Origin of the sequence: Streptomyces sp. A0592 (assembly GCF_004795115.1) — a bacterium.
GTDB classification, from domain to species: Bacteria; Actinomycetota; Actinomycetes; order Streptomycetales; family Streptomycetaceae; genus Streptomyces; species Streptomyces erythrochromogenes.
This window is the reverse complement of record NZ_SSBM01000045.1, coordinates 1-46,636: the sequence shown is the minus strand read 5'-3', so window position 1 is coordinate 46,636 and position 46,636 is coordinate 1. Positions and strand designations below refer to the sequence as shown.

Annotated in this window: 47 protein-coding genes; 20 read left to right on the top strand and 27 right to left on the bottom strand. The window is 73.8% G+C overall.

The window, feature by feature from the left end; genetic code table 11:
• Nucleotides 1-329: 329 nt before the first annotated feature.
• The 3 genes from E6U81_RS35030 to E6U81_RS35020 all read right to left on the bottom strand — a co-directional run bounded on the left by E6U81_RS35030 (nt 330) and on the right by E6U81_RS35020 (nt 3,648).
• A complete protein-coding gene (locus tag E6U81_RS35030; RefSeq protein WP_136234035.1) occupies nt 330-1,706 on the bottom strand; it encodes a DUF1996 domain-containing protein in 1,377 nt (458 codons plus the stop codon).
• A 9-nt stretch (nt 1,707-1,715) separates the two neighbouring features.
• Entirely contained in the window at nt 1,716-2,393 is a 678-nt protein-coding gene (locus E6U81_RS35025) for a DUF4142 domain-containing protein (protein ID WP_240804195.1), read from the bottom strand.
• A gap of 223 nt (nt 2,394-2,616) precedes the next feature.
• Nucleotides 2,617-3,648 (bottom strand): WYL domain-containing protein, encoded by a 1,032-nt coding sequence (locus tag E6U81_RS35020; RefSeq protein ID WP_136234033.1) that lies wholly within the window; start codon nt 3,646-3,648, stop codon nt 2,617-2,619.
• Between the two features lie 92 nt (nt 3,649-3,740).
• Here E6U81_RS35020 and E6U81_RS35015 point away from each other — a divergent pair, with 92 nt between their 5' ends.
• On the top strand, nt 3,741-4,142 hold the full coding sequence (locus tag E6U81_RS35015) for a Rid family hydrolase (protein ID WP_136234032.1): 402 nt from the start codon (nt 3,741-3,743) through the stop codon (nt 4,140-4,142).
• 75 nt (nt 4,143-4,217) lie between these two features.
• Here the strand turns inward: E6U81_RS35015 and E6U81_RS35010 are convergent, their stop codons facing one another.
• Both E6U81_RS35010 and E6U81_RS35005 read right to left on the bottom strand, forming a co-directional pair.
• A complete protein-coding gene (locus E6U81_RS35010; RefSeq protein ID WP_136234031.1) occupies nt 4,218-4,916 on the bottom strand; it encodes a sigma-70 family RNA polymerase sigma factor in 699 nt (232 codons plus the stop codon).
• A gap of 251 nt (nt 4,917-5,167) precedes the next feature.
• On the bottom strand, nt 5,168-5,842 hold the full coding sequence (locus E6U81_RS35005) for a hypothetical protein (protein ID WP_136234030.1): 675 nt from the start codon (nt 5,840-5,842) through the stop codon (nt 5,168-5,170).
• A gap of 246 nt (nt 5,843-6,088) precedes the next feature.
• On the opposite strand from E6U81_RS35005, the gene E6U81_RS35000 reads away from it, so the two are divergent.
• Complete coding sequence (locus E6U81_RS35000; RefSeq protein ID WP_240804194.1) at nt 6,089-7,297, top strand: MFS transporter; 1,209 nt, start codon at nt 6,089-6,091, stop codon at nt 7,295-7,297.
• Nucleotides 7,294-8,382, top strand: a complete 1,089-nt coding sequence (locus E6U81_RS34995) for a sugar ABC transporter permease (RefSeq protein WP_346766195.1) — start codon at nt 7,294-7,296, stop codon at nt 8,380-8,382. The genes E6U81_RS35000 and E6U81_RS34995 overlap by 4 nt, the downstream gene beginning before the upstream one ends.
• 208 nt (nt 8,383-8,590) lie before the next feature.
• Here E6U81_RS34995 and E6U81_RS34990 read toward each other — a convergent pair whose 3' ends face one another.
• The 7 genes from E6U81_RS34990 to E6U81_RS34960 form a co-directional block, all read right to left on the bottom strand.
• Nucleotides 8,591-8,962: a peptidase inhibitor family I36 protein gene (locus E6U81_RS34990; protein ID WP_136234029.1), complete on the bottom strand. Its 372-nt coding sequence runs from the start codon at nt 8,960-8,962 to the stop codon at nt 8,591-8,593.
• Between the two features lie 88 nt (nt 8,963-9,050).
• The gene (locus tag E6U81_RS34985) at nt 9,051-10,238 is read right to left on the bottom strand and encodes a hypothetical protein (RefSeq protein ID WP_136234028.1); all 1,188 of its coding nucleotides are present in this window, start codon (nt 10,236-10,238) and stop codon (nt 9,051-9,053) included.
• Between the two features lie 99 nt (nt 10,239-10,337).
• Nucleotides 10,338-10,745 carry a hypothetical protein gene (locus tag E6U81_RS34980; protein ID WP_136234027.1) on the bottom strand — a complete coding sequence of 136 codons (408 nt, stop codon included), beginning with the start codon at nt 10,743-10,745 and terminating at the stop codon, nt 10,338-10,340.
• The gene (locus tag E6U81_RS34975) at nt 10,739-11,509 is read right to left on the bottom strand and encodes a M23 family metallopeptidase (RefSeq protein ID WP_136234026.1); all 771 of its coding nucleotides are present in this window, start codon (nt 11,507-11,509) and stop codon (nt 10,739-10,741) included. Before E6U81_RS34975 ends, E6U81_RS34980 begins: the two co-directional genes overlap by 7 nt.
• Nucleotides 11,510-11,604: 95 nt before the next feature.
• Complete coding sequence (locus tag E6U81_RS34970; protein WP_136234025.1) at nt 11,605-12,501, bottom strand: NlpC/P60 family protein; 897 nt, start codon at nt 12,499-12,501, stop codon at nt 11,605-11,607.
• Between the two features lie 65 nt (nt 12,502-12,566).
• Nucleotides 12,567-13,049 (bottom strand): sigma-70 family RNA polymerase sigma factor, encoded by a 483-nt coding sequence (locus E6U81_RS34965; RefSeq protein WP_136234041.1) that lies wholly within the window; start codon nt 13,047-13,049, stop codon nt 12,567-12,569.
• A gap of 160 nt (nt 13,050-13,209) precedes the next feature.
• The gene (locus tag E6U81_RS34960) at nt 13,210-13,875 is read right to left on the bottom strand and encodes a M15 family metallopeptidase (RefSeq protein WP_136234024.1); all 666 of its coding nucleotides are present in this window, start codon (nt 13,873-13,875) and stop codon (nt 13,210-13,212) included.
• A gap of 192 nt (nt 13,876-14,067) precedes the next feature.
• Between E6U81_RS34960 and E6U81_RS34955 the strand changes: the two genes are divergently transcribed.
• From E6U81_RS34955 to E6U81_RS34935, 5 genes are all read left to right on the top strand, one after another.
• A complete protein-coding gene (locus E6U81_RS34955) occupies nt 14,068-17,271 on the top strand; it encodes a BTAD domain-containing putative transcriptional regulator (RefSeq protein ID WP_136234023.1) in 3,204 nt (1,067 codons plus the stop codon).
• A 132-nt stretch (nt 17,272-17,403) separates the two neighbouring features.
• Complete coding sequence (locus E6U81_RS34950; RefSeq protein WP_136234022.1) at nt 17,404-17,850, top strand: hypothetical protein; 447 nt, start codon at nt 17,404-17,406, stop codon at nt 17,848-17,850.
• A gap of 103 nt (nt 17,851-17,953) precedes the next feature.
• Nucleotides 17,954-18,331 carry a hypothetical protein gene (locus tag E6U81_RS34945; RefSeq protein ID WP_136234021.1) on the top strand — a complete coding sequence of 126 codons (378 nt, stop codon included), beginning with the start codon at nt 17,954-17,956 and terminating at the stop codon, nt 18,329-18,331.
• A 26-nt stretch (nt 18,332-18,357) separates the two neighbouring features.
• Complete coding sequence (locus E6U81_RS34940) at nt 18,358-18,738, top strand: hypothetical protein (RefSeq protein WP_136234020.1); 381 nt, start codon at nt 18,358-18,360, stop codon at nt 18,736-18,738.
• Between the two features lie 31 nt (nt 18,739-18,769).
• The gene (locus E6U81_RS34935; protein ID WP_136234019.1) at nt 18,770-19,138 is read left to right on the top strand and encodes a hypothetical protein; all 369 of its coding nucleotides are present in this window, start codon (nt 18,770-18,772) and stop codon (nt 19,136-19,138) included.
• Nucleotides 19,139-19,142: 4 nt separating this feature from the next.
• Here the strand turns inward: E6U81_RS34935 and E6U81_RS34930 are convergent, their stop codons facing one another.
• Nucleotides 19,143-20,354, bottom strand: a complete 1,212-nt coding sequence (locus tag E6U81_RS34930; RefSeq protein WP_136234018.1) for an acyl-CoA dehydrogenase family protein — start codon at nt 20,352-20,354, stop codon at nt 19,143-19,145.
• Nucleotides 20,355-20,558: 204 nt separating this feature from the next.
• Here E6U81_RS34930 and E6U81_RS34925 point away from each other — a divergent pair, with 204 nt between their 5' ends.
• A complete protein-coding gene (locus E6U81_RS34925) occupies nt 20,559-22,355 on the top strand; it encodes a CoA transferase (RefSeq protein WP_136234017.1) in 1,797 nt (598 codons plus the stop codon).
• On the top strand, nt 22,352-24,010 hold the full coding sequence (locus E6U81_RS34920; protein ID WP_136234016.1) for a fatty acid--CoA ligase family protein: 1,659 nt from the start codon (nt 22,352-22,354) through the stop codon (nt 24,008-24,010). Before E6U81_RS34925 ends, E6U81_RS34920 begins: the two co-directional genes overlap by 4 nt.
• An 89-nt stretch (nt 24,011-24,099) precedes the next feature.
• Here the strand turns inward: E6U81_RS34920 and E6U81_RS34915 are convergent, their stop codons facing one another.
• From E6U81_RS34915 to E6U81_RS34900, 4 genes are all read right to left on the bottom strand, one after another.
• Nucleotides 24,100-25,797 carry a WG repeat-containing protein gene (locus tag E6U81_RS34915; protein ID WP_136234015.1) on the bottom strand — a complete coding sequence of 566 codons (1,698 nt, stop codon included), beginning with the start codon at nt 25,795-25,797 and terminating at the stop codon, nt 24,100-24,102.
• Between the two features lie 130 nt (nt 25,798-25,927).
• The gene (locus E6U81_RS34910) at nt 25,928-26,734 is read right to left on the bottom strand and encodes a zinc ABC transporter substrate-binding protein (RefSeq protein ID WP_136234014.1); all 807 of its coding nucleotides are present in this window, start codon (nt 26,732-26,734) and stop codon (nt 25,928-25,930) included.
• The gene (locus E6U81_RS34905) at nt 26,692-27,570 is read right to left on the bottom strand and encodes a metal ABC transporter permease (protein WP_240804193.1); all 879 of its coding nucleotides are present in this window, start codon (nt 27,568-27,570) and stop codon (nt 26,692-26,694) included. The genes E6U81_RS34910 and E6U81_RS34905 overlap by 43 nt, the downstream gene beginning before the upstream one ends.
• On the bottom strand, nt 27,567-28,202 hold the full coding sequence (locus tag E6U81_RS34900; RefSeq protein WP_136234013.1) for an ABC transporter ATP-binding protein: 636 nt from the start codon (nt 28,200-28,202) through the stop codon (nt 27,567-27,569). The genes E6U81_RS34905 and E6U81_RS34900 overlap by 4 nt, the downstream gene beginning before the upstream one ends.
• A gap of 248 nt (nt 28,203-28,450) precedes the next feature.
• Here E6U81_RS34900 and E6U81_RS34895 point away from each other — a divergent pair, with 248 nt between their 5' ends.
• From E6U81_RS34895 to E6U81_RS34885, 3 genes are all read left to right on the top strand, one after another.
• Nucleotides 28,451-29,893: a tyrosinase family protein gene (locus E6U81_RS34895; protein ID WP_136234012.1), complete on the top strand. Its 1,443-nt coding sequence runs from the start codon at nt 28,451-28,453 to the stop codon at nt 29,891-29,893.
• Between the two features lie 89 nt (nt 29,894-29,982).
• On the top strand, nt 29,983-30,717 hold the full coding sequence (locus E6U81_RS34890; protein WP_168714830.1) for a DUF2182 domain-containing protein: 735 nt from the start codon (nt 29,983-29,985) through the stop codon (nt 30,715-30,717).
• A gap of 67 nt (nt 30,718-30,784) precedes the next feature.
• The gene (locus tag E6U81_RS34885; protein WP_136234010.1) at nt 30,785-31,018 is read left to right on the top strand and encodes a hypothetical protein; all 234 of its coding nucleotides are present in this window, start codon (nt 30,785-30,787) and stop codon (nt 31,016-31,018) included.
• Nucleotides 31,019-31,037: 19 nt separating this feature from the next.
• Here the strand turns inward: E6U81_RS34885 and E6U81_RS34880 are convergent, their stop codons facing one another.
• On the bottom strand, nt 31,038-31,454 hold the full coding sequence (locus E6U81_RS34880) for a VOC family protein (RefSeq protein WP_136234009.1): 417 nt from the start codon (nt 31,452-31,454) through the stop codon (nt 31,038-31,040).
• 237 nt (nt 31,455-31,691) lie between these two features.
• Here E6U81_RS34880 and E6U81_RS34875 point away from each other — a divergent pair, with 237 nt between their 5' ends.
• The gene (locus tag E6U81_RS34875; protein WP_136234008.1) at nt 31,692-32,111 is read left to right on the top strand and encodes a TOBE domain-containing protein; all 420 of its coding nucleotides are present in this window, start codon (nt 31,692-31,694) and stop codon (nt 32,109-32,111) included.
• Between the two features lie 7 nt (nt 32,112-32,118).
• On the opposite strand, the gene E6U81_RS34870 is transcribed toward E6U81_RS34875, so the two are convergent.
• From E6U81_RS34870 to E6U81_RS34860, 3 genes are all read right to left on the bottom strand, one after another.
• Entirely contained in the window at nt 32,119-32,559 is a 441-nt protein-coding gene (locus tag E6U81_RS34870; RefSeq protein ID WP_136234007.1) for a molybdopterin-dependent oxidoreductase, read from the bottom strand.
• A gap of 83 nt (nt 32,560-32,642) precedes the next feature.
• Nucleotides 32,643-35,411, bottom strand: a complete 2,769-nt coding sequence (locus E6U81_RS34865) for a molybdopterin-dependent oxidoreductase (protein WP_136234006.1) — start codon at nt 35,409-35,411, stop codon at nt 32,643-32,645.
• Nucleotides 35,408-36,232 carry an FAD binding domain-containing protein gene (locus E6U81_RS34860; protein WP_136234005.1) on the bottom strand — a complete coding sequence of 275 codons (825 nt, stop codon included), beginning with the start codon at nt 36,230-36,232 and terminating at the stop codon, nt 35,408-35,410. The genes E6U81_RS34865 and E6U81_RS34860 overlap by 4 nt, the downstream gene beginning before the upstream one ends.
• A gap of 226 nt (nt 36,233-36,458) precedes the next feature.
• Here E6U81_RS34860 and E6U81_RS34855 point away from each other — a divergent pair, with 226 nt between their 5' ends.
• Both E6U81_RS34855 and E6U81_RS34850 read left to right on the top strand, forming a co-directional pair.
• Complete coding sequence (locus E6U81_RS34855) at nt 36,459-37,940, top strand: PucR family transcriptional regulator (RefSeq protein WP_136234039.1); 1,482 nt, start codon at nt 36,459-36,461, stop codon at nt 37,938-37,940.
• A gap of 105 nt (nt 37,941-38,045) precedes the next feature.
• The gene (locus tag E6U81_RS34850; protein WP_136234004.1) at nt 38,046-38,498 is read left to right on the top strand and encodes a DUF1801 domain-containing protein; all 453 of its coding nucleotides are present in this window, start codon (nt 38,046-38,048) and stop codon (nt 38,496-38,498) included.
• 47 nt (nt 38,499-38,545) lie between these two features.
• On the opposite strand, the gene E6U81_RS34845 is transcribed toward E6U81_RS34850, so the two are convergent.
• The 4 genes from E6U81_RS34845 to E6U81_RS34830 form a co-directional block, all read right to left on the bottom strand.
• Nucleotides 38,546-38,854 (bottom strand): VOC family protein, encoded by a 309-nt coding sequence (locus E6U81_RS34845; RefSeq protein WP_240804196.1) that lies wholly within the window; start codon nt 38,852-38,854, stop codon nt 38,546-38,548.
• 43 nt (nt 38,855-38,897) lie between these two features.
• Nucleotides 38,898-39,512, bottom strand: a complete 615-nt coding sequence (locus E6U81_RS34840; protein WP_136234003.1) for a hypothetical protein — start codon at nt 39,510-39,512, stop codon at nt 38,898-38,900.
• Between the two features lie 123 nt (nt 39,513-39,635).
• Nucleotides 39,636-40,094, bottom strand: a complete 459-nt coding sequence (locus tag E6U81_RS34835) for a GNAT family N-acetyltransferase (RefSeq protein ID WP_136234002.1) — start codon at nt 40,092-40,094, stop codon at nt 39,636-39,638.
• A gap of 181 nt (nt 40,095-40,275) precedes the next feature.
• Nucleotides 40,276-40,692: a VOC family protein gene (locus tag E6U81_RS34830; RefSeq protein ID WP_136234001.1), complete on the bottom strand. Its 417-nt coding sequence runs from the start codon at nt 40,690-40,692 to the stop codon at nt 40,276-40,278.
• A gap of 191 nt (nt 40,693-40,883) precedes the next feature.
• Between E6U81_RS34830 and E6U81_RS34825 the strand changes: the two genes are divergently transcribed.
• The 3 genes from E6U81_RS34825 to E6U81_RS34815 all read left to right on the top strand — a co-directional run bounded on the left by E6U81_RS34825 (nt 40,884) and on the right by E6U81_RS34815 (nt 42,756).
• The gene (locus E6U81_RS34825; RefSeq protein ID WP_136234000.1) at nt 40,884-41,546 is read left to right on the top strand and encodes a DUF4232 domain-containing protein; all 663 of its coding nucleotides are present in this window, start codon (nt 40,884-40,886) and stop codon (nt 41,544-41,546) included.
• A 112-nt stretch (nt 41,547-41,658) separates the two neighbouring features.
• Nucleotides 41,659-41,934 carry an isoamylase early set domain-containing protein gene (locus E6U81_RS34820; protein WP_031146961.1) on the top strand — a complete coding sequence of 92 codons (276 nt, stop codon included), beginning with the start codon at nt 41,659-41,661 and terminating at the stop codon, nt 41,932-41,934.
• Between the two features lie 234 nt (nt 41,935-42,168).
• Nucleotides 42,169-42,756, top strand: coding sequence for a DUF5133 domain-containing protein (locus tag E6U81_RS34815; protein WP_240804192.1), 588 nt, complete (start codon nt 42,169-42,171; stop codon nt 42,754-42,756).
• Here E6U81_RS34815 and E6U81_RS34810 read toward each other — a convergent pair.
• Nucleotides 42,723-43,712: a nucleoside hydrolase gene (locus E6U81_RS34810; protein WP_206310102.1), complete on the bottom strand. Its 990-nt coding sequence runs from the start codon at nt 43,710-43,712 to the stop codon at nt 42,723-42,725. The two genes, E6U81_RS34815 and E6U81_RS34810, sit on opposite strands and share 34 nt — an antisense overlap.
• 203 nt (nt 43,713-43,915) lie before the next feature.
• On the opposite strand from E6U81_RS34810, the gene E6U81_RS34805 reads away from it, so the two are divergent.
• Nucleotides 43,916-44,695, top strand: coding sequence for a VOC family protein (locus tag E6U81_RS34805; protein WP_136233999.1), 780 nt, complete (start codon nt 43,916-43,918; stop codon nt 44,693-44,695).
• Nucleotides 44,696-44,702: 7 nt separating this feature from the next.
• On the opposite strand, the gene E6U81_RS34800 is transcribed toward E6U81_RS34805, so the two are convergent.
• Nucleotides 44,703-46,574, bottom strand: a complete 1,872-nt coding sequence (locus E6U81_RS34800) for a siderophore-interacting protein (RefSeq protein WP_136233998.1) — start codon at nt 46,572-46,574, stop codon at nt 44,703-44,705.
• Between the last annotated feature and the right edge of the window lie 62 nt (nt 46,575-46,636).

Sequence of the window (46,636 nt, the reverse complement as noted above, 5' to 3'; positions counted from 1 at the left end):
GCCCGCGCATGCAGCCCGGGGGCGACGTCGTCGGCCCGCACCCGTACGAGCGTCCGCCGGCCGGACGTACGACCCGCCGCGGGCCGCAGGGGCCACGGCACGGGGGACAGGACGCACGACAGCGTCCGGAGCAGGTGGGGCCACAGCACCCGGGGCCGGACACACGACAGCGCCCGGGGGCGCGCGGACCAGTGCGCGCCCCCGGGCGGAGACAGGAAAGCGGTGTTGGTCCGAAGGGGCTTCGGACCAACACCTTTCCCGGGGCGGGCGCGGGGTGAGGAAGGGGGAGCGCCCGCCCCGGGGGCGGAAGGGGGGAACCGCCGCGAACGTCAGCGGCAGTTGCGCCCGTCGTTGATGCAGGTCACGGCCTTGTTCATCAGGCCGTTCGACATCACGTTGATGAAGTCTCCGTGGTCGGTCACCGGCTTGTGCAGCTGCTCCGGGAAGCTGTCCACGGCGATGCGGGAGCCCGGCTGCACCCCGTACACGATGCGCTGGACCAGCTGCGGGATGGCGGTGAAGCCCTTCTGGCAGCGGCCGTTGCGGTCCGCGAACGCCACGTGCGTACGGTGGTTGGCGCTGTCGGCGTTCCGGCCGTCCCAGCAGCTCTGGAAGGAGAAGGTGCGCACCACGTCACTGCCCTTGGGGCAGATCGGGTACTTGTCCTTCAGTTGGCGGTCCTCGAAGCCGGTGCAGCTCCAGGAGGCGTTGGCGTTGGCCGTGCCGTTGGTGAGCGCCTTGGCGTCACCGGTGATGATCCGCAGGAAGCGGGGCATGGCCTTGACCTTGCCCTCGGGGCTGCCCTTGAAGGTGATCGTGACCTGCTTGGGCTTCAGGATCGTGCCGACGTTGCCGTCCTGCCCGCCGCCGGGTGCCTGTGCGTCCCGCTCCGCCTTGCCGTCCCGCAGTCGCAGCACGGGCCAGTAGTAGGTGGACTGGTCGCCGTTGCCGCACGTGGTACCGGCCCTGGCGAGGCTGTCGTTGGTGGAGAAGGCGTCCGTGGAGACATTGCCGACATAGTCGTGCATGTGGTGCGCACCGTTGGACACGCCGGGCGCGACGATGACGTTGTCGGGGTTGAAGTGGCCGTTCTCGTTGCGGCCGCAGTTCACGCTGAAGGAGCCCTTGGAGGCGTTGTTCTGGGCCTTGGGCGTACGGACGTTGGGGCGGACCTTGGTGATGTTCACGAAGTCGTTCTTCGCCGGAGCGCCCTTCTTGCCGGCCGCGGAGGACTTGGCGTCGGAGGCCAGAGCCGCAGCTCCGCCCCCGCCGTCCTCCTCGGCCGAGGCCTTCTTCATCTGGCAGGCGGCCAACCCGGCGATCTCCTTCGGGGGGTCACCCGCCCGGTCTATCGCGTCGGACACGCCCTTGATGGTCTGTTCCCGCTTCTGCTTGAGCTCGCCGAGGAGTGCGTCGCCCTGCGCCTGGCCGGAGGCGAGCCGCCGGTAGGCGTCGGCCACCTGGTCGTCCAGCTTGGCCAGGTTCTCGTCGACCTCGCCCTTGGCCTGCTCGGGCACGGCCGTGAGCTTCTCGCCCACGTCGGGGCAGTCGATGGTGTTCGTCGACTGCGACTTGCGGTTGTCGTCCTGGCCCGCGGAAGCGTTGCCGGCGATGACGGCGACCCCGCCGCCGCCCAGCACGAGCGCGGAGACCACTCCCACGAGCTTGGTCGACAATCGGGCGCGCTTGTGGCCCTTTGGACTCATGCGATCACTTCACTTCGTCGGTGGGACATTGTCGGAGAGCCCGTCGAAGTCGACCAGCCCGGTGTCTTCGAGGACCGTGATGTGGTCCAGGACCGTGGCGTTGGCGGACGTGGCGAGGGCTCGCACCATGGAGTTGCGGGTCTGGGCCCGGATCCCGGCCAGCAGGGAGAACACCTTTCCGTGCGCTCGGCGCAACAGCTGGGTGAACAGCCGCTCGTACTCGTCTCCCTTGGCGCGGTTCATCTGGCCCAGCCAGTCCTGCTGCTGCGCCGAGGGCTGGTTGGGCAGGTCGATGCCGAGGGCCTGGCCGACCTGGATGACCTGACGGTCCAGTTCGGTGTGGCCGTCGACGAGGTGGTCGCCGGCCGTTCGGATCGCAGGCTTCGACCCGCGCTGCTGGGCCTGCCGCCCGGCGGGCAGCTCCCACAGCCCGGCGAGTCGGACCTTGCGGACGAAGTCGCGGTCCGCGGCGGTCAGCGGCCCGTACGCCGTGCTCACCGTTCCCAGGCCGTCGTCGTCGGCCGGCGCCGGTCCCGGAGCCGTGGTCGCGGCCGTGGCCCGACTGCCGAACTTGTCCACGGGGACCAGCAGGGCGATCAGGGTGAGCGCGAGCGCGGTGATGACGACGCCGCTCGCGATCGAATACCGGGTGGCCGTCGACCAGCCTCGCGTGTTTCTCCGCCGCAATGACAGCAATGTGCCTCCTTGCTCCGTGGGGCCGGGAGGTGGCGGGGCAGGGAGGTCCCGCAAGCGTCGTGCGGTGCAACACCCGCATTCCCGGGGGTGTCACGGGACGGTAGTGCCCGGTGTGACGCCCCCGCCGGAGGACATCACCATCGGATAAACACTCTGGCCATTTCTCGAAAGGCTGATATCTTGCCGCGTTCCGCCCCACCGCCCCAGGGGCGCCCTACGCGCCGGGCGTCCGTTCCGGGGACGGTGCTGCGTAGCGGGCGGCGATGGCCGCCGCACGGTCGTGCAGCACGTCGCGCAGCCACTGCGGGGCGAGTACCTCCGTGCTCGCGGCGAGCTGCCACAGTGCCCATTCGGCGTGCCGCGGATCCTGGAAGGTGACCTCCAGCCGCAGCCGCCCCTCCGCGCCGCCCTCTGCGTCGCCCTCTGCGTCGCCCTCTGCGCCGTTTTCCTCGGCGAGGACGGCCACCGCGCCGGCCACCAGGTCCTCCCGCCGCGCCGGATCCACCCGCACCACGACGGCCACCTGGTCGCCGCCGGCCCGGAACCGCCTGCTGCGCTCCTGCCACGCCAGGTCCAGATCGACCCCCTCCGGCCGCTGCGCCGGTTCGTCGAGCTCCTCGGCGGCCAGGACCCGCGACAGCCGGTAGGTGCGGTCCGCTCCGGCCCGCGTGGCCAGCAAGTACCCCTGGCCGCGCACGGTGACCAGGCCGATCGGGTCCACCGTGCGCCACTCGGGATCCCGGCCCGCGGCCGCGTAGCGGATGCGCAGCCGGTGCCCGGCGAACACCGCCCGCCGGACCTCGGTGACCACGGCGTCCGGCAGCTCCTCGGTGACCAGCCGGCGTGCGAGGGCGTCGGTCTCCGGGTCGATCAACAGGCGCCGCGCCGCACCCGCCGCGGTGGCCCGCTGCCCCTCGGGCAGCGCGTCGACCACCTTGCGCATGGCCGACGCGAGCGCCGAGCCGAGGCCGAACGCCTGTGCGCCGCGCCGCGATCCGGCGACCAGCAGCGCGAGCGCCTCGTCGTGGTTCAGCCCCGTGAGCTCGGTACGGAAACCCGGCAGCAGGGTGAAACCGCCGTGCCGGCCGCGCTCGGCGTAGACCGGGACGCCGGCCGCGGACAGCGCATCGATGTCGCGCAGCACGGTCCGGGTGGACACCTCCAGCTCGCGGGCCAGCGTGGTCGCGGACATCCGGCCGTGCTGCCGCAGCAGCAGTACCAGGGAGACCAGACGATCGGCGCGCACCCGAAAACGCTACCGGAATACACGACACAGGATGTCGTGATGGGTTGCCAGGCTTCAACGCGACACAGTCCCTTGCACACGAGAGGTGTCCCATGGCGCACGACATCGTCAACCCCGACGGTCTGCACGACCCGACCCCGTTCGGCTACAGCCACACCGTCGGCGTCCCGGCGGGAACGGAACTCGTCCTCGTCGCCGGCCAGTACGGATCCGGCCCGGACGGCGCGGTCGTCTCGGCCGACTTCTCCGAGCAGGTCGAGCAGACGTTCCGCAACATCGGCGTCGCCCTCGCCGCCCACGGGCTCGACCTCGGCCACGTCGTCCAGCTCCGGACGTATGTGGTCGGCCACGACGTGACCAGGCTCGGGCCGATCGCCGCGGCCGTGCAGGAGCGCTGGGGCGCGAAGCCGCCCACCCAGACCCTCATCGGCGTCGCGGGCCTGGCCACTCCGGACGTGCTGTTCGAGGTCGAGGCCCTCGCGGCCCGCCCCTGACCCCGTGGGCCGCCGTCCACGGGGGGCGGCGGCCCACGGGCCCGGCGCGCCGCCCCCTGCGGGACGGGTACCGGATCAGGAGGGCGACGCCGCGAGCACCGCCTCGCGCGTTGCCCGCGGGGCCCGCTCGCCCCGCGCGGCCGGGGCCTGCGGCTCCGGCGCGGGTGTGTGGGTGTCCGTCAGGAGCGCGATGAGGGAGGTGCGCGCCCGGGCCACGCGGGAGCGGACGGTGCCGATCGGGCAGCCGATGGCCTCGGCCGCCTCCGCGTAGGGGAGACCCAGCAACTGCGTGAGGACGAAGGCCTCCCGGCGTTCGGCCGGGATCGCGGCCAGCAGCTCCGCCAGGGCGATGCCGTCCTCGAAGCCCGGAACGTCGCACGGCTGGGCCTGTTCGGCCGCCGTCTGCCAGTCGCAGCGGTCCGACAGTCTCGGCCGGGCGGCGGCGTGGCGCAGGCTGTCCACGACGGTGCGCCGGGCTATGGACAGCAGCCAGGTGCGTGCGGAGGAGCGGCCCTCGAACCGGTGGAGGCTCGCCAGCGCCCGCAGGAACACGTCCTGGGTGAGGTCGTCGGCGGCCTGGGTGTCGGCGCTCAGGTAGGCGACGTAGCGCCAGACATCGCGGTGGAGGGCGCGCACGAAGCGGTCCGTCATCGTGCGGTCGCCGTCCCGGGCGTCGAGCGCCAGGCGGGTCACCGCGGCGTCGGAGGCCTCGGTGTGCCGGGCGGGACGCTCGCCGGCGGTACCGGGCCGGGTGGTCGTCAGGGCAGGAGTCATCGCCAAAGGTCCTTATGTGCAAGGGGAGTCCGGCACCGCACGAGGGCGGGACCGGTGAGGGGCACGGCCTGCCGGAGGGCAGGGCCGAGGGCCCGAGGCGCGGCGTCCGCGCGACACCCGCGGGATACGAGGTGCGTCGGATGCCTTCAGGTGCACCAGGTACGTGCGAGGCGTGCGTGAGAGCGGTCGCGCCCCGGAGGGGACACGAACACGGACGCGGATGCCGATGCGGCTCGGGTGACCGGCTGTCGTCAGAGGACAGCGGTCGCCGTCGGCGGACCCCTGGAGGTGATGGCGTGGACGAGGAACAGCTGCCGCGGCGCGCGCGTCCGGCGCGGCCGGCGCACCCGCGGGAGCGGCCGGTGCGCGGGCGCGACCGGTCGAAGGAGCAGGCTCAGCGGGGCCCGCAGCCGGGCGGCCACGGCGCGCACCACCCGGAAGAGGGCCCGCTCGCCGTGGGCGAGCCACAGGCCGCACAGCACGGCGGCCAGCAGGTGGGCGATCAGCATTCCGGCCGGTGACATGAACGCCATCGGCACGGCCGAGGCCTCGTGCCCACCACCCGCCATGTGCATGGCCGTCGGAGAGGACAGGGCATCCGCCACCGGCTGCCCGGCGTGATGCACGTGAACAGCCGCTTGCCCTTCCGCCCCACCGGTTCCGGCCGACACGGCCGACACAGTCGGCCCGGTCGGTCCGGTCGGTCCGGTCAGGGACTGGGCCAGGGAGAAGGCCGAGTGGAGCACCGCCTGCACGGCGACGGCAGCCCCCGTTACGGCGAGGATCCCGCGCTCACGGCCCGCGAGGGACCAGGCCGCCCCCGCGGCCGCCGCGAACCCGACGGACAACGCCCACCAGGGCACCGCAGCACCCGACATGAGTATGTGTCCGATGGCCGCGAGCAGCACACAGAGGGCTGCGAACATCGCAGCCCGTAGGGCGCGTAAACAGCGGACCGGCTCCATGGCGGGGCTCATCCTCGCACCGGCCTCCCGAGCCGCACATCAGGGTGCGCACTTACGGACAAGTTTCCGCAGCCCCACCATGTCACGGCCGGGCCACATGCCTCGTGTGGTGCAGGGCACAGCGGAGGGGCGGGAACCGACCCGCCGCTCCATCCGACTGCCTACCCGGTCGATCGAGGAGTTCAACGTCCGGGGAAGGGAGACTTTGTGGCGTCGGAGGGAACGACGACGGCATCGCCGACGGAGAAGGACGGCGGTGCGGGGCGGCGGCTGACGGCGCTCCTCACCTGCGCCATGGCGTTCTCGATGCTGCAACTGTTCCTGCTCGGGGCGCTCGGTCCGCGCCTCGTGACGGAACTGGGCCTCTCGCCCGCCCTGTTGGGACTGACCACCACGATCGGCTTCGGAACGGCCGCCGCCCTGTCACCGGCGGGCGGGCGGATCGTGGACCGGATCGGCCCCCGGCGCTCGCTCGTCGCACTGCTGCTGCTCTCCGCCGCGGCGCTCGCCCTGATCGGGGCCGCCCCCGGCGCCGGCCTGCTGCTGGGCGCCGTCGCACTGGGCGGCGTACCGCAGGCGCTCGCCAACCCGGCCACCAACAAGGCCGTGCTGCGCGCCGTACCACCCGCCCGGCGGGGCGCCGTCACCGGTCTGAAGCAGTCCGGCGTGCAGCTGGGCGCCTTCGCGGCCGGAGCGCCGCTGGCCGCGCTCGCGGGCGGCATCGGCTGGCGGGGCGCGGTCTGGACGGGCGCCGCGGCGGCCCTGCTCACCGGGCTGTGGGCGCTGCGGGTCCTTCCCGCGGACCCCCCGCCGGCGCCGGCGGCCGACCACCGTACGGAACTCGTGCCGCGCGGGATGGTGGCCCGGCTGGCCGTGTTCTCGCTGTTCCTCGGTGCGGGAATCGCCTCCGTGAACACGTATCTGGCCCTCTTCGGTGCGCAGCGCCTGGGCATGGGACCGACGGCGGCCGCCGCCCTGGTCGCCGTACTCGGAGTGGCCGGTATCGCCGGCCGGGTGGGCTGGTCCAAGGCGGCCCGTCCCGGGCGCGCCGAGTGGCTCCCCGGCTGGCTCGCGTGCGGAGCGCTGGGCGCCGCCGCCCTGCTGGCAGCCGCCCTCGTGGCGGGCCCGCTGGTGTGGGTCGGCGCGGTCGCCGTCGGGGTGTTCGCCGTCTCCGGCAACGCCGTCTCGATGGTGCTGGTCCTCCAACGGGCCGCCCCCGGGCGGGCCGGACAGGACTCCGCCCTGGTCGCGGCCGGGTTCTTCGCCGGATTCGCTCTCGGCCCGCCGCTGTTCGGCCTGCTCGCGCAGAGCGGGCGGTACGGACCGGGCTGGCTCCTGGTGGCGGCGGAGTTCGCGGCCGCCGCGGCCGTCGCGTTCCGCTGGGCGGTACGGGACCGGCGCGGAGGCACGGCGTGAGCGCCGCAACCGGCCGGGCGCTGGAAGCGGTCATGGAGCGGGTGGCGCTGACCGCGGCCGAAGTGGGCCCCCGCTTCCCCCTCTACGCCGACCCGGGCGACGGGCGGTGGACCACGACCGGACGCGGTTCGTGGACCGGGGGCTTCTGGGCCGGGCTGCTGTGGCTGCGGGCGCGGTACACCGGAGCCGAGCCCGACCGGCGGGCCGCCGCCGCGTGCACGGCCCGCCTCGAACCGTGGGCCGGGGCCGACACCGCCACCCGCGGCCTCATCTTCTGGTACGGGACCGCCCCGGCCGGCGGCGACGCCGAGGCCGCCGCGCTCCGCGCCCGGGCGGCCCGGGCCTGCCTGTCGGCCTGCGACCCCGAACTCGGGATCCTGCCCTGGGGCGAGGCTCTGGGCGGACCCCGCCTGCTTGCCCGCGTGGACGGCGTACCCGGCACCGTGCCGCTCCTCGCGGGCGCCGGGCCGGACGGGGCGGCCGCGGCGGCCGCCCACCTCCACCGGCACCTGGACCTCTGCCTCGGCCGGCCCGGCGGCGCAAAACCGTGGTTCCGGCCCGCCCTGGGCTTCGAGCCGGCCACCGGCCGGTGGCACCCGTGCGAGGACCCGCCGGCCGGCTGGAGCCGCGGACGGGCCTGGCTGCTCCTCGCGGTCGCCGACGCCCTGCTCCAACCGGCCCTTCCCGCAGGCGACTTCGGTCGCCTCACCGAAGCGGCCGCCCTGCTGACCGCGCGCGGCGGGGTTCTGACCGGCCGGCCGGTCCCGCCTGCCGACACCGCCCGCCCGGACGGCCCCCTCGACACCTCGGCCGCGGCGATCACGGCGGTCGCCCTGCTGAAACTGGCCCGGACGCCCGGCCCCCGCGCGGAGCAGTACGCGCTCCGGGCGGAGGAGGTCCTCGACCGCCTGATCCGGTCCCACCTCACCGGCGACGACGGCGCCCGCCCGCCCGGAATGCTCCTGGACGGCTGCTACGACGAGGCGAAGCGGCTGGCGGTCCGCCACGAACTCGTCTGGGGCGACTTCTTCCTGGCCCTCGCCCTGGCCGCCCTGCACGGCCTCGTCGACATCACCCGCGTCTAGGCCGTCTCTTCCGGATCTTGCCGGGACCGCGCCGCCCGGCACCGCACCCGGCCGCGTTGTCGAGGCGCCCGAGTACGTCCAGTACACGGGCGCCCCTCCGCCTTGCCGGCCACGGCACCGGACGACGCGGGCCCGACCGACAAGATCCGAAAGAGACGACCTGGTGCTTCCGCGTCGTGGTCACTGACGGCTCGATGCGGTCACGGCACTAGCACTCCCCGCGCCACGTCACCTTGGTGATGACGGTGTCGTGGTTGAAGCTGATGCCGTAGTCGCCCGGACCGGGGTAGTAGTGGACGCACTCCGAGCCGGAGCCGATGCCCTTCCAGTCGACCTGGATGTGGTCGAAGCCGGGAAACGGCGCGCCGTTGTTGAATATGGACCGGCCGGTCACGCTGCCCGACCAGTTGCCGTCCGACTTCAGGACCAGCCGGCCCGTCCCGTAGTCACCCGAGTAGATGCAGAAGTAGCCCTTGTCGCAGCCCGGTGGAACCGGTGCGGCCGAGGCCGTCGGCGCCGCCCCCAGCACGCCGGCCATCGCGGCTGCAGCGGCCAGGGCTCCGAGTGCACGCTTGTTCATCACAGTTCTCCCCATTCGAAGGTCGTCTCACAACGGGACGGCGAGTCGGCACTCGCCGCAGGAGCCGCGGGCCGTTCCCGCGGCGCGGTCAGCAGACGGGCACTCCGGGCACCTGGTTCTCCGGAACGCTGAGATAGATGTTGGTCATGTATCCCCCGTACTGCGGCAGGTGGGCCCACCAGTCGTTGACGTAGGGCGGTTGGCTGACCTGCTGTCCGCGCTTCTGGCAGCCGACCAGGACCTCGACTCCGGCGGGCAGGGTGGTGATCGCGCCGGAGGTGGTGGTCGCCTGGGTGCGGACCCGGACGCCGCTGCCCCAGGTCCCGACCCACGTACCGGCGGGGCGGGAGGCGCCGGGGACGTTCAGGGAACGGGTCAGCCGCCCGATGTCCGTGTAGGCCTTGCCGTAGGACGTTCCGCCGGGGTGCAGGGTGAAGACCGCCACGATGGAGCGGTCGCCCGCGCCCACCACCCCCGTCGTGTGCAGTGCCGGACGCGAGAGGTCCACGGCGTCGGCGCCCGCCGGCGTCCGGGCGTCCGTTCCCGCCGGGTCCTCCGCGGCTCCGGCGGCCGTCGCGGTCGGTGCCGTGCAGCCGCCCGAACTGAAGCCCGACCAGCCCTGCTTGACGGCCCAGGGGCGGTTGAAGGAGCCGGCGATGCCGAAGTGCTGGTCGTAGCCGTCGGTGGCGCAGCGGGTGGACTGCCGCAGGTCACCGAGGAGGTAGTCGCGTGTCGCCGCCGGCGCGGAGTCCAGCAGATGGCGGTAGATCTTCACGGTGTCACGGGCCGAGAGGGCCGTGTAGCCCCAGTAGCCGGGATGGGTGGACGGGGGCCGGGCGGTGTCCGTCAGGCCGAGCCGGGTGACCATCCGGTCGACGATCGCCCCCGAGCCGTTGTTGGACCAGAACGTGCTCGCAGCCGTGTCGTCGCTGCCGCGCAGCATGGTGTCGATCCGGGCCCGGTCGGCGGCCGGCAGGGCGTCGGGGCTTCGGTTCCAGAGCACGTCCAGGGCGATCAGCAGCTTCACCACCGACGCGGACCTGAACTGTGCGGCGGTGTTGAGCTGTTCGGTGAAGGTGCCGGTCTGGCGGTCGAAGACGGCGACGCCCGCCGTCACCCCGGCGGGCACGTCGGCCTGGACCGCCGCCGGGCGCGCCGAAGGGGACTCGGCGGAGGCGACGGAGACGGTCGTCGCGGTGGTGCACAGGAACGCGGCGAGGGCGGCGGTCAGCGCGCCCGCCCGCACCGCGCTCTTCCGGGTGCTGCTCAAGGTCATCATGGTCGTCCTCGGGATCGGTGGAGGGGGAGTGGAGGCGGATGCCCCCGGGACCGGCCGTGGTGGTCCCGGGGGCATCCGCTCGGTGCGGGCCGTCGTTCAGCAGGTCGGCAGACCCGTGTCCGGCTCGTCGTTGCCGCCTCCGACGAGGAAGATCTCGCTCATGTATGCGGACTTGGCCATGCCCACCGCCGGGGTCTTGACCCACCAGGTGTGCCAGTAGTCGCCGTACGTCGCACGGCCGCCCTTGACCTGGCACTGCACCCTGAGGACGCCGCCGGGGGGCGAGGTGGCGGTGACCTGGGCCTGGGGATCGGGGGCGGAACGCAGATTGATGTCCGAGCCCCAGATCGGGCACAGGAACGTACCCGGGTAGTTCCGGTCGGGGGTGCACGGCGCCGAGTCGGCGGCCTGGGCGGACGGGGTGAGGCCGGGGGAGAGGAGCAGTGCCGCTGCGAGGGCCGCCGCCGCGGCCCCCTTCCTGCCGGCGAGGGCGACGGTCAGCATGTGGCCACCCCGGGCAGCCAGGCGGCCGGGTGGTCGATGTAGATGTTGGAGATGTAGCCGCCGAGCGCCGGGATGTAGGACCAGGCGTCGTTGGTGTAGCCCTCGGCGGTGACCGAGTCGCCGCGCTTCTGGCACTGCACCTGGACCGGCGTCGGGCCGGTCAGCGTGCGCACGACCGCCGCGTTCAGCCGGGCGTCGGCGCGCACCCGGACCGACGTGCCCCACGTGCTGAAGTTCGTACCGGGAGTTCCGCTGCCCGGGGTGCACGGCAGGCTCACACCGCGCTCGGCCAGATAGGCGACCGGGTCCATGCCCCGGGTGCTGGCCGTGGAGGAGTGCGCCTCGAAGTGGAGGTGCGGGCCGGTGGACTGGCCCTCGGAGCCCATGCGTGCGATCAGCTGGCCGCTGCTGACGCGCTGGTTCACGGAGACGAGGCGCTCGTACATGTGGCCGTACTCGGTGACGGTTCCGTCGTCGTGCTTGATGCGGATCCACTGGCCGTAGCCGCTGGCGGTGCCGGAGACGATGACGGTGCCGGGCCCGGCGGAGTGGATCGGCGTACCGCGGTTGTTGGCGATGTCGACGCCGTCGTGGCCGGAGTGCCATCCCTGGGTCACCGTGCCGGCCGTCGGGCAGGAACCGGCGTAGCCGGCGGCCTTGGCGGGCGCGGCGGCGGCCTGGCCGGCCGCGAGCGGGACCAGCCCGGCCGCGGTGACCGCGGCGACGAGCAGGCCGATGGACTTGGTGCGCTTGAGTGTGCGCATGACGGAGTCTCCTCTGTGAGCGATGTGAGCGATGTGAGCGATGTGAGAGAAATGAGAGGTGCGAGAGGTGTGAGAGGCGTGCGGGAAGCGGTGGGTCAGCAGGTGGGAACCCCGGGCAGCCAGGCCGCCGGGTCGTTGATGTAGATGTTCGAGATCCACGCCTTGTACTTGGGCAGGTACGACCAGGCGTCGTTGGTGTAGCCCTCGGCGGTGACCGTCTCCCCCCGTGCCTGGCAGAGCACGTCCACGGCCGTGGGGCCGGGCAGCCGGGTCACGGGAGGCTTCTGGGTGCCGGGCTCGGGACGGAGGCCCACCTGGGTGCCCCAGGTCATGAACCGCTTGGTGTCGGCGGGCGGCTGCTGGGCGCCGGCGATGCGCAGGGCGCCCGCGTACTGGGAGTCCAGCCGTACGTCGCTGACCTGCACGAGGGTGCCGGACTCCCGGGCCTCGACCATCTTGCCGTTGCCGAGGTAGACGGCGATGTGGTGGACGCTGCCGAGGTTGGCCGGGTCCGACCCCCACAGCAGCAGATCGCCCGGCTGCAGCGGAGCGGTTCCCTGGGCGCGGGTGAACCGGGCGGTGGCGCCGCTCCACCGGGCCTGGTTCCACGTCCCCTCGGGCAGGGCGATGCCCGCTCCCTGCCAGGCCGCGTACTGCACGAGGTGCGAGCAGTCGAAGCCCTTCACCCGGCTGTCGTGGGCGCCGGGGCCGCCTCCGGGATAGTCCTGACCGTACGTCGGCCCGTGGATGGAACCGCCGCCCCACGAGTACGGCACCCCGATCTGTGAGCAGGCGGCGTTGACGATCGCCTGCGCCTGGGCCGAAGCGTCCGCCAGGGGACGGCAGCCGGTGGCGGCCGCGGCCGCCGTTGGGACCGGCGAGGACACCGGCGACGAGGCGGCCGTCGCCGTACCGGTACAGGCCAACGCGGTGGAGAGCAACAGCCCTCCCGCCGTCGCGAGTGTGCGGTGGGTGCGGTGGGTGCGGTTCATGGGTTCCCCCTGGGGTGGTCGGTGCGATGTGCGGAGGTGCTGTACGGGGCGTCGGCGGCCGGTTCCTATGCGGCGAGCGCGGCGCGGATCTTGGCGAGGCCGCGCATACGGTTGCGCTGGACCGTGCCGCGGTGTGCGCCGAGTCGTTCCCCCGCCATGTCGTGGGTCAGGCCCTCGATGTCGACCAGGATCACGGCCGCCGCCTCCTTGGGGGACAGCCCGCGCAGCAGCGCGGCCGTCACCGCCTCGGCCTCCCTGCCGGCGAAGCCGCCGTCCCAGCCGCGTTCCGGCAGCCGGTCGGTGCAGCGCTCCTGGCGCGAGGGGTGCCGCCACAGATCGCGCAGGAGGTTCAGCGCCGCCGCGCAGGTGTAGGCGTACGGCTGCTGCTGGCGCGTCAGGGTGTGGGCACGTGCCCGGCGGGAGAGTCTCAGGTACGTCTCCTGCAGCAGGTCGTCGGCGTCGTGCGGATTGCCGGTCAGGGCCAGCAGTCGGCGCCGCAGCCTCGGCATCACGGCGGTGAACGCCTCGTCGAACTCGGCGGCAGTCATGTGGTCGGTGAAGGTCGCCGTGCTCGTGCTCGTGCCGGTGCTCGTGCTCGTGCCGGCGCTCGTGCTCGTGCTCGGCGGCTCGGTCTGGGAGGTCTCGGCCGACGTGGTCGTCGTCGTGATGCAGGTGCTCTCCACGGTGTTCCCCCGGGTTCGGGCTGTCTCAGGCTGGGGTTGGGCTCAGGGAGGCGGGACCGTACTTGGCCGCCGGCGCTTCGGTCAGGAGCGCCCAGTACCGGTCCCCGTAGGACCAGTGCCACCACTCGGTCGGGTAGTTGACGAACCCCGCGGCCGTCATGGCCCGGCCCATCGCCGCCCGGTTGGCGCGGGCGTGGGAGTCGACGTTGAGCGCGGCGGTGCGGCAGCCGCCCCCGCTCTCCTCGGGGGTGGCGTTGACCTCCGTACCGAGGGGCAGCTCGGCCCCGTCGTCGGTGCACAGCGTCAGGTCCACCGCTCCGCCGCTGACGTGCGGGGCGACCTCCGGGGGCGAGATGTACGCGCTGGCCAGCTCGCGAATCCGGTCCGGCCCGGCGTCCGGGTGCGCCGTGCGCAGGGCCGCCGCGTACTCGTCGAAGTAGCGGCGCTGCAGGGCGGGCGGCCGGAAGCCCTCCACCACCAGCAGGCGGATGCCCGGGGGCAGCGCCTGCTGTGCGAGCAGGAGGCGGCGCAGCACGTCGGCCCGCAGATGTGCGTACGAGCCGTCGTGGTCGGTCTTCCGCGTGTCGACCCGTAGTGCGGCGACCTCCCGGGCGTCGACCAGGGGTTCACCGTTCTCGGTGACACGCGTGGCGGCGACCCGGGGGTCCGAGAGGAGGATGATGTCCGTCACGCTCACAGCGTCGGGGCGGGCGCTGCAGGATCGATGCAGATCCTCTGCAGGAGCCATGCATCGCCGGGAACGGGCCACCAGGACTGCAGACCCGACGGGTTTCGGTCACCCGTGCGCCACATCGGTCGTCCGTGAAACCGGAGGCCCGGTGTCGGGCGTAAACCTCAGTGGGGGCCGACACGTTGTCCCCGGATGCGGAACGTGAAATCGGGGGACACGGTGGACCTTTGCCTTCTGGGTCCGGTCGAGGTGGTGAGCGGGGGCCGCCGGATCGCGCTGAACGGCGCCAAACCGACCGCGATCCTCGCGGCTCTCGTCGTGCATCTCGGCGAGGTGCTGTCCGCCCGGCGGCTCGTCGATCTGGTCTGGGAGGAGGAGCCGCCCGCCACCGCGCGGGCGCTCGTCGCGTCGCACGTCTCCGGACTGCGCCGGGCCCTGGCCGGTACGGAGGGCGCGGAGGCCATCCGTACCCGCACCCCGGGCTACGTCGCCGAGTTCCCGCCCGACGCCGTGGACGTCCGTCGTTTCGAGAAGGCGTTCGCGGCCGGGCGGCAGGCGGCTGTCGACGGGCGGGCGGAGGAGGCCGTCGAGACCCTGCAGGCGGCGTCGCGCCTGTGGCGCGGCCGGGAGGCCCTGGAGGGGCTCGGTCAGTCCTTCGCCCGTGTCGAGGCCATGCGGCTGATGGAACTCCGGCTGGAGGCGCAGGAGTTCCGCTTCTCCGCCGAGCTGGACCTGGACCGTCGTACGGACCTCGTCTCCGAACTCGTCGCCCATGTCGCCGCCCACCCCCTCAGGGAGCGCCCGCGCGGCCAGCTGATGACCGCCCTGTTCCGCACCGGCCGGATGCCCGACGCGTTGCGCGTCTACGACGAGGGCCGCCGGCTGCTCCGTACGGAACTGGGCGCGGACCCCGGCCCGGAACTGCGCGCACTGCACCAGGCCCTGCTCCGGGCGGACACCACGGTGCTGGGAGCGCCGGCCGCCCGAAGAGCCGCGCTCGCCGGGAAGGGGCAGGTGCCCGCGCCGGCGGCGGCTCCCGCGCGCTCGGGCGAGGACGTACCGGCGACCCGCCGCGCCGACCGGCCCCACGGCGCCGCCGGTCGTCCCGTGCCCACCCAACTGCCCCCCGACGCAGCTGACTTCATAGGCCGCACCGAGCAGACGGCCTGGGTGACCTCCCTGCTGGAGGAGGTGCGCAACCCGCTGCGCACGGCGCCGCGCATCGGGGTGATCTCCGGCCGGTCGGGCACCGGCAAGACCGCCCTGGCCGTCCACGTGGGCCATCGCACCGCCGCGCTCTTCCCCGACGGACAGCTCTTCGTGGACCTGCGCGCCTCGGACTCCGAGCCGGTACGGACCGCGGACGCCCTGGCCCGACTGCTGCGCGCCCTCGGGGTGGACCCGGAGACCCCGGCGCGCGACGAGGAGGACCTCCTCGGGCTGTACCGCACGCACATCGCGCGCCGCCGGGTCCTGCTCGTCCTCGACAACGCTGTCAGCGAGGCCCTGCTGCGTCCGCTGCTCCCGCCGGGCGGCGGCTCGGCCGTGCTGATCACCGCCCGCCGCCGGCTCGTCGCGCTGGAGGGCGCCGCCCACCTCGACCTGGGGGTGCCGTCCGAAGCGGAGGCGCTGGACCTGCTGGCCCGTGTGGCCGGTCCGGCCCGGCCCGCGCTGGATCCCGACCGGGCCGCCGAGATCGTCGCACTGTGCGGTCGGCTTCCGCTCGCCGTCCGTATCGCCGGTGCCCGCCTCGCCGCCCGCCCCCACTGGACGCCGGCGCGGCTCGTGTCGCGCCTGAGGGACGAGCGCCGCCGGCTGGACGAACTGCAGGCGGGCGACCTGGAAGTGCGCGCGAGCCTCGGAATGGGTTACGCGGACCTGGCCGAGCAGGAGCAGCGCGCCCTGCGCCGCCTGGCCCTGATGGATCTGCCCGACTTCGCCGCGTGGGTCGCCGGGCAGCTCCTGGACGTGAACGAGGACGATGCGGAGGACGCGGTCGAACAACTCGTGGACTGCCACTTCGTGGAGGTCGTGGGGACCGACGAGACGGGCACGACCCGCTACCGGATCCACGACCTGGCGCGCGAGTACGCCCGGGAGCGCTGCCTGGCCGACGAGGCCCCGGAGGAACGGGAGACGGCGGTGCGCCGACTGGTCGACCGCTGGCTGGCCATGGCCCGCGTCGCGGCGGCCCACGGCCCGGGCGGCGCCTCACGGCTCCTCCCCGTCACTGCTGCGGACGGGCCGGCGCAGGCCGCGGATCGATCCGCCGGGGTCCCGCCGACGGAAGCGTCGGCCCACCTCACGGACGAGCCGGCCGCGTGGTTCGCCGCCGAGCAGCCGTGTCTGCTGGCCGCCGTCATCCACTGCGCGGACCACGGAATGTTCGACGCCGCCCGCGAGCTCGCCGCCACCCTCATGGCCGCCTCCGCGGCCCTCTACAACCAGTTCGACGCGTGGTCCCGTTCCCACGACGTGGCCCTGGCGGCGGTACGCCGGGGCGGGGACGTCGAGGGCGAGGCCTGGCTGCTGATCGGGCTGGGCCAACTCCGCCTGGAGCAGGACCGCTTCGACGAGGCCTACGCGTTCTTCGCCCTTGCGCTCGGCCTGTTCGAGGAGCGGTCCGTCCGCGCCGGCTGCGCGGGCGCGCGGGCCGGCATGGGCGCGGCCCGCCGCGAACAGGCCCGCTTCGACGAGGCGCTGCCCCTGCTGACCTCGGCGCTCGAACAGTACCGGGAGCCGGAGGACATCGCCTCCATGGCCCATGTGCTGTACGGCATCGGGTCCGTCCACCGCGAGCAGGGCCGCGACGACGAGGCGTGGGAGGCGATCTCCCGCGCCCGCCGGCTGTACGTCACCGCACGGGACCGGCACGGCGAGGCGCTCGCACTGCGCTCACTGGGCCTGTGCCACCGGGCGCGGGGGGACCTGGCACGGGCGGAGGACCTGCTGCGGCAGTCCCTCGCCATCTTCGAGGAGACGGACGACGCCTTCGGCGTCATGTACGCGAGCATGTCGCTGGCCAAGGTCGAGTTCCGGCAGGGCCGGATGGCCGAGCCCCGGCAGCGGCTCGACCGGTGTCTGGAGATCACCCGCAAGCGGCAGGACATGTTCGGTGAGGCCCTCGTCCTGCGCACCCTGGGGGAGTGGCATCTCGCCGCGTCCGACGGGGAGACGGCGACCGAGATTCTGCGACAGGCCCTCGGACTGTGGGACAAGCTGCAACTGCCGCTGTGGCGCGCCCGCACCCTGCGGGACCTGGCCCGCGCCGCACTGGCCCAGGGCCGGACCGCGACGGCACGCGAGTGCGAACAGGAGGCGTACGAGGTCTTCCGCCGGCTCGGCACCCGCGAGGCGCGGGAACTCCCCGAAGCGGGGGACGCCCCGGGGCACTGAGGCAGCCGCTGCACGACGCGGAATCCGGCCCGGCACTCCCCGGCGCTCATACGGGAGGCGACCACTCCCCGTCGCCGGTGTGAACGGTGCGGCACCCGCCGCCCGCGACCACTGCCGGAAGAGGCCTCCACCATGCCGAACACGTCACCGCGCACGCTCCGGGCGCTGACCACCTCTCTCCTCGTCGCCGCCGCGGCGCTGGCCGGTCCCGCGACCGCTTCGGCGACCGGGCAGCCGACGGCGACCGTGCGGCCCGCCGCCGCCGGGGCCGCGGCGACGGACTTCACGGAGGTCCACGTGTGGGCCACCGGAGTCAACGTCCGCAACGCCGCCTCCGGAACGCCCTTCGAAACGTGCAAGACCTTCCCCTCCCGGCAGAACTGCCAGGTCGTGGCAACGGTGTCCCGGACCACCGTGACCGCCTACTGCCAGAAGCAGGGGGAACTCATCAGCGACTCCGGTTACAGCAGCCGGTGGTGGACCTACGTGGAGTCGCCGAGCGGACCGTGGGGCTGGGTGAACAACGTCTACATCACGGGGGACGAGCACCTGGCCCACGTCGGCGACTGCCCGTTCTGACAGCAGGAAATCCGTGAAAGCGGCCCGCGGCACGGTCATACGGATGCACCGCCCCGTCCGTCGTAGAGGCGAACAGAACGCGTTCATGACAGAGGGGAAAACCATGGCGAGGCGATCCACCAGGCTGGCGGCGACGGGACTGGCGCTCGGCGCGACGGTCTCCCTCCTCGGGGCGGCGGGCAGTGCGGGGGCCTCCGCGCAGGCCGTGAACACCACCGTCCAGGCCCGCAGCAACATCCGGGAGGCGGCCACCACGAACAGCCGGCTCGTCGGCACCACCCAGTTCCAGAGCACGGCGTACGTCAGGTGCTACAAGCGCGGGCAGTACGTGAAGGTCGGCAACTACGGCACCGACGTCTGGTACTTCGGCAACGTCTTCGACGACGACGCGACCCCGGCGCACGCCTACCTCAACGTCTGGATGTGGGGCGGCAACGTCAACGTCGGCGCCGACCCGTCCCCCGAGGTCTCGCCCTGCTGATCCCGAACCGCACCGAGGAGCACCCCATGACCAAGCGAAGCAGGCCCGCCGCGGCCGCCGGGCTCGCGCTCGGCGCGGCCCTCTCCCTGCTCGGCACCGCCGGGACCGCCGAGGCCGCACCCGCCGGCACCAACGGCCACGCGACGACCGTGCAGGCCCACAGCAATCTGCGCGACGCCCCCCGGACCAACAGCCGGATCTGGGGCACCACGACGAAGGTGACCGAGGCCGGCGTCGAGTGCTACACCCGCGGCCAGCGCGTCACCGCGGGCGGATACACCACGGACGTCTGGTACCTCGGCACCGTCATCGACTACGACATCGGCCACATCTACAACAACGTGTGGATGTGGGGCGGCAACGTCAACGTGGGCGCCGACCCGGCCCCCGGCATCCCCGCCTGCTGATCCCGAACCGAACCGAACCGAGGAGCACCCCTTGACGAGGCGAATCATGCCGACCGCGGCTGCCGGGCTCGTGCTCGGCACGGCCCTCTCCCTGCTCGCCGCCGTGGGCGCCGCCGAGGCCGCGCCCTCCGGCACCAGCGGCTACGCGACGACCGTGCAGGCGAAGAGCAACGTGCGCAGCGGCCCCTTCCTGGCAGCCCAGATCCACGGCACCACGACGAAGGTGACCGCCGCCAGCATCGACTGCTGGCTCGACGGCGACACGGTCACCGCGGGCGGATACACCACCAATGTCTGGTACCGCGGCACTGTCGCCGGCTACAACCGCAACAACGCGTGGGTGTGGGGAGGCAACGTGAACGTGGGCGCCGACCCTGCGCCCGGCATCCCCGGCTGCTGACCGATCAGGGAGCGGGTCGCCTGCCGGTGCGGCCGTAGGCGCGCAGTACACGGCGCGCCACCGAGGTGATGTGGAGTTCGTCCGGGCCGTCGAGGATGCGGGCGGCGCGGCCGGTGCGGAAGAGGGCCGGGAGCGGGGTGTCCGGGCCGAGGCCGGCGGCGCCGTGGATCTGGATCGCGGAGTCGGCGACCTGTTGCAGCATCCGCGCGGCGGCGACCTTGGCCAGCCCCACCTCCGTACGCGCGTCCCTTCCTGCGGCGATGAGCGCCACCGCCTCCCGGACGAGGGACCGGGTGGTGCGCAGCGCGAGCAGGGCGTCGAAGACGTGGGCCTGCACCAGCTGCTGGTCGGCGAGCGGCCCTCGGGAACCGTCGTGCGCGGCGGCCCGCTCGCACATCAGGTCGAAGGCCCGCTGCGCCTGGCCGAGCCAGCGCAGGCAGCGCAGCGTCCGGCCGAGCCGAAGCCGCTCCCCGGCGATCGCCAGGGCCTCGCCGGGCTCGCCGAGGAGGTGGCCGGCCGGCACCCGCACCCCGTCGAGGGCGATCTCGTACTGGCCCGGCGCGCCCAGCACGGGGAGTTCGCGCACCACGCGGAAGCCGGCGGAGCCGGTGGGCACGAGCAGCAGCGACAGCCCCTCCCGGTCCCCGGCGGCCCCGGAGGTCCGGGCCATGACGGTCACCAGGTCGGCGCCGGCGGCGCCCGACGTGAACCACTTGCGGCCGGTGACCAGCCAGCCCCCGTCCGGGTGCCGTTCGGCGCGGGTGGCGGTACGGAACGGGTCCGTGCCGGGCACCCCCGGCTCGGTCATGGCGTAGCAGGTGCGCATCTCCCCGGCGACCAGCCGCTTCAGGTACGCCTCGCGGACGTCCGGCCGCCCGTACCGCGCCAGCATCGTCACGTCGAGCAGCGGGGCGGATCCCAGCGCGGCAGGTCCGTGGTCACTGGCCCCCTCCGCCTCGGCGAATTCTGCGTAGGCGCCGAAGGACAGCCCGCCGCCGCCCAGTTCGGCGGGGAGCGGCAGGGCCCACAGCCCCTCGGCCCGGGCCTCGGCGCGCAGCTCGGCGAAGGCCTCGGCCGCCTCGGTACCACCCCCGTCCAGCACGGACTCCCGGGGGAAGACCCGGCCGCGGACGAACCGGTCGACCCTTTCCCCCCAAGCGGCCGCCTCAGGCTCCCGTCGTGCCGGTGCGGCGCCGTCCGTGCGGGGATCTTCCACTGTGTGCCTCCTCCTGCCCGGAAACGTCCGGGACTCGTGCGGACTTCCGGAACGTTTCGTGGGCCCGGCGCGAACTCGCGGGAACTCGCACGAACGGCCGAACGACTGTCTGTTCGTGGAACTGGTCGGGTGCGGACGCTCCCGGGTTCCCGCATTCCGCAAGACCCGGGCCGCGGTCACCGCCGCGACCAGGAGAGGAGAGGCATGGCGTCACCAGCAACCACGCAGACGGTCCGGCCGCTCGACGCACTGCGCTTCGACACCTCGGGGCCGCCGCAGATCACGAGCGTCGTCACCGATCACCTGCGACTGCTCGGCGCACGGACGGACCGCCCCGGCACGACCGGTCACGGGGACGCACCCGCCGCGGGCACCACGCTCACGGGCGGCGGCTTCGCACCGGCGCACGCCACCGCCGGCTGGGCGGACCCCGCGAGCGGGCTCGTCGACGAGGCCACGGTGCAGGCCGCCACCGGCATGATGGCCGTGCACGGGCGGCGGGACGGCACCCCGCGCGGACTGGCCGTCGACTACGCCGCCACGGCCACCGCCGTCCTCACGGTGCAGGGCCTGCTGGCGAACCTGGTGGGCCAGGCCCGCGGCGGCGGGGCCGCCCGGGTCACCACCGGCGCGGACCGGGCCGGACTGCTCGCCGTGTCCCAGTACCTCGCGGCCGCCGGCGCAGACGAGGGCGAGGCGGCCGAAATCGCCGCCGGCGGACCGCCGTTCACCTCCGCCGACGGGATCCTCTTCGAATTGGAGACGCTCGACCCGGGTGCCTGGGCCGCCTTCTGGAAGGCGCTGGAGGCTCCCCGGGAAGCCCTCCGGACCGGCTGGCGGCCCTTCCAGTTCCGCTACGCCACCGCCTGCGCGCCCCTCCCGGCAGCCCTCCACACCACCGCGCGGTCCCACGGCTGGGACCGGATCCGCCGGGCCGCGACAGCCTCCGGTGCCGAGGTGTGCGCCCTGCGCACCCTCGCGGACCGGGCGGCGGAACACGACGGCGCCGCACCCTGGTCGCTGACCCCGACGCAGGGCGGCACACCGGCCGGCGGGCCGGGCCGCCCGCCCGGCCCGCCGCCGGGCCGGCCCCTCGCCGGGCTGACCGTCCTGGAGGCCGGCCGCCGCATCCAGGCGCCGCTCGCCGCGCACCTGCTCGGGCTGCTCGGCGCCGACGTGATCCGCATCGAACCGCCCGGCGGCGACCCGCTGCGGGGCATGCCCCCCGCCTGTTCCGGCATCTCCGCCCGCTGGCTCGCCCTCAACCGCGGCAAACGGGCCGTCGAGATCGACATCAAGGCGGAGGCGGACCGCGACCGGCTGCGGGAGATGGCGGCGCACGCCGACGTCTTCCTGCACAACTGGGCGCCGGGCAAGGCCGCCGCCCTCGGCCTCGACGCCGACGACCTCGCACGGGTCAATCCCGCGCTGGTCCACGCGTACACCAGCGGCTGGGCCGGCCGGCTCGACGACGCCCCCATGGGCACGGACTTCATGGTCCAGGCCCGTACGGGGGTCGGCGAGGCCGCACGGCCCGAGGGCGAGGTCCCCGCGCCCTCGCTGATGACCCTCCTCGACGTCCTCGGCGGACTGCTCGGCGCGGAGGCCGTGCTGGCCGGGCTGCTGCTGCGCGAACGCACCGGGCGCGGCGTACGGGTCGACTCCTCCCTGCTCGGCGCGGCCGACACCCTCACCGGCCCCGCCCTGCGCCGGGCCGCCCGCGGGGAGAACCCCCGCCACCCGGCCGGATTCCGCCACCCGCTGGCCACGGCCGACGGCTGGATCGCCCCCGCCGACGCCGATGCCCGCGCCGCGGCCGGCCACGACCTGCGCGGCCTGGCCACGGGAGAGGCGCTGTCCCGGCTGCGCGCGCACGGCCTGACCGCGGCCGCCGTCACCACCGAACTGTCCGACCTGCACCACGACCCGCGCTTCACCGGCTCGATCGGCCGCGACGCGCACGGCGCCCCCGCAGTCCCCGACCCCTGGAGCTTCGTATGACCGCCGACAGGCTCGTACTGCGCGACCTGCTGCCCGCCGAACTCCGCCGTTCCTGGGTGGTCGACGGCACCTGCCCCGACCTCGACCTCTACAGCCTCTTCCGCGCCCGCCAGATCGCCGACCTGCACCGCACCGCCGTCATCGACGCCAAGGGCAAGCTCTGCTACACCGCCCTCGACCGCAAGGTCCGATGTCTGGCCACCGGCCTGCGGGAGCTCGGGGTCGGCCCGGGCGACGTGGTCGGCGTCCAACTGCCCGACGGGCGCAACGCCGTCATCGCCGACCTGGCGCTGGCCGCCCTGGGCGCGGTCTCGCTGCCCTTCCCCGTGGGCCGGGGCGTCCTGGAGGCCGAATGCCTGCTGCGCCGCTCCGAGGCCGTCGCCGTCATCGCGGCGACCGAGCACCGCGCGTTCCGGCACGCGGCCGATCTGCGCACCCTGGCCGGGGCACTGCCCCGCCTGCGCCACGTCATCGCCGCGGGACGGCCGGGCACCATCCCTGACGGAACGATTCCGCTGGCGGAGCTGCTGCGCCGCGACCCCGGCGGGTTCGTGCCCGCCCGGCCCGACCCCGACAGCGCCGCGCGCATCCTCGTCTCCTCCGGCTCCGAGGCGGAGCCCAAGATGATCGCGTACTCCCACAACGCGCTGGCCGGCGGCCGCGGCAACTTCCTGGCCTCCCTCATCCCCGACGGGATCCCGCCGCGCTGTCTCTTCCTCGTCCCGCTGGCCTCCGCCTTCGGGTCGAACGGCACGGCGGTCACCCTCGCCCGGCACGGCGGCACCCTGGTGCTGCTCGACCACTTCACCCCGGACGCCGCGCTGGCGGCCGTGCGCGAACACCGGCCGACGCACGTCCTCGGTGTCCCCACCATGGTCCGCATGATGCTCGAACGCCTCGACGGGACCGGCGAGGAGCTGCCGTCGCCCACCGCCCTGGTCCTCGGCGGGGCGCCGCTCGACGAGACCACGGCGGCCGCCGCGGCGCAGGCCTTCGGCTGCTCCGTCGTCAACCTCTACGGCTCCGCCGACGGGGTCAACTGCCATACGGGGCTCGGCAGTACGGTGCCGCCCACCGACGGCTCGGGCGTCGTCGCCGGCCACCCCGACCCCCGGGTCGCCGAGATCCGCATCACCGACCCCGACACGCACCAGCCGCTCCCCGACGGCGCGGTCGGCGAGATCATCTCGCGCGGCCCGATGACCCCGCTGTGCTACGTCGGAGCCCCCGAGCTGGACGCCCGCTACCGCACGCCCGACGGCTGGGTGCGCACCGGCGACCTCGGCTACCTCGACGCCGAGAGCGTCCTGCACGTCGTCGGCCGCCTCAAGGACATCGTCATCCGGGGCGGAGCCAACATCAGCCCGGCCGAGGTGGAACGCGAACTCACCGCGCACCCCCAGGTCCGCGACGTCGCCTGCGTCGGCGTGCCCGACCCGCTGATGGGGGAGCGGCTCGCGGCCTGCGTCGTGGCCCGGGGGGCCCAGGCCCCCACCCTCGCCTCCCTCGGCGAACACCTGACGGGGCGCGGCCTGGAGCGGCGCAAGCACCCCGAGCAGCTGCTCGTCGTCCCGGAACTGCCCCTGACGGCGGCCGGCAAACCGGACCGCGCGGCCCTGCGCAAGCGTCTGACCGAGAGCAGCGCCCTCGTATAGAGCGGGTGGAGGGGGCCGTTGTCCGCCCCGCGGACCGGGTCGCCGACAACAGCCCGGTCCCCGGGGCCGGGTGCTGCGGCTGGGGCGGGTCAGGCGTCGATCGCGGCCAGCCAGATCTCGATCTCGACGTCGCCGTCGGCGATGACCGCCCACTCCTGGAGGACCAGCAGGCGGTCGCCCACCTGCCAGGTGACGGACCGCTCGCCGTCCCCGCAGCGCAGGAACACGGCCCGCTCGGCCGGCAGCGGCGGGCCGTACGCGGCGCGCAGGCGTCCCGCGACGGTGTCGTGGATCTCCGCGAAGCGTGCGTACGTCCAGTCCTGGAGGAACGGGTACTCGGCCAGCGCCTCCGCCTCCAGGAAGGCGCTCGCGACCACCTGCACCGCGCCGTGGCACAGGTCCTCCTCGTCGTCCTCGTCCAGCCGGTCGAGGTCGTAGGGGTCCGTGGAGCCGGGGTGGAAGGGCTGCGGCGCGCGGTCCAGGAGCTCGGCGGCGACGGCCGCGGCGTCCCCTTCCCACACGGGGGCGTGGTCCACGTACTGAACGGCGTCGCACAGCAGCTGCGGCCGCGCCCGCTCGAAGGTGCCCGGCTGCGCCGTGCCCTCCCACACGGTCCGGCCGGCCGCGTCCCGCAGGGTGACGGACGCCCCGTCGCCGGACGCCTCGACGCGGCACACGTCCCGGCCCCCGGCGTCCACGTGGACGACCGCGCCGTCGCCGGAGGCGAACGCCGCGAGAGAGGTGACGTCGTCGAAGCCGACGACCCAGCCGTCCCGGTCGGTCAGCGGCTCGCGGTGCGCGGACGGTGTGAACGACCCGTCCGTGCGCAGCACCCCCCACCGCGGCGCCCCGTCATCCACGCAGGCAACGGCCGCCCCGCAAGGGGAGAAACGTTCCACCCAGGCGTAGTGCGGCTCGATCACCTGCCGCCCGGCCGGATCGACGAAGCCGCGGGCGAAGCCGTTGCCGACCTTCAGCAGGCCGCACCACAGCTCCTCGTCCATCTCGTTGTCGCGCCGGAGCACCAGCTCGCCCCGGCAGTCGACGAACCCGGCGAACGAGTCGCCCGCGCCGCCCCCGACGACGTACGCCAGCCCGTTCTCGTCGAAGGGCTCCAACAGCCGGAAGGACGGTTCGGCGATCCATTCCCCCGCCGTGTCCACCAGCCCCCACAGCTCACCGATCCGCACCGGCGCCGCCCCGCCCGCGCCGAACGGGCGCGCCCCGTCGAACCGCGGCGCGATCGCCGTGCGCCCCTCGCGGTCCACGTACCCGCAGGCCCCGCCGGTCACCGGCCGTACGGGCGCCAGGCCGACGGGGCCGAACCGGCCGGCCGCGTCGAAGCCGCCGATCACCACCCGGCCCGTGGGATCCGCGTAGCCTGCGCCGTCCTCGGTACGGACCACGGCCAGCCCGTGGTGGAACTCCTCCGCTTCCGGGAAGCGGGCCGCCACGACCGGAGCACCGGACGCGTCCGCGTACCCGAACAGGCCCGCCCTGCGGAACCGCGAGAGCCCGGCCCCGTCGAACGCCCCGGCCCACTCCAGCTCCGGCCCGGTGATCCAGCGGCCCCGACCGTCCAGGTAGCCCCACAGCCCGGCCGGGTCCGCCGCGGGCGCGACCAGGCCCCCGTTGCCGTCCGGGTGGTACGGACCGACGGCGGCGAGATCGGGGGCGCGCACGAGCGCGCCCGCCGCGTCGACGAGCGCCACCCTCGTCCCGAACGGGGCGCCGCCCGTCACGGGCACGGCGTACGGCGCGGACGGTACGGGGCGGTGCGGTGTCACGGACTTCTCCAGGGGCGCGTACGGGGCCGGAGGTCATTGTGGCCGACCGTGCCGCCGTGCCCCGATGCGGGGAGGGGCCCGGCGGACGTCCCGCCGGGCCCCTCCCGTGCCTCCCGTGCCCCTCCGCGGGTCAGGAGGTGCCCATGGCCTTCTTCAGCTCCGCCGCCGCGTTGCGGTAGACCGGCAGCAGATCGAGGTCGTCCCCCGGGTAGTTGACGATCTTCACCTGCTTGGCGCCGGAGTCCGGCAGGACCGCTCCCGTCGACATGTGCGCGTTGTCCAGCACCAGCGCGGGCTTCTTCGCGGCGAGTTCGGCGAGCTGCGCCGGGGTCACGGCCTCCGGCCCGTACGTACCCACCGTGGTGGCGCCCGCGAGCTTCGCCGACCACGCGGTGAAGACCTGGGTCACGACGGACGGGCTGCGGCCGCCGGGCCATGCGGCCTGCAGCTCATTGTTCAGCTTCGTGTACTCGGCGTCGAAGCCGGTCTTCCACTGGGCGGCGGCGTCCGCCGTGCCGAACAGCCCCGCCAGGCGGCCGACTTCGGCCGACACCTTGGCGGGGTCGTTGTCGAGCTCCACCTCGACGAGCTTGGCCTTGGACCCCGCGGCCTCCTTGATCTTCGCGGCGTAGGGCTCGAAGGGCGCGTACAGCACGAAGTCCGCCTCGGCCACGGCGGCGAGGTCCGAGGGCTTGGGATCGTAGTCGGGGGCGTGGTGGACGGACTGCGGCACGATGACCTTGATGTCCTCGGCGCCCGCGGCCTTCGCGAAGGCACCCTCCCAGGTGGTCGTGACCACGACGGACGGCTTGCCGGTGCGCGGCTGGTCCCGGCCCTCGCCGGAGGCGGACGAGGGTTCGTTCCCGCAGCCGGCGGTCAGGAGGAGGGCCGCGCTCAGTGCGAGGACGGCAGGGATACGGACGCGGGTGCGCGCCATGAGCTGATTCTCCGTTCAGGTATGAAATGCACCGCGAGGACCAGTGCCCCCGCGGTCAGGACGAGGACCGGGCCGGGCGGCCAGTCCAGCCACAGGGCCAGCAGGAACCCCGTCAGGTTCACCACGACGCCGATGCCGACCGCCCACAGGGTGATCGACTTCAGCGAGCTGCCCAGGCGGCGCGCGGCGAGCGCGGGCAGCAGGGTCAGCGCGTCGACGAGCAGCGCGCCGGTGAGCTTGATGGCCCCGGCGACCGCGACGGCGACCAGGACCAGGAGCGCGGCCGTCAGCGCCCGCACCGGGACACCGGAGCACTGGGCGAGCTCCCGGTCGTACAGCAGCAGGCCGATCTCGCGCCGCCGCCACCAGAACAGGCCGGGCACGGCGACGGCGAGGACCCCGAGGACGACCAGGTCGGGTGCGGCGACGGACAGGATCGACCCCCACAGCAGGGCGAAGGCGCCGGAGGCGTTGACCCCCGACACGGCCAGCAGCAGCAGCGCCGCCGCGATGGCCAGGCTCATCAGGAGCCCCATCGCCCCCGACAGGCCGTCGGGGGTGCGGGCGAGCGGCGCCACGCCCGCGCCGGCCAGCGCACACGCCACCAGCGCGCACAGCATCGGGTCGAGCCCGGTGAGCAGGCCCACGGCGATGCCCAGCAGGGCCACGTGCATCATCGCGAACCGGACCGGCATGATGTCGAGCCCGACGATGACGACGCCGACGACCGGCAGCCCGATCGCCGCCAGCAGCAGCGCCGCTCCCGCCCGTTGCACGGGCAGCAGCTGGAGGAGTTCGCCGAGGTCGGCGGTGGCCAGGTGCACGGCCGCGGTCACCGGACCTCCCGCAGCCGGCCCGCGGCCATCTCCAGTACGCGGTCGCAGCGCTCCGCCAGGGTCCGGTCGTGCGTCACCACGATCAGGGTCACCGGCAGCGAGGTGAGGACGTCCGCGGCCTCCGCCTGCCCGTCGAAGTCGAGGGCGGCCGTCGGCTCGTCCGCCAGGAGCAGCTCGGCGCCCGCGGCCACGCATCCGATCGCCCGGGCCAGGTACATGCGCTGCAGCTGACCTCCGGAGAGGGTGTGCAGGGGCCGCCCGGTCAGCGTGCCCACCCCGAGCCGGTCCGCGGCCTCGGCCGCTTCCACCGGGGCGTTGCTGCCGGCCAGCAGCTCGGTGCCGAGCAGCGGGAAGCGCCCGGCGGCCGGCTTCTGCGGGATCCAGGCACAGGCCCGGCGACGCCACGCCCACTCGGCGGGGGAGCTGCCCTCCCGGCCGCCGACCTGGATCGAGCCCGCCGTCCGGCGGTGCAGACCGAGGACGGCACGCAGGAGGGTGGATTTGCCCGAGCCGTTGGTACCGGTCAGCGCCACGCGCTCACCGGCGGCGATCTCCAGGTCGACGTCGGCGACGGCCTCCACCCGGCCGTGCCGGCAGACGACCCCCCGCATGCGCACGTCCAGTCCGCCCATCACACGCCTCTCGATCGTCCTCGGCCGTGCGGGACGGCGCGGCTCCGCCTCCCACATGCCAGTAGTCGGACACGGGGCGTCCGGGGTTCCCGCCGATCCGCGACGGATCGCGCGGGCGGGGCGGGGACCCGGGGATGCGCGGCCGGGACCCGGGGATGCCCCCTTTGGGCCTGCTGCCCGCGCGCCGGTTCCCTCACTGCACGCCTTTTCGGTAGGTTCCTCCCGATTCCTGACGGAAGGCGGACGCGATGGGCAGCCCTCAGCAGGTGGCGCACGTGCGCAGGAACGTGTGGACCCTCCCGGCCGGCGACCTGACACTCGCCCACTACGCGGCGGCCGTGGCCGAGATGAAGGCACGGGACCCCGACGACCCCACCGGCTGGACCTACCAGGCGGCCCTCCACGGGACGGACGCGACGCCCCCGAAGCCGCTGTGGAACGGCTGCAAGCACGGCTCCTGGTACTTCCTCGCCTGGCACCGCATGTACCTCTGGTACTTCGAGCGGATCGTCCGTGCGACCGTCGTCCGGCTGGGCGGACCGGCCGACTGGGCGCTGCCGTTCTGGGACTACGACGCCGACCGCGAGCAGGCCCGGATCCCGCCGGCCTTCCGCGACGGGGAGGGCGGCGCCAACCCGCTGTTCGCGGAGCGGGCGAACCTGATCAACGAGGGTGAACCCCTGCCCTTCGAGATCACCTCCCCGGCCTACGCGATGGGGCGCACCCTGTTCGTCGGCGAAGCCGAGTTCGGCGGGGGCATCACGCCGAACGGCAGCACCTTCTGGAACCGCAAGGGCGCTCTGGAGGACACGCCGCACAACGCCGTGCACAGCCACATCGGCCGCTGGATGGGCCGGACCACCACGGCCGCGCTGGATCCGGTCTTCTGGCTCCACCACGCGAACATCGACCGCCTGTGGTTCCTGTGGTCGAGCCGTGCCGGGCACAGCAACCCCGACGACCCGCGCTGGATCACCCAGGAGTACAAGTTCTTCGACGCGGACGGGAGCCCGCAGAGCCTGGCGGCGTCCGACATCCTCGACACGGCCGGCCGACTGGGCTACACCTACGAGTCGCCCGTGCCGATCTCCCCGCCGGTTCCGCTGCCGCCCTCCGCGACGAGGTTCCCCGTGCCCGAATCGACGAGCGGACCGAGCGCCTCGGGGCCGCCGCACCCGCCACGCCGCCGAGAGATGGCCGGGTCGTCGGAGCAGCCCCTGCGCCTCGTCGGCCGTGCCGAGAGCATCGCCGTGCCCATCGACCAGCGCACCACCCGTCCGCTGGGCGAGGCACTCGGCGTCGACGAACCCGAGGCCGACCGGCACGTCTACCTCAACGTCGAGGACATCGAGGGCGACATCAACCCCGACAGGGTCTACGGCATCTACGTGAACCTCCCCGAAGGGGCCTCCCGCGAACAGGCGGAGGGCCACCGGGTCGGCAACCTGTCGTTCTTCGGCATCGAGCGGGCCCAGGACCCCCGGGGCGACGAGCACCCGCACGGCCTGCGGGTGAGCGTCGAGATCACCCCGCTCGTGCGCAGGCTCCGGGCGGAAGGCGCCTGGGACGAAGCCCGGTTGAGCGTCACGTTCCTTCCGCTCGGAGCGGTGGCCGCGGCGGAGGAGGCGGCCGGCGAGGCGGGCGAGGACCCTCCGGTCGAGATCGGGCGCGTCAGCCTCAGCTACACCTGATGGTCCTGGAAGGCGGGGCGCGGACGCGGTCCCCACGGACGGCGTCCGGGCCCCGACGGCCGTGGCCGCGCATCACCCTCCCCTACGAAATGGCGGCCCTCGCCGCCTGGACCGCCGTGATCGCGCTGACCGTCACCGGGGCGGTGCACGGCGCGCACCCCGCAGCCCCCGCTCCCGCCGGCGAGGCGCCCCACCACCACGTGGCCCCGGAGCACATGGCCCACGGCGCATCCGGCTTCGGCGGCCTCGCAGGCTTCGGCGGCCTCGCGACGTGGGTGCTGATGTGCGTCGCGATGATGCTGCCCGCCGCTCTGCCCGCGCTCGCGCACGTGGGCACGAACAGCCTGCGCCGGCGCCGGCAGCGCGCGATGGCCGGCTTCGCCGCCGTCTACCTGGCGGTGTGGACCGGCTACGGCGCACTGCTCCTCGCGTCGGCCCCGCTGTGGTCACGGCTGCCCGGCGACGCCGTACCGGCCTGCGCGCTCGCACTGGCCGCCGCCTGGCAGTCGACGGTCCACAAGCGGCGCGCCCTGCGCGACTGCCACCGCTCCTCCCCCTTGCCGCTGAGCGGCCCGCGCGCGGTGGCGGGCACTGTCCGCTTCGGGCTGCGCCACGGCGGCGCCTGCCTGCGGTCGTGCTGGGCGCTGATGGCGGTGATGGCCGCGGCCGGTGGAGGCACGGGCATGCTCGCCTGGATGGCGCTGCTCACCGGGATCGTCACGGCGGAGCGGTTCGCCCGCAGGCCGGCCCGCACCGCGCGGTTCGCCGCCGCAGCCCTCGCGGCGGCCGCCCTGACGGCCGCCCTCGCACCGGCCCTGCCCTGACCGCTGCCGCCGGCCGCTGTTGGTGGAGCATGAGCGCAGGAGCGAGGACTTCGAAGGGGAACGGTGAATGGCGGCGATCGTGTACTTCCGGAAGATCTCGGAGACCGAAGAGCTCGTGGAGTACGCGTTCGGTGACGATCCCGATGCCTTCGAGCGACGACTGACCGTGGACAAGGGGTCCTGCACCTCGACGGTCCAGGACGCGCAGGTCGACTACGCGTTCCTGAAGGCCTCGCGGAAGCTCAACGCGCTGCACACGCAGCGGGGGGTCTGGCCGGAGCGCGGGATGAGCGTGAGCTGATCCCGGATCCGGGCGGCCATCAGTCCGGCAGGTCCTGGAGGTTCAGCTGCCAGGACACCCCGAAGCGGTCGTTCACCCAGCCGAAGCGGGCGCTGAAGCCGTACGAGCCCAACGGCATCAGCTCCTTGCCCCCGTCGGCGAGGGCCGCGTACAGGCGGTCCAGCTCGGCGGCGGATCCGCACTCCACGAAGAGCGAGACCGCCGGGGTGAAGCCGAACTCGTGCCGGACGTAGCTGTCGATGCACATGAACCGCTGGCCGGCGAGCGAGAACGTGGCACGCAGCACGGTGCCCTCCTCGCCGGGGCCGTCGGCGCCGTAGCGGGTGATGTCGACGACCTCGGAGTCGTCGAACAGGGAGGTGTAGAAGGTCAGCGCCTCCTCCGCCCGGCCCTCGAACATCAGGAACGTGGTGATCTTCTGCGGTGCCGAGGCCATCGAGCGGACCCTCCGGGTGACGGGGTGGGAGCTTCCGGGCCGAGGCTAGAACACGCCACCGACAATCCCGCGGAGGCGGTTGTCGCGGCGCGCGTTCGCGTCAGGAGCGAGCCAGGAGGGTGGTTCCGGTTGGCGCATGAGGGGGGCCCGGAGCGAACCCGGACGGACCCCCCTACTGTCGATCACGCACGGTCCCTTCGGCCCGTGCACCGTGTTCACACAAGAGGTCGAACCTTCATGAGTCTCAGCATCCGCAACCGGATCGCAGGCACCGTCACCGCCGTCACCGTCGGCGAGGCCATGGCGGCGGTCAAGGTCCGTCTGGAAGGGGGCCAGGACATCACGGCGGCCATCACCGCCGACGCCGTCAAGGACCTCGGCATCGCCACGGGCTCCGCGGTCACGGCACTGGTCAAGGCCACCGAGGTGGCCCTGGCCACCGGCCCGGTCGAGAACATCTCCATCCGCAACCAGCTCAGCGGCACGGTCGTCGACGTGGCCGCCGGCCCGGCCATGGCGGCGGTACGCGTGGACGTGAACGGGGGCGGCCTCACCGCGGCCGTCACCTCCGACGCGGTCGAGGCGCTGGGCCTGGCCGCAGGCTCGTCCGTCGTGGCCCTGATCAAGTCGACCGAGATCTCCCTCGCCACGGCCTGATCCGCCCTCAGAAGTCCGGTGCGGCCAGGGCGCCGAACCACACGTGGGTGACCGCGCTGACATACCGCGCACCGCACCGGTCCGACGGGACCACCAGCTGCGCGCCCGCCTCGTCGAGGTCCTCCCCGTCGAGGCGGGTCGCCAGCAGCACCGGGCTGCCGCCGAAGTCCGCGTCCAGCTCGGCCCAGGCCAGCACGCTGTGGTGGCCGTCCCCGCCGCTGACCGCGAGCAGGAAGCGCGACCGGTCCTTGCGGCGGTCCGCGTCGAAGGCCGGGCCGGCCCCCGCGACCACGTCGCGCAGCAGAGCGCCCTCGAAGACGTGGTTCTGGGGGCCGTTGGTGGCGCAGTCGAACACCACCTCCGCGCGGTGCTGTTCCCATCCCCGCAGATCCGCGACGCTCAGAGTCGCCGGGCGGTCCAGGTCGCCGTGCAGCATGAGTTCGGCCATGGCAGTGCGATGCCCAGAAGGCTTCCCTCCGAAAACGTATCTGCCATCCTCATCTCGCTATGTGGCTGGCAATTGTGTGTCCTTTACCCGGATGCGGCTTGTATTCTCTGCCACACCACGTCGCGGGTCACCGGCATCCGGGTGAACCGCACCCCGGTGGCGTCCCGCAGGGCGTTGGCGAAGGCCGGGGCCACCGGGTTGAAGGGGCTCTCACTCATCGACTTGGCGCCGAGCGGTCCGATCGCGTCGGAGGTCTCCATGAAGTGCACCTCGGTGCGCGGGACGTCCGCGTACTGCGGGAGGCGGTAGCGGCGGAACGCCGCCGTGGTCACCTCCCCGCGCTCGTCCACCCGTACCGTCTCGAAGAGGGTCGCGCCCAGCGCCTGGGCCACGCCCCCCTCCACCTGGCCGCGGCACTGCATCGGGTTCATGACCTTGCCCGCGTCCGCCGCGTGCACGCTGCGCAGGATCTTCATCTCGCCCGTGTCCGGGTCGACCGCCAGACGGAACCACTGCGCATTGAAGGCGACCGAGCGCGGGGAGCCGGTCCAGTGGCCGTCCGCCGCGATCTCGTCGAGCTTGTTCTTGTCGTACGCGGCCTCGTACAGCTCCTTGAGGGTGACGACGCGGCCCGCGCAGTCGAATGCCTCGGCCCCCAGGGTGCACAGGTGCCGGGGTACGCCGGTGTGGCGGGCGGCGAAGGTCTTCAGCCGCTCCGCGAGCGAGTCGGCCGCCAGCATCACGGCCTTGCCCGCCACGACCGTGCCGGCCGAGCCGAAGGCGCCGGTGTCGTGGCGGACGACGTCGGTGTCGGACTGGCGGACCGTGATCCGGTCGACCCTCGTGTTCAGCGCGCCGGCGGTGATCTGCTTGTGGACGGTGGTGGTGCCGTTGCCGAACTCGGCCGTGCCCACCGCGATGTCGTACGTGCCGTCGCGCAGCAGGCTGACGCGCGCGTCGGCGAAGTGGCCGCCCGGGGGACCGGTCGCGATCATCGCGACGGCCGCGCCGGTGCCGGTGAGCCAGCCCTCCGGCACGTCCCGGTGGCTCGTGTCCTCGGCGATGGCCTTGCGGACGACGTCCATGCACTGCTGCATCCCGTACGAGGCGATGAAGAGGTCCGGCTCGTGGCCGATGGGCGTGACCATGGGGTCGCCGGGGCCGATGACGTTCTTCTCGCGCAGTTCGAGCGGGTCCATGCCCAGCTCGACGGCGAGTTCGTCCATCGACGATTCGAGGGCGAAGAGCACCTGGCCCAGCCCGTAGCCGCGGAAGGCGCCGGCCGGAACGCCGTTGGTGTAGACGGAGTACGCCTCCACCTCCTTGTTCGGCGCCTTGTAGACGGCGAAGGACTCGCCCACGCTGTGGAACATGACCGCCGGGCCGTGGTTGCCGTAGGCGCCGGTGTTGGCGAGCACGCGGATGCGCAGCGCGGTGAGGGTGCCGTCGGCCCTGGCACCGATTTTTGTGGTGATCTTGAACGGGTGGCGGGTGGTGGCGCCGTGGAACTGCTCGGCCCGGGTGAACTCCAGCTTCACCGGGCGGCGCAGTTTCAGGGCGGCCAGCACGACGATGTCCTCGGTGAGCATCTCCTGCTTGCCGCCGAACCCGCCGCCGACGCGGCCCGCGACGACGCGGACCTCGTCCTCGTCCAGGTCGTAGAGGGCGCACAGTGCACGCCGGGTCAGGAACGGCGCCTGGGTGGAGGAGCGGACGGTGATGCGCTCGCCGTCGCCCTCCTCCTTGGGCTCGAAGTAGGCGACGCTGCCGTGGGTCTCCAGGCTGGCGTGCTGCACGCGCTGGGTGTGGAAGGTCTCCTCGAGGACGACGTCCGCCTCCGCGTACCCCTGCTCCATGTCGCCGATGGTGTGGTGGACCTCGCCGCACACGTTGTTCTCGGCGCGGAAGATACCCGACTCTGGGCCCTTGGGGTGGATGACGGGGGCGCCCGGCAGCATGGCCTCCTCCGGGTCGATGACGTAGGGGAGTTCCACGTACGTGACGACCACCCGGCGGCAGCCCTCCTCCGCGGCCTGCTCGCTGTCGGCGACCACGGCGGCCACCCGCTGGCCGACGAAGCGCACCACGTCGTCCAGGACGCGGGTGTCCATCGGGTCCTCGGTGGGGTGCTCGTGCCGGGCCGAGGAGTACAGGTGGTCGGGTGCGTCGTGGTGGGTGAACACGGCGTGCACGCCCGGGACCCGGAGGGCGTCGGCGGTGTCGATGGAGACGACGCGGGCGTGCGGGTGCGGGGAGCGCAGCAGCTTCATGTGCAGCAGCCCCGGCACCTCGACGTCGAAGGTGTAGCGGGCGGTGCCGGTGACCACCTGGGGGCCGGCGGGCGCGCCGAGGCTCTTGCCCACCGCCTCGCCCGCGCAGGGGCTCTCGGTGTGCTTGACCCCGCGCACGGCGTCCTCGATGGCCCGGTAGCCCGTACAGCGGCAGATGTTGCCCTTGAAGGCGCGCGGGAGGTCCTCCAGTTTGCCGTCGTCGTGCGCGGTGCCCTGCTCGGCCTGGAGGGCGGAGGCGGTCATCAGGAACCCGGCCGTGCAGAAGCCGCACTGGAAGCCCTGGGCGTCGAGGAACTGCTGCTGGGCGGGGTGCAGTTCGCCGCCCTGCCGGGCGAGGCCCTCGACGGTGGTGACGGCGCGGCCGCCGGCGCGGACGGCCGGGTACAGGCAGCTGTGGACCGGCTGCCCGTCCACATGGACGGTGCAGGCGCCGCAGTCGCCCTGGTCGCAGCCCTTCTTCACGCCGAACCAGCCGCGTTCGCGCAGATAGGTGCGCAGGCACTGGCCGGCGCGCGGCTCGGTGTCGAAGCGCTGCTCGTTGATCTCGATCTCGTACGTCATCGGTGTTCCTCGGGGGTGAGTTCGCGGCGGATCTCCTCGGCCTGGAGCAGTGCCATGTGACGCCGCCATGCGGGCAGTCCGTGGATGTCGTCGAACCACTCGTCGGGCCGGACGGCGCCGTCGATCGCCGCGCGCAGTTCGGCGGCGGTGGGCGGCAGCGGGAACCAGAAGCGGAAGGGCCGGGTGGTGGCGGCGCTGACGGTGACCGCGAGGGAGCCGTCCGCGGGGTCGCTCGCGCCGATGACGAGGGAGCCGGAGCGCCCGAGCCCGTAGAGGGAGGCCTGCCGGAAGGCCGTACGGCAGTCCAGTGCGCGGGCGGGCAGGCGGACGGAGCGCAGCAGCTCCCCGTCGCGCAGCACCTTGACGCCGGCGCCGGTGATGAACTCGGTGACCGGCAGCCGGCGGGTGGCACCGTCCTGGCCCTGGAGCAGGACGGTGCCGTCGAGGGCGGCGGCGAGGGAGATCATCGGACCGGCCGGCAGGCCGTTGCAGAGGTTCCCGCCGACCGTGGCCGTGTTCCAGATCTTGAAGCTGGCGAGGAAGGCCCGGCAGCACTGCTCGAAGAGCGGCGCGGCCGTGGTCGGCAGGGTTCGGGCGAACCGCGAGAGCTCCGTGATGGTGCAGGTCGCGGCGATGTCCAGGGATCCGTCGGGCTGCCGGGACAGGGGCGCCCAGCCCATCCGGGACAGGTCGACCAGGCGGCGGATGTGGGGCTGAGGCTCGGAGAAGAGGTACGTGCCCCCGCCCAGCCAGGCGTCGCCCGGGCGCCAGGGCTCGCGATGCCGCGCATCGCGTATGTCGAGCACCGTGTTGAGATCCAATTCGCGCCACCAGCCCTTCCGGCCTGACATGGGGTTTCAGCCAGTGAAGCAACGGGAGAGGGGGCGGGGCGACTGGTCCCGGACACGGAATCGAACGAGTCGGGCGAGTCACTGTCTGGAGGATCAACCAAGAGCTTCATGGGGTGATTCGCCTAGCATTTACTATGTTCAAGCCTCTGTTCGCCTCGCGAATATGGGCGGCAGTCCACTGCTGGGAGTTCCCGCCATGCACGTCCACGACCTGCTCCAGCTCGACAGCCTCGGCCTCAGCCTGCTCTGGGGTGAGGAGACCCTTCTCGGCCAGGAGGTCGTGGGCGTCACCGCCACCGACCTGGAGGAGCCGGGTCGTTTCCTGGGACCCGGTGAGCTCGTTCTGAGCGGGCTGGTGTGGTGGGCGGAGGGCGACACCGTGAAGGCGGACCGTTTCGTCTCGGCCCTCGCGGAGGCCGGGGCCACCGCCCTGCTGGCCGGGGAGGAGACCCACGGCCGGGTCCCCGACGCCCTGGTCGCGGCCTGCCGCACCCACCGGGTGCCGATCGTCGCCGTCCCCGCCCGGACCAGCTTCCGCGCGGTCACCGAGGCGGTCTACCTGCGCCAGTGGGGCGACCTCAGCCGCCGCCCGACCCGGCTCTTCGCCCTGCCCGAAAACGTGCGCGCCGAACTGAGCCGCCTCGTGGAGGACGGGGCCGGCCCGGCCGAGCTGCTCGACCGCGCGTGCGCCCACCTGGGCCGGGTGTCCTGCTACCTGCTGACCGCGAGCGGCCGCACGGTGGCCCGTACGCCGTCGGCCCCCGAGCTCCCGGCCCGCCAGGCCTCGGCCGCCGCGGCCAGGGGCGGAGTGTGGCTGCGGATCGAGGCGGAGAGCTCCCCGTACGACGCCTGGCAGCTCCACGTGCCCGAACCGGACGCGGCGCCGCCGCGCGTGCTCCACGAGATCGCCGACGTGCTCGCCCGGTGCCGCGACGGGCAGGCCCGCCGGCTCGCGGCGGACCGGCTGACCGGCCAGGAGCTCGTCGGCGTGCTGGAGGGGATCCCGACCGCCCCCGGTCCGGCTGCGGCCGCCGCCGACACGGGGGCACTCGAAGAGGCGCTCGCCGCCGCGGGCCTGCCGGCGGGCGGCCCGTACCGGGTCGTGGTGGCCACCTCGGGCGACGCCCTGGCCGAGGGACTGCAGCACCTGGAGAACGCCGCGTACGCCGTGGGGCGGTCGGTGGCGGTGCTGCACGACGACCCGCAGGACGGGGCCTGCGCGGTGGAGCGGCTGCGCGCCGTGTGGCCGCTGCTCCGGCAGTGCGGTGACCCGCAGGCGGAACTCCGCCTGGGGGTGGGGGCCCGCACGGCCGGCGCGGAGGGGCTGCGGGCCTCGCTCCACCAGGCCAGGTTCGCGCTGACGGCGGCGGACGAGACGGCCGCGGTGCGCGAGGTCGAGCAGCTCGACACCCTCGCCGAGCTGATGGCGGGGGTACCGCCGGAGGTGCGGACGGTCTTCGCGGCACGGATCCTGGGGGCGCTCGGAGACGGGATGCTCCGCGAGACCCTGGAGGTCTTCCTGGCCAACAACTGCTCCTGGGCGCGCACGGCGGAGGCGCTCCACCTGCACGTGAACACGGTGCACTACCGGATCGAACGCGTGGAGACCCTGACGGGCCGCGACCTGTCCCGCCTCGACCACAAGCTGGACCTGTACGCGGCGCTGCGCTGCGGTTGACGGGGAAGCGGGGGAGTGTCCGGGATCCCGCTGTCGATGCCGCGGTCGCGGGATATGGTCCCTCCACGTCCCGCACATGCGAGGTCCTCAAGGGGGAGAGCAGCCATGAGCAGCACGGAAAGCGACAAGCACGAGGGATTCACGGTCGAGGAGCGGGCCGCGATGAAGGACCACGCCCAGGAGCTCAGGACGGCGGCGCGGCGCAGCTCGCGGGCGGACAAGGCGGTGGCGGCCGAGCAGGACGTGCTCGCGAAGATCGCCGAGATGCAGGACGCGGACCGCATCATGGCCGAGCGCGTGCACGCCGTCATCACGGCCAGTGCGCCGTCCCTCGCGCCGAAGCTCTGGTACGGGATGCCCTCCTACGCCCTGGACGGGAAGGTCGTCGTCTTCTTCCAGAGCGCGGAGAAGTTCAAGGCCCGGTACGCGACCCTCGGGTTCAGCGACGAGGCGAAGCTCGACGAGGGCGCGATGTGGGCGGCCGGCTTCGCTCTGACCGAGGTGACGCCCGAGGTGGAGGAGCGGATCGCCGCGCTCGTGAAGCGGGCGGCGGGCTGAGGCGGGCCGCGGGGGCCGGGACCGGCCCCCGCGGCTCGCCGCACCGCTCAGGAGCCGGCCGTGGCGGCGCTCGCCTCCGGGACGGTCAGGACCACCGTCCGGCCGTCCGGGTCGGTGAGCGTGTGCCGGCCGGCGGGGCGGCCTCCTGCGCTGTTCGGCGGGGCCGTCAGCCCGAGGCGCATGTACCCGGTCTCCGGGCGGCGCGTGGCCGGGTACAGCTCCAGGACGCCGCCGCCGGCGAAGGTCGCGGCGTAGTGGTCCGGCCCGGTCCCGTGCTTCTCCCGTACGAGGTCGAGCCCGAGGCCGGCGTAGAAGCCGCGGCACTCCTCCAGCCGGGCCGTGTAGATCACGAGCAGGTCGATGCCCGTACCCCCCTTCCTTCCGCCGGCGGCTCGGGCCTCAGCCGGCGGCTGCCGGTCGGTGGCCGCCGTACGAGGCGACCAGCGCGTCCGCCACGAGCGCCGCGTCCGCCTCGGCCACGTCCGCCGGGTACTCCGGCAGCAGGTCGTCCCAGACGACCATCCACGAACCGTACAGCTGGGCCTGCCCCTCGGGGCGGGCGAAGAACCACATGTGCAGGTGCGCGCCGCCGTCTCCGAAGCGGTGGACGTGGGCCCGGGCGATGTGCGGCAGTGCCTGCACATGGCGGGCTATGTGCGTGCTGAGCACCCCCAGTTCTGCTGCCAGCCCGTCGGTCAGGTCCGCCAGGTCGAAGTGATCGCGCGGCAGCAGCATGAGCACCAGCGGTACGCCGACCCCCGTGATCCGGGTCAGCCGCCAGCGGTCGTCGAGCCATATGCCCTCGTCCCGCCCGCGGCACGCGTCGCAGTCCGACGCGTCCTCGCCGTGCCGCGCGGGCTCCGGCAGCACCGGGGCGCGCAACGGCGCGACGCGCAGGCCGTCCGGCTCGAACGGGCTGATCTCCCACCCCGTCATCCGTGCCAGGGGGAGTCGCCGTTCGCCGTCCGCGGCGGTCCGTGCGTGGTCGTAGAACTCGTCAGGTCGCAGCGCCATGATCGAAGGCTACTGTGACCCGGTTCCCGCGCACGCGGGGGGTGTCGGGGGACAAGTGCCCGCCCAGGCACGGCCGTTGCCCCGCCCGCCCGTCCGCGGGACTCGGTCGTCGGAGCGGGACGGTCAGGGGCGGGCCGGGGGCATGTCGTAGGTGACCCACATGGTGCGCGTGGCCACCTGGTCGTACTTGGCCCGCGCGCGGTGGTTGTCGTCCGCGGTGATCCAGCGGACCACGCTCCAGCCCCGTTCGGCCGCGAGCTCGCGCAAGGTGCCGAGCAGCAGGTCGGCGGCGCCCGAGCCGCGGTGCTCCGGTGCCACGAACAGGTCGTCGAGGAAGCAGCCGACCGTCGCGGACAGGGGCCGGGCGAAGGGGCGGTAGTGGGCCAGGCCGAGAAGCCGGCCCCCGGTGTCCTCGGCCACCAGGGCGCCGACCTCGTGGCCGGGGTCGTTCACCCACGACCACACCGTGGCGGCCGCCTCCTCGGTCTGCTCCACCTTGTAGAAGTCGGCGTAGCCGCGGTACAGGGCGCGCCACTGCGCGAAGTCCCCGGGCCGTACGGCGCGCACGGTGATGTCGGACATGGGCTGGACTCCTGTGATCGAAGGGCGGGGCGGGGCGGCCGCCCGTGCCCCGCACGGGGCGGAGAATCGATCATGCTGGAGTCCGGCCGGCGGGGCAGGTGCCGCGGTGTCGAAGCGGCGACGGCCGCAGCGCCACCGTGGAGGGTGGCGCGGGGGGCGCCGGCCCTGTCCGGCGGCGGTCTCAGCCCTCCGACGTGCTGATGTTGACGAGCCAGGTGATGCCGAAACGGTCCGTGCACATGCCGAAGACGTCGCCCCACATCTGCTTCTCCAGCGGCACCGAGACCGTGCCGCTGCCGGAGAGCGCCTCCCAGTAGCCGCGCAGCTCGCCTGCGTCCTCCCCGCTGAGGCTCACCGAGATGTTGTTGCCCGGGCTGTGCTGCGTGCCCGGGGGGTTGTCGGCGCCCATGAGCGTGAAGCCGCTCGCGGTCTCCAGCATGCCGTGCATGATCCGGTCGGCGGCGTCACCGGCCTCCGCCCCGCCGAGGTCGCCGTACGTGTTGAGCGCCAGGGTGCCGCCGAAGACCTCCTTGTAGAACTCCATGGCCTGCCGGGCGTCGCCGTCGAAGCTGATGTACGGATTGAGGCGAGAAGGCATGGAACATTCCCTTCCTGATGGTCTGGTGCGATGTCAGGTTAGGTGAGGCGTGGGCGGCGCGCCGGGAACCGTGGTGGACTCGGCAACGGCCCGTCACCAAGCTGTGAAGCTTCGGCGGGATCCTGGTGCCAGGCCGCCGGAACCGGACCGGCCCTGCCCCGCGCGTGTCGCGCCTCATCTGGGGGAACACCATGAGCACCGTACGCAGAACCGCCGTCGCCCTCGCCGCCCTGTCCGCCCTGGCGCTGACCGCTTGCGGGCCCACCGGGGACGACACGGCGGGCGGGACCGGCACGCCGTCCGCGGGCACGCCGACCGCCGGCTCGTCCCCGTCCGGATCCGCCGCGCCGTCGACGTCCGCGACAGCGACGGCCAAGCCGGCCAAGCCGGCGAAGTCCGCCGGATCCCCCGGATCCAAGGCGCCGACCGACCCCGACTTCGACGTGTTCCCGTGCAGCACCCACGACGTGACGTTCACCGCGAGCCTGGCGGAGCCCACGACCAGCAGCTACCTGCTGAAGATCACCAACAAGGGAACGAAGGCGTGCCGGGTGCTCGGGCACCCGGTCGTGACCTTCGGGGCCCTGGACGGGCAGGCCACCGAGCGGGGCACGGCCCCCGGCATCGAGGACGCGATCAGGCTCGCCCCGGGCAAGTCCGCCTACGCCGGCCTCATGGGCGGCGCCGCCGACGGCACCGGCAAGACCGTCGACTCGATCGCGATGACCATGAACACCGAGTCCGACCTGGTGCAGACACCGCTCAAGGCATCGACCCCCGGCCTGTACGTCTCCTCCACCAAGAACTCCGTGACCCCGTGGGTGGACAACGCCGAGGACGCCCTGAGCCTGTAGCCCCGACGGGTGACCCTGACCGCGCTGCGGCGGGTCGCGGGTCGGCACCGCGGGGGGCCGTCAGGATGACTGCGGATAAGTGGGGCCGTCCATGACGCAGAAGGAGCACTTCATGCTGGAAAGACAGCGTCGCAAGAACACCACCGCCGTCACCTTCGTGCTGCCCGGGGGCGACCCGCCCGGCCCCGTCAGCGTCGTGGGGACGTTCAACGGCTGGCAGCCGGGCGCCCACGTACTCGAACCCCGTCCGGACGGCATGCGGGCGGTGACGGTCGCGCTGCCCGCCAAGTCCACGCACGCCTTCCGCTATCTCGCGGCCGGGGACTACTGGTTCAACGACGCGGGCGCCGACGGGCACGACGGCCCCAACAGCCGTCTGGACACCTGACGTCAGCCCGCTGAACCGCTGAACCGCTGAGCCGAACGCTCCGCACCGGCACCCGCCGGTGCGGAGCGTTCGCGCGTCACGTGCCGCGCCGAGCGCCGCGAAACGTCAACCCGCGGCCCCGCAGGTCCCTCCATCGGGCGATCCGCTCGCCGGCCGCCCGCGTGTGCGCCCCGACCGCCCGTCCGGAGGTGCTACACAGCGGCATCCACCCGGACAGACCCGAGGAGCGGACGGATGATTCAGAGCCCGGCGGCCCACCGCCGCACGGAAGGCGGCGCCGCCGTCACCGACGGGGAGGCCGGCGCGGACGGCCCCACGGACCGGGCCGCGCTCGCCGGTGCGACCGGAATGGTGATGGCCCTGGTGCCCTGCACCGCCGAGAGCGCCCGGCGCGTCCTCGGCAACGCGGCCCAGGCCGCGGGCGTCACGCTCGCGCTCATGGCGCGCACGGCCATCGCGACCCGCACCGCCCCCGGGGACGTCGACCCGGACTGCGAGCGGGCCCTGCGCGCGGAGATCGGGCACGCCCGGACCCCTTATCCCCCTGCGCCGCCCGAGTCCGGGACGCTCCTGCCGTCCCCGCACGTGCTGCGCCGGCACCTGAACCACCTGCGGGCCGTGCGCCGCCGAACGCTGGCCTCGCCGGACGACCCGGCGCTGCGCGCCGCGATGGAGGACGCCGCGTACACGCTGTGCGTCCTGATGGGCCGGCGCAACGCCCACAGCGCGCTGCTCGCGGCCGAGGAGCTGGTGGCTGCCCACCGGCTTCCCCCGTCCGAGAGGCCCGATCAGGTGCGGCGACCTGCGGGAGGCGCCGGCTGACCCGTACCGGAGCCGCCCAGTGCCGCCACGGCCGCCAGCAGCCGGTCCCAGAACAGATCGGCCCGCAGCCCGACGGCCACCCGGGCGTTCGCCGGCCGGCCCAGCGTGCCGTGCAGGTCCACCACGGTCGCCCCGCGCGTGTGCCGGCCGTGGAGCTCCACGGCCACGTACGCGTCCACGCAGGTGACCAGCGCGGGGTCGATGACCCTGGCCACCGCGACCGGGTCGTGCACCGGGGGAGCGGGGAACCCCCACAGCTGCCGGTAGGTGCCCGCGAAGAAGCCCAGCAGCTCGGCGCAGATCCGCCCGAGGTCCGTGTCCAGGGCCTCGAAGCGGGCGACGACCTCGGGTGTCGCGAGGGCCTGGTGGGTGACGTTGAGCCCGCACATGGTCACCGGTACGCCGCTGCGGAAGACGATGTCCGCGGCCTCCGGGTCGGTGTGGATGTTGAACTCGGCGGCCGGGGTCCGGTTCCCCCGGTCCGTGGACCCGCCCATCAGCACGATCTCCCTGATCCGGCCGGCCAGCTCGGGGTACCGGGTCAGCAGCAGGGCGATGTTCGTCAGGGGAGCCGTCGGCACCAGGGTGACCGGCTCCGGATGCCCGGCCAGGATCCGCCGCAGCAGCTCCACCGCGTGCTCCGGCTCGGCCGCCAGGGAGGGCGCGGGGAAGCGGGGGCCGTCCAGTCCCGACACCCCGTGCACGTCCTCGGCGACCCGCAGCGGCTCCAGCAGCGGTGCCGCGCACCCGGCGGCGACCGGGACGCCCGTGATGCCGGCGACGGTGCACACCCGCAGGGCGTTCAGGGTGGTCTTCTCCACGGTCTGGTTGCCCGCCACCGTGGTGACGGCCAGCAGGTCGACCCCCGGGTCGCCCGCCGCGAGGAGGATCGCGAGGGCGTCGTCGTGCCCCGGATCGCAGTCGATGACGATCGGGACGGGAACGGGAACGCTCAAGGCCGGACACCTCTCCTCGGTCCGCGGCCGCCGCGTCGCCGGCCACCTGGTCCAGTGTGCGCACGGGCGGGCCGGCGCACAGCGCTTCCGCCGGCCGGCGCGGCGCGGATGGTCCGTTTCGTCCGTTTGTGTTAGGAGTGGGGCGGGCGGGGCAGCCGCTCTGCGGCGGGACGGGATGCCGGGCGGCGATCGGAGGCGGTGCGATGACCACGAACAGCCGTGACGTGTTCGGGGTGCCCTGCTGGGTCAACCTGACGGCCCCGGGCCTCGCCGAGGCGGAGGAGTTCTACGCCGGGGTGCTGGGCTGGACGTTCCGGGCGACCCGGCTCGGCGAGAACTTCCGCGTGGCCCTGCTGGACGGCCGGCCCGTCGCCTCGGTCGGCGCACTCGCCCCGAGGCTCGGCGTGCCGACCGCGTGGACGCCGTACTTCGCCGTCGACGACGCGGAGGTGACCGCAGCCCGCGTCCGTGAGCGGGGCGCGACGATGGCGGTCGGACCGCTCGCCTTCGCCACCGGCAGGGCCGCGCTGGCCGCCGACCCGTCCGGAGCCGTCTTCGGCTTCTGGGAGGGCGAGGTAGTCCAGGAGTGGCACGCCGGGCAGGAGGACGCCGCGGCCTGGGTGGAGCTCCGTACCCGCGACGCGTTCGCCGCCGCGGTGTTCTACGGGGAGGTGCTCGACTGGGCCTGCGAGCGGCCCGGATGCTGCGACGTGGCCTACGAGCACGACCACGTGGTGGTGCGCCGCGGCAACCAGACCGTCGCGCGGATCGACGCCGGGGCCGTGGAGGACGCCCCCGACCCGCAGGTCCGGCCCCGCTGGCACATCCACTTCGCCGTGGCCGACCTGGACGGGGCGATCGACCGTGCGGTCCGGCACGGGGGCGCCGCCGTGACACCCGTGCGGTCCTCGCCGGCCGACCGCCGGGTCACCCTGCGCGACCGGAGCGGTGCCCTCTTCACCATCAGCGAGGACACCGCCTGAGCGGTCCTCAGCGGGCGGGGGACAGCTCCCACAGGCGGTGGTCCCAGCCGATGTCGCGGCGCGAGGCGACGCGCAGCCCGGCCAGTGCGGCGATGCGCTCGAAGTCCCGCTCCGTGCGCACGCCCGAGCCGAACGCCGCCTTCAGCCGCAGGTGGTGCAGGGCGGCCTCGGTGTCCAGCGCGATGCCGTCCGCCTCCTCGACCTGTTCGACCAGCAGCAGCGCGCCGCCCTCGGGCACCGCAGCGGCGTTCTCGCTGAGCGCGAGCACCGCGTCCTCGTCGGCCAGCTGCTCCAGCAGCCGCACCAGCAGGACGGTGCGGTCGCCCGCCGGGACCGGCCCGCTGGTGGGCACCAGCTGCACCCGGTCGAGCACCGCGGAGTCCAGCACCCGGTCGGCGACCGTGCGCAGCGCCGACGGCAGCGCGGCCACGCGGACCCGCAGGGCGGGGAAGGCCGCGGCGAGGGTGCCCGCCACGGCGCCGGCGCCGCCGCCGGCCAGCGTGACCGACTCCGCGGCCGCCCAGTCGTAGCCGGTGCGCACCCCCGGGGCGATCCACAGGGCCTCGTCCTCCACGGCCTCCCGCGCGGACGCGCCCAGCCGCTCGTCCGCGGCCAGGGCCACGGCGAGAGGAGCCCCGGACGCGGTACGGAAGCCGGCCCGGCCGGTGCGCAGCGTCTCGTGCAGGCCGGACAGCGACAGGTCCAGCGCGGCGTGCGCCCCGCGCAGGTCGTACTCCTCCAACGAGTGGTCGTCCTCGACGAGTTCCTCGCCGACCGGGGTCAGCCGGTAGCCGTCCGGGCCGGCCGAGAAGACCTCCAGCTCGACGAGGTAGGCGAGGAGCGCGGTCAGCGTCCGCGGGTCGGTGCCGGAGCGGTCGGCCAGCTCGGCCGCCGTACGCACGCCCTGCCAGACCAGGTCGACCAGTCCGACGGTCACCGCCGCGCGGATCGCCAGGCCCGGTGCCAGGTCGGTCAGTTCGTGCAGCCGCTCGTGCGGGTCGACCTCCTCGGCCCCCTCGGCGGGCTCCGCCTCGGCGGCCACGGCTGCCGCGGGTGCGGCGGCCGGCGGATCGGTGCGCCGCCAGTAGCCGGTGATGTGGGTCTGCTCGCGCGGCACCTTCCGGTCCACCGCCAGGTGGCGGCGGATGCCCTTCAGGGCCACGGCCTCGCCGGCCGCCCACGCGAAGACGGTGCCGGGCAGCCACTCCATGCCGCGTACGGCCTGCTCCAGCAGGTCCGTGCTGCCGGCCGGCGCGCCGTGGCGCACCACCCAGGTGATCTCCGCGTCCGCACGGGTCGGCAGGTCCTGGCGGTGGCTGTCCTCGCCGACCTCGACGAAGACCCGGGCCCGGGTGCCCTCCGGCATCTCCGCCAGCCACCGGCCGATCGCCGGGAGCGCGGTCTCGTCGCCGATGACCAGCAGCCAGTCGGCTCCCTCGGGGTGCCGGTGCGACATCTTCGGCCCGGCGATCCAGGTGACGTCGCCCGGCTCGGCGGCCTGCGCCCACGCCGAGGCCACTCCGCCCGCGTGGTTGACGAAGTCGAAGTCGATCTCACCGGCCTGCGGGTCGTACCGCACCGGGGTGTAGTCCTTGGTCAGCGGCCGGGCGTCGGCGGGCCAGTCCAGGCTGGACACGTTCTGTCCCGGCAGTACCGGGGCGTCCGCGCCGTCCTCGGCGAAGAAGAACTTGACGTGGTCGTCGAAGCCCTCGCTGCTGAGCTCCGGCAGGTCCAGCCCGTCCTTGCGGAACGCGCCCAGCTGCGGGCCGCCCAGGGTGACCCGCCGCATGCCCGGCGTCACGTCGGCGACGCGCAGCACCGTCAGCTCCCGCAGCACGATGGGGAAGGTGACGACGGAACGGGGGTTGCGGGTGGACATGACGGGCTCCTCACGTGGCGGGACTTCGATGGGGTTCGGCCGGCGCACCGCCGGTCCGGCCG

Excerpts from the sequence above, each read along its gene's own strand:
- E6U81_RS35030 (WP_136234035.1), bottom strand. The coding sequence starts at position 1,706 with ATGAGTCCAAAGGGCCACAAGCGCGCCCGATTGTCGACCAAGCTCGTG.
- E6U81_RS35015 (WP_136234032.1), top strand. The coding sequence starts at position 3,741 with ATGGCGCACGACATCGTCAACCCCGACGGTCTGCACGACCCGACCCCG.
- E6U81_RS35010 (WP_136234031.1), bottom strand. The coding sequence starts at position 4,916 with ATGACTCCTGCCCTGACGACCACCCGGCCCGGTACCGCCGGCGAGCGT.
- E6U81_RS35005 (WP_136234030.1), bottom strand. The coding sequence starts at position 5,842 with ATGTTCGCAGCCCTCTGTGTGCTGCTCGCGGCCATCGGACACATACTC.
- E6U81_RS34990 (WP_136234029.1), bottom strand. The coding sequence starts at position 8,962 with ATGAACAAGCGTGCACTCGGAGCCCTGGCCGCTGCAGCCGCGATGGCC.
- E6U81_RS34985 (WP_136234028.1), bottom strand. The coding sequence starts at position 10,238 with ATGACCTTGAGCAGCACCCGGAAGAGCGCGGTGCGGGCGGGCGCGCTG.
- E6U81_RS34980 (WP_136234027.1), bottom strand. The coding sequence starts at position 10,745 with ATGCTGACCGTCGCCCTCGCCGGCAGGAAGGGGGCCGCGGCGGCGGCC.
- E6U81_RS34975 (WP_136234026.1), bottom strand. The coding sequence starts at position 11,509 with ATGCGCACACTCAAGCGCACCAAGTCCATCGGCCTGCTCGTCGCCGCG.
- E6U81_RS34970 (WP_136234025.1), bottom strand. The coding sequence starts at position 12,501 with ATGAACCGCACCCACCGCACCCACCGCACACTCGCGACGGCGGGAGGG.
- E6U81_RS34965 (WP_136234041.1), bottom strand. The coding sequence starts at position 13,049 with ATGACTGCCGCCGAGTTCGACGAGGCGTTCACCGCCGTGATGCCGAGG.
- E6U81_RS34955 (WP_136234023.1), top strand. The coding sequence starts at position 14,068 with ATGCGGAACGTGAAATCGGGGGACACGGTGGACCTTTGCCTTCTGGGT.
- E6U81_RS34950 (WP_136234022.1), top strand. The coding sequence starts at position 17,404 with ATGCCGAACACGTCACCGCGCACGCTCCGGGCGCTGACCACCTCTCTC.
- E6U81_RS34945 (WP_136234021.1), top strand. The coding sequence starts at position 17,954 with ATGGCGAGGCGATCCACCAGGCTGGCGGCGACGGGACTGGCGCTCGGC.
- E6U81_RS34940 (WP_136234020.1), top strand. The coding sequence starts at position 18,358 with ATGACCAAGCGAAGCAGGCCCGCCGCGGCCGCCGGGCTCGCGCTCGGC.
- E6U81_RS34925 (WP_136234017.1), top strand. The coding sequence starts at position 20,559 with ATGGCGTCACCAGCAACCACGCAGACGGTCCGGCCGCTCGACGCACTG.
- E6U81_RS34920 (WP_136234016.1), top strand. The coding sequence starts at position 22,352 with ATGACCGCCGACAGGCTCGTACTGCGCGACCTGCTGCCCGCCGAACTC.
- E6U81_RS34910 (WP_136234014.1), bottom strand. The coding sequence starts at position 26,734 with ATGGCGCGCACCCGCGTCCGTATCCCTGCCGTCCTCGCACTGAGCGCG.
- E6U81_RS34900 (WP_136234013.1), bottom strand. The coding sequence starts at position 28,202 with ATGGGCGGACTGGACGTGCGCATGCGGGGGGTCGTCTGCCGGCACGGC.
- E6U81_RS34895 (WP_136234012.1), top strand. The coding sequence starts at position 28,451 with ATGGGCAGCCCTCAGCAGGTGGCGCACGTGCGCAGGAACGTGTGGACC.
- E6U81_RS34890 (WP_168714830.1), top strand. The coding sequence starts at position 29,983 with ATGGCGGCCCTCGCCGCCTGGACCGCCGTGATCGCGCTGACCGTCACC.
- E6U81_RS34885 (WP_136234010.1), top strand. The coding sequence starts at position 30,785 with ATGGCGGCGATCGTGTACTTCCGGAAGATCTCGGAGACCGAAGAGCTC.
- E6U81_RS34880 (WP_136234009.1), bottom strand. The coding sequence starts at position 31,454 with ATGGCCTCGGCACCGCAGAAGATCACCACGTTCCTGATGTTCGAGGGC.
- E6U81_RS34875 (WP_136234008.1), top strand. The coding sequence starts at position 31,692 with ATGAGTCTCAGCATCCGCAACCGGATCGCAGGCACCGTCACCGCCGTC.
- E6U81_RS34870 (WP_136234007.1), bottom strand. The coding sequence starts at position 32,559 with ATGGCCGAACTCATGCTGCACGGCGACCTGGACCGCCCGGCGACTCTG.
- E6U81_RS34865 (WP_136234006.1), bottom strand. The coding sequence starts at position 35,411 with ATGACGTACGAGATCGAGATCAACGAGCAGCGCTTCGACACCGAGCCG.
- E6U81_RS34855 (WP_136234039.1), top strand. The coding sequence starts at position 36,459 with ATGCACGTCCACGACCTGCTCCAGCTCGACAGCCTCGGCCTCAGCCTG.
- E6U81_RS34850 (WP_136234004.1), top strand. The coding sequence starts at position 38,046 with ATGAGCAGCACGGAAAGCGACAAGCACGAGGGATTCACGGTCGAGGAG.
- E6U81_RS34840 (WP_136234003.1), bottom strand. The coding sequence starts at position 39,512 with ATGGCGCTGCGACCTGACGAGTTCTACGACCACGCACGGACCGCCGCG.
- E6U81_RS34835 (WP_136234002.1), bottom strand. The coding sequence starts at position 40,094 with ATGTCCGACATCACCGTGCGCGCCGTACGGCCCGGGGACTTCGCGCAG.
- E6U81_RS34830 (WP_136234001.1), bottom strand. The coding sequence starts at position 40,692 with ATGCCTTCTCGCCTCAATCCGTACATCAGCTTCGACGGCGACGCCCGG.
- E6U81_RS34825 (WP_136234000.1), top strand. The coding sequence starts at position 40,884 with ATGAGCACCGTACGCAGAACCGCCGTCGCCCTCGCCGCCCTGTCCGCC.
- E6U81_RS34820 (WP_031146961.1), top strand. The coding sequence starts at position 41,659 with ATGCTGGAAAGACAGCGTCGCAAGAACACCACCGCCGTCACCTTCGTG.
- E6U81_RS34815 (WP_240804192.1), top strand. The coding sequence starts at position 42,169 with ATGATTCAGAGCCCGGCGGCCCACCGCCGCACGGAAGGCGGCGCCGCC.
- E6U81_RS34805 (WP_136233999.1), top strand. The coding sequence starts at position 43,916 with ATGACCACGAACAGCCGTGACGTGTTCGGGGTGCCCTGCTGGGTCAAC.
- E6U81_RS34800 (WP_136233998.1), bottom strand. The coding sequence starts at position 46,574 with ATGTCCACCCGCAACCCCCGTTCCGTCGTCACCTTCCCCATCGTGCTG.